At 41.7% G+C, this 57,671-nt stretch carries 45 protein-coding genes, 1 tRNA gene and 1 pseudogene (1 of these 47 running past the window's edge); 13 read left to right on the top strand and 34 right to left on the bottom strand.

The window, feature by feature from the left end; all coding sequences use genetic code 11:
- Both IEY48_RS12050 and IEY48_RS12045 read right to left on the bottom strand, forming a co-directional pair.
- Positions 1-516, bottom strand: partial view of a class I SAM-dependent methyltransferase gene (locus tag IEY48_RS12050; protein WP_188920631.1) — the 5' end (the start) only. It extends 690 nt beyond the left edge of the window; only the first 516 of its 1,206 coding nucleotides appear in the window; the start codon lies at positions 514-516; its stop codon lies off the left edge, out of view.
- A 671-nt stretch (positions 517-1,187) separates the two neighbouring features.
- Positions 1,188-1,673, bottom strand: a complete 486-nt coding sequence (locus IEY48_RS12045; RefSeq protein WP_188920629.1) for a DUF2938 domain-containing protein — start codon at positions 1,671-1,673, stop codon at positions 1,188-1,190.
- Between the two features lie 236 nt (positions 1,674-1,909).
- On the opposite strand from IEY48_RS12045, the gene IEY48_RS12040 reads away from it, so the two are divergent.
- Both IEY48_RS12040 and IEY48_RS12035 read left to right on the top strand, forming a co-directional pair.
- Positions 1,910-2,173 (top strand): LysR family transcriptional regulator, encoded by a 264-nt coding sequence (locus tag IEY48_RS12040; protein ID WP_188920627.1) that lies wholly within the window; start codon positions 1,910-1,912, stop codon positions 2,171-2,173.
- Positions 2,174-2,455: 282 nt separating this feature from the next.
- Positions 2,456-3,106 (top strand): LysR substrate-binding domain-containing protein, encoded by a 651-nt coding sequence (locus IEY48_RS12035; protein WP_188920625.1) that lies wholly within the window; start codon positions 2,456-2,458, stop codon positions 3,104-3,106.
- A gap of 117 nt (positions 3,107-3,223) precedes the next feature.
- On the opposite strand, the gene IEY48_RS12030 is transcribed toward IEY48_RS12035, so the two are convergent.
- The 7 genes from IEY48_RS12030 to IEY48_RS12000 all read right to left on the bottom strand — a co-directional run bounded on the left by IEY48_RS12030 (position 3,224) and on the right by IEY48_RS12000 (position 14,186).
- Positions 3,224-3,517, bottom strand: a complete 294-nt coding sequence (locus IEY48_RS12030) for a hypothetical protein (RefSeq protein WP_188920623.1) — start codon at positions 3,515-3,517, stop codon at positions 3,224-3,226.
- Between the two features lie 171 nt (positions 3,518-3,688).
- On the bottom strand, positions 3,689-4,135 hold the full coding sequence (locus tag IEY48_RS12025; protein ID WP_188920621.1) for a GyrI-like domain-containing protein: 447 nt from the start codon (positions 4,133-4,135) through the stop codon (positions 3,689-3,691).
- Positions 4,136-4,758: 623 nt separating this feature from the next.
- The gene (locus IEY48_RS12020; protein WP_188920619.1) at positions 4,759-5,712 is read right to left on the bottom strand and encodes an alpha-E domain-containing protein; all 954 of its coding nucleotides are present in this window, start codon (positions 5,710-5,712) and stop codon (positions 4,759-4,761) included.
- A 1-nt stretch (position 5,713) separates the two neighbouring features.
- Entirely contained in the window at positions 5,714-7,168 is a 1,455-nt protein-coding gene (locus tag IEY48_RS12015; protein ID WP_188920617.1) for a circularly permuted type 2 ATP-grasp protein, read from the bottom strand.
- A gap of 65 nt (positions 7,169-7,233) precedes the next feature.
- Positions 7,234-8,112 carry a transglutaminase family protein gene (locus tag IEY48_RS12010; protein ID WP_188920615.1) on the bottom strand — a complete coding sequence of 293 codons (879 nt, stop codon included), beginning with the start codon at positions 8,110-8,112 and terminating at the stop codon, positions 7,234-7,236.
- Positions 8,109-10,667, bottom strand: coding sequence for a circularly permuted type 2 ATP-grasp protein (locus tag IEY48_RS12005; protein WP_229786426.1), 2,559 nt, complete (start codon positions 10,665-10,667; stop codon positions 8,109-8,111). The genes IEY48_RS12010 and IEY48_RS12005 overlap by 4 nt, the downstream gene beginning before the upstream one ends.
- A gap of 207 nt (positions 10,668-10,874) precedes the next feature.
- On the bottom strand, positions 10,875-14,186 hold the full coding sequence (locus tag IEY48_RS12000; RefSeq protein WP_188920612.1) for a transglutaminase family protein: 3,312 nt from the start codon (positions 14,184-14,186) through the stop codon (positions 10,875-10,877).
- A gap of 761 nt (positions 14,187-14,947) precedes the next feature.
- Here IEY48_RS12000 and IEY48_RS11995 point away from each other — a divergent pair.
- Together IEY48_RS11995 and IEY48_RS11990 are read left to right on the top strand one after the other, a co-directional pair.
- Positions 14,948-15,406, top strand: coding sequence for a GDSL-type esterase/lipase family protein (locus IEY48_RS11995; RefSeq protein WP_188920610.1), 459 nt, complete (start codon positions 14,948-14,950; stop codon positions 15,404-15,406).
- 227 nt (positions 15,407-15,633) lie between these two features.
- A complete protein-coding gene (locus tag IEY48_RS11990) occupies positions 15,634-15,903 on the top strand; it encodes a hypothetical protein (protein WP_188920608.1) in 270 nt (89 codons plus the stop codon).
- Between the two features lie 500 nt (positions 15,904-16,403).
- Here the strand turns inward: IEY48_RS11990 and IEY48_RS11985 are convergent, their stop codons facing one another.
- The 4 genes from IEY48_RS11985 to IEY48_RS11970 form a co-directional block, all read right to left on the bottom strand.
- Positions 16,404-18,077: a methyl-accepting chemotaxis protein gene (locus IEY48_RS11985; RefSeq protein ID WP_188920606.1), complete on the bottom strand. Its 1,674-nt coding sequence runs from the start codon at positions 18,075-18,077 to the stop codon at positions 16,404-16,406.
- A 341-nt stretch (positions 18,078-18,418) separates the two neighbouring features.
- Positions 18,419-20,101: an ABC1 kinase family protein gene (locus IEY48_RS11980; RefSeq protein WP_188920604.1), complete on the bottom strand. Its 1,683-nt coding sequence runs from the start codon at positions 20,099-20,101 to the stop codon at positions 18,419-18,421.
- 11 nt (positions 20,102-20,112) lie between these two features.
- Positions 20,113-20,793, bottom strand: a complete 681-nt coding sequence (locus IEY48_RS11975; protein ID WP_188920602.1) for a DUF6781 family protein — start codon at positions 20,791-20,793, stop codon at positions 20,113-20,115.
- A gap of 121 nt (positions 20,794-20,914) precedes the next feature.
- Positions 20,915-21,259 (bottom strand): carboxymuconolactone decarboxylase family protein, encoded by a 345-nt coding sequence (locus IEY48_RS11970; protein WP_229786425.1) that lies wholly within the window; start codon positions 21,257-21,259, stop codon positions 20,915-20,917.
- Positions 21,260-21,661: 402 nt separating this feature from the next.
- Here IEY48_RS11970 and IEY48_RS11965 point away from each other — a divergent pair, with 402 nt between their 5' ends.
- Positions 21,662-23,539, top strand: a complete 1,878-nt coding sequence (locus tag IEY48_RS11965) for a DUF294 nucleotidyltransferase-like domain-containing protein (protein WP_188920600.1) — start codon at positions 21,662-21,664, stop codon at positions 23,537-23,539.
- A gap of 10 nt (positions 23,540-23,549) precedes the next feature.
- Positions 23,550-24,266, top strand: coding sequence for a 3'-5' exonuclease (locus IEY48_RS11960; protein WP_188920598.1), 717 nt, complete (start codon positions 23,550-23,552; stop codon positions 24,264-24,266).
- A 387-nt stretch (positions 24,267-24,653) separates the two neighbouring features.
- Here the strand turns inward: IEY48_RS11960 and IEY48_RS11955 are convergent, their stop codons facing one another.
- From IEY48_RS11955 to IEY48_RS11905, 11 genes and pseudogenes are all read right to left on the bottom strand, one after another.
- On the bottom strand, positions 24,654-26,234 hold the full coding sequence (locus tag IEY48_RS11955; protein ID WP_188920595.1) for a BCCT family transporter: 1,581 nt from the start codon (positions 26,232-26,234) through the stop codon (positions 24,654-24,656).
- Positions 26,235-26,553: 319 nt separating this feature from the next.
- Positions 26,554-26,835, bottom strand: a complete 282-nt coding sequence (locus tag IEY48_RS11950; protein WP_229786422.1) for a chaperone modulator CbpM — start codon at positions 26,833-26,835, stop codon at positions 26,554-26,556.
- A gap of 38 nt (positions 26,836-26,873) precedes the next feature.
- The gene (locus IEY48_RS11945; protein WP_188920592.1) at positions 26,874-27,863 is read right to left on the bottom strand and encodes a DnaJ C-terminal domain-containing protein; all 990 of its coding nucleotides are present in this window, start codon (positions 27,861-27,863) and stop codon (positions 26,874-26,876) included.
- Between the two features lie 197 nt (positions 27,864-28,060).
- Entirely contained in the window at positions 28,061-29,059 is a 999-nt protein-coding gene (locus IEY48_RS11940) for an endonuclease/exonuclease/phosphatase family protein (RefSeq protein ID WP_229786421.1), read from the bottom strand.
- Positions 29,060-29,279: 220 nt separating this feature from the next.
- Positions 29,280-30,884 (bottom strand): BCCT family transporter, encoded by a 1,605-nt coding sequence (locus IEY48_RS11935; RefSeq protein ID WP_188920588.1) that lies wholly within the window; start codon positions 30,882-30,884, stop codon positions 29,280-29,282.
- Positions 30,885-31,905: 1,021 nt separating this feature from the next.
- On the bottom strand, positions 31,906-33,240 hold the full coding sequence (locus IEY48_RS11930) for a hypothetical protein (RefSeq protein WP_188920586.1): 1,335 nt from the start codon (positions 33,238-33,240) through the stop codon (positions 31,906-31,908).
- Between the two features lie 873 nt (positions 33,241-34,113).
- Positions 34,114-34,467, bottom strand: a pseudogene (locus tag IEY48_RS11925) (transposase); the annotation flags it as partial.
- 922 nt (positions 34,468-35,389) lie between these two features.
- Positions 35,390-35,707, bottom strand: coding sequence for a hypothetical protein (locus tag IEY48_RS11920; RefSeq protein WP_188920584.1), 318 nt, complete (start codon positions 35,705-35,707; stop codon positions 35,390-35,392).
- Positions 35,708-35,711: 4 nt separating this feature from the next.
- Positions 35,712-38,159, bottom strand: coding sequence for an RHS repeat domain-containing protein (locus IEY48_RS11915; RefSeq protein ID WP_188920582.1), 2,448 nt, complete (start codon positions 38,157-38,159; stop codon positions 35,712-35,714).
- Positions 38,160-38,557: 398 nt separating this feature from the next.
- On the bottom strand, positions 38,558-39,889 hold the full coding sequence (locus IEY48_RS11910) for a tyrosine-type recombinase/integrase (RefSeq protein WP_188920580.1): 1,332 nt from the start codon (positions 39,887-39,889) through the stop codon (positions 38,558-38,560).
- A gap of 87 nt (positions 39,890-39,976) precedes the next feature.
- Positions 39,977-40,066 (bottom strand) — tRNA-Ser (locus IEY48_RS11905).
- Between the two features lie 322 nt (positions 40,067-40,388).
- Here IEY48_RS11905 and punR point away from each other — a divergent pair.
- From punR to IEY48_RS11875, 6 genes are all read left to right on the top strand, one after another.
- Positions 40,389-41,291, top strand: coding sequence for a DNA-binding transcriptional activator PunR (punR, locus tag IEY48_RS11900; RefSeq protein ID WP_188920578.1), 903 nt, complete (start codon positions 40,389-40,391; stop codon positions 41,289-41,291).
- A gap of 191 nt (positions 41,292-41,482) precedes the next feature.
- Positions 41,483-42,142 (top strand): Bax inhibitor-1/YccA family protein, encoded by a 660-nt coding sequence (locus IEY48_RS11895; protein ID WP_188920576.1) that lies wholly within the window; start codon positions 41,483-41,485, stop codon positions 42,140-42,142.
- Positions 42,143-42,207: 65 nt separating this feature from the next.
- Positions 42,208-42,597, top strand: coding sequence for a sulfurtransferase complex subunit TusD (gene tusD / locus IEY48_RS11890; RefSeq protein ID WP_188920574.1), 390 nt, complete (start codon positions 42,208-42,210; stop codon positions 42,595-42,597).
- A gap of 17 nt (positions 42,598-42,614) precedes the next feature.
- Positions 42,615-42,971, top strand: coding sequence for a sulfurtransferase complex subunit TusC (tusC, locus tag IEY48_RS11885; protein ID WP_188920572.1), 357 nt, complete (start codon positions 42,615-42,617; stop codon positions 42,969-42,971).
- Positions 42,968-43,276: a sulfurtransferase complex subunit TusB gene (tusB, locus tag IEY48_RS11880; RefSeq protein WP_188920570.1), complete on the top strand. Its 309-nt coding sequence runs from the start codon at positions 42,968-42,970 to the stop codon at positions 43,274-43,276. The genes tusC and tusB overlap by 4 nt, the downstream gene beginning before the upstream one ends.
- Positions 43,270-43,608 carry a TusE/DsrC/DsvC family sulfur relay protein gene (locus tag IEY48_RS11875; protein ID WP_188920568.1) on the top strand — a complete coding sequence of 113 codons (339 nt, stop codon included), beginning with the start codon at positions 43,270-43,272 and terminating at the stop codon, positions 43,606-43,608. Before tusB ends, IEY48_RS11875 begins: the two co-directional genes overlap by 7 nt.
- A gap of 63 nt (positions 43,609-43,671) precedes the next feature.
- On the opposite strand, the gene IEY48_RS20555 is transcribed toward IEY48_RS11875, so the two are convergent.
- The 7 genes from IEY48_RS20555 to lrp form a co-directional block, all read right to left on the bottom strand.
- A complete protein-coding gene (locus IEY48_RS20555; RefSeq protein ID WP_261732697.1) occupies positions 43,672-43,800 on the bottom strand; it encodes a hypothetical protein in 129 nt (42 codons plus the stop codon).
- A gap of 77 nt (positions 43,801-43,877) precedes the next feature.
- Positions 43,878-45,164, bottom strand: coding sequence for a serine--tRNA ligase (gene serS / locus IEY48_RS11870; protein WP_188920566.1), 1,287 nt, complete (start codon positions 45,162-45,164; stop codon positions 43,878-43,880).
- A gap of 18 nt (positions 45,165-45,182) precedes the next feature.
- Positions 45,183-45,557, bottom strand: coding sequence for a fluoride efflux transporter CrcB (gene crcB, locus IEY48_RS11865; RefSeq protein ID WP_188920564.1), 375 nt, complete (start codon positions 45,555-45,557; stop codon positions 45,183-45,185).
- Positions 45,550-46,881: a replication-associated recombination protein A gene (locus IEY48_RS11860; protein WP_188920562.1), complete on the bottom strand. Its 1,332-nt coding sequence runs from the start codon at positions 46,879-46,881 to the stop codon at positions 45,550-45,552. Before IEY48_RS11860 ends, crcB begins: the two co-directional genes overlap by 8 nt.
- 8 nt (positions 46,882-46,889) lie before the next feature.
- Entirely contained in the window at positions 46,890-47,534 is a 645-nt protein-coding gene (lolA, locus tag IEY48_RS11855) for an outer membrane lipoprotein periplasmic chaperone LolA (RefSeq protein WP_188920560.1), read from the bottom strand.
- Positions 47,535-47,542: 8 nt separating this feature from the next.
- Positions 47,543-50,200: a DNA translocase FtsK gene (locus IEY48_RS11850; RefSeq protein ID WP_188920558.1), complete on the bottom strand. Its 2,658-nt coding sequence runs from the start codon at positions 50,198-50,200 to the stop codon at positions 47,543-47,545.
- A gap of 286 nt (positions 50,201-50,486) precedes the next feature.
- A complete protein-coding gene (gene lrp / locus IEY48_RS11845) occupies positions 50,487-50,984 on the bottom strand; it encodes a leucine-responsive transcriptional regulator Lrp (protein WP_188920555.1) in 498 nt (165 codons plus the stop codon).
- A 178-nt stretch (positions 50,985-51,162) separates the two neighbouring features.
- Here lrp and ald point away from each other — a divergent pair, with 178 nt between their 5' ends.
- On the top strand, positions 51,163-52,278 hold the full coding sequence (gene ald / locus IEY48_RS11840; RefSeq protein ID WP_188920553.1) for an alanine dehydrogenase: 1,116 nt from the start codon (positions 51,163-51,165) through the stop codon (positions 52,276-52,278).
- Between the two features lie 91 nt (positions 52,279-52,369).
- Here the strand turns inward: ald and IEY48_RS11835 are convergent, their stop codons facing one another.
- The 3 genes from IEY48_RS11835 to IEY48_RS11825 form a co-directional block, all read right to left on the bottom strand.
- Positions 52,370-54,628 carry a bifunctional diguanylate cyclase/phosphodiesterase gene (locus tag IEY48_RS11835; protein ID WP_188920551.1) on the bottom strand — a complete coding sequence of 753 codons (2,259 nt, stop codon included), beginning with the start codon at positions 54,626-54,628 and terminating at the stop codon, positions 52,370-52,372.
- Positions 54,629-54,831: 203 nt separating this feature from the next.
- Positions 54,832-56,046, bottom strand: coding sequence for an RsmB/NOP family class I SAM-dependent RNA methyltransferase (locus IEY48_RS11830; RefSeq protein WP_188920549.1), 1,215 nt, complete (start codon positions 56,044-56,046; stop codon positions 54,832-54,834).
- 126 nt (positions 56,047-56,172) lie between these two features.
- On the bottom strand, positions 56,173-57,441 hold the full coding sequence (locus IEY48_RS11825; protein ID WP_188920548.1) for a sugar MFS transporter: 1,269 nt from the start codon (positions 57,439-57,441) through the stop codon (positions 56,173-56,175).
- Between the last annotated feature and the right edge of the window lie 230 nt (positions 57,442-57,671).

Raw genomic sequence — 57,671 nt, 5'->3', positions numbered from 1 at the left:
TTTCCACTTACGCGACATTGACGGAATGATCTCGCCTTTGGCATCGGTAATACCTAGCTCGCGTAAATAAGGACGGTCTTGTTCAACAAAGCGCTTTTTGGCCCGATTGTGTGACAGAGTGTCATCGACGCTAACCTGTTTGTCGTTGGTTTTTGGCGCATTTTTATTACGGTATTTATTGATTAGTACTTTGCCTTTTTTACTGATACTCAACTGCACTTCCCACTCATGAGTGATTAAATGTGCACTTTGAAAATCACCCTCTAACCACTGCTGCCACAATGCTTCGACATCTGTTTGCTCAACATTTTTGGTAATGTGATTGGTGCGATATTCATATAAACAAGATGCAAGACGTTGGCCCTTTAGCTCTACGCTACGTACAGCAATACGATTTAGCTCTTTATCGTCGCCACGGTATTTGGAAAACACTAAACGTTGTAATGTGTTGTCTGTTAACGCGTTAGCGCATTCTTGTACAAAGCCATTTAGCTCAAGGGAAGTTACGTTTGACATTAAAATCTCATTTACATTAAAAATTTAAAGCGGCATGCCACAAATGCTCCTAGAGCATTACTTGCGGCTTATTCTGATGGCCTATTCTACACCATATCGCGGAGACAACGCCCCTATTGATAACAATTGTCTGTGCAAAAACAGGATTCAACCTTATTGCTAATATCAAACAACATGGTTCTGCAAGCTTACACTGTATGTGAAATAGCCGATTTAGCTTGAAATGAGCATTCATTTAAAGGTGTTATACCCAAACAACCTGAAGATGCTCGATTTCAGCAAGAATTTACACGCGTTTATGCTTCGTTATTGATTGCGGGTAATGGTGTTCCCTTTCCAAAATCAATAACGAAGCATAAACGCGTGTAAAACTTGCCCTTTGGGAGTTTCACCGTGTTCCCACTACGTTGTTGCGCTAATTTATAAGGTACCTACATTACCGCATTAACGCGCCTAGTATTGAAAACACGGTGAAGCTCTGAAACACGTATCTTCAAGTTGATTGGGTATAAATATGAAGCTCTTGAATATGAAGAGCAATGAGAAATGTATCAGTGCCAAACTCGCGGTATGACAGAGTTTGTGACAAATATTGATCCATTGCAGCTATACAATGCCCCGTATTTATTCGTCACACTCTCAGCCAAGAAGATTGACTTATATGAACAAGGCTAACCACTGATTAATTGCGCCGTGATGAACATCCCTAGGCCAAATACAGTATGTCCTACTGTACTTTTAAATCTGACCACTACAGGTTTTGGGGTGTTGGCACCTGCAATACCCGCGCCCATACCCGGCATCATAATAAAGAACGGCGCGGCAAGCCCAATCCAGGACACTAATAATGGTGCTAACAATGTAGGCGTGTTTAACCACTGCGGCCCAAAACACACCATCAATATCACACCGTAAGCAATACCGATAACATAGTGAACCAGCCAACCCAGGGCGAGCTCGCCCGGTATACTGTCAGCTTTAGCCAATGCTGGTTGAATAAATTGCCCCTTTTTCATGTGCCCTACCCAGCGGCCTACCAACCTCCAGTTTGTTGCGGGGACATCAAAAAAAGTGGCAAGTAACCCAGCCCAAATATCTAACAATATCGTGCCCCCTATACCGACAATAATAAAGGCATAGATAGAGTCGTTAATCATAAAATGTATCTCCTAAAGACACGTAAAAAGGAATGTAACCGAATCGCTTTTGCTTGGCTCAGTCAGGCATCAATGTGCCCTATGCAACATCGCAATGGATAATAATGACAACCAAGTAGGATTGATGGGGTTGATTAATTTAGCGTTGACTAATGCGCGAAATTGAACTTATGTTAACAAAGCTCTAATATGAGCACTAATGGTAAAAATTAAATATGGAATGAATTTAAATCATAATGCTTGAGCATCATCATTTACACATCATCAAAGAGGTTCACCGCCTAAAAAGCGTGACAGCCGCAGCCCATAGCTTAAATTTAACTCAATCAGCTGTGAGCCATACCATCGCAAAGCTTGAAAAGCACTATGGCGTAAAAATCTGGCGCAGAAGCGGTAATACCCTGGTATATTCACAAGCGGGTCAGTACCTGTTGTCAATGGCTGAAAAAGTCATCTCAGAATTTGAATACGCCGAACGAATATTATACCAATTCCATTAATTATGTGACCAATCAGAGTCACTCAGATTGTTCAGTTTGAGGCGCATTGTTGAAATAATGGTTATTCCCTTCTAAGACGATGCAACAAAGAAATGAACGGTCTGAGTGTCTCCTGCAAGGCGGGTTTCTGTGCCTTCTATGCTGCTTAATAGCATTTTGACGTACGACTGCATGGATGCAGGAGGTAGAGCAACGCAGGAGCAGTTGCCGAGAGCAACTATGCCTTCAATTCTATTACTTGCCTAGAAGACACAGAATTCCCGCTGAATGACCAGATAATTAGTGGAATTGGTATTACAAGAATTTTCCGCTGGACGTCGAGGAATAATGCGTATTGGCATGGAATGCCATCCGTGTGAGAAATGGCTGATGGGAAAAATACAGCAATTTTTGAAAGCGTGGCCAGAAGTTGATGTTGAAATTAACAATGCATTTCGCTTTGACGGTATTGCAGCGTTAAAAAATAATGACATCGATTTATTGATAACCCCAGATCCCATCACAACCTCAGGTATACATTTTACCTCGGTATTTGATTACCATTTATCGGTTGTAGTGAGCAAGCTAAACCCGCTGTATACAAAATCGTATATTCAGCCGCACGATCTTGAAGATCAAACCTTGTTCACTGTGCCTGTTGACCATAATAGGTTAGATATTTACAGCCAATTTTTAATCCCTGCCAACACCCAACCAAAACGCAGAGTGCCAATAGAAACAACCGATATGATGCTGCAATTAGTGTCTGCTAACCGGGGTATCGCGGTATTGCCTGATTGGTTAATTGCATCACACGAAGACAATTTAGCCATTAAAGCTGTCCGCATTGGCCAACAAGGACTGTTAAAAAGTGTCAATATTGGGGTTCGCGACGCAGACTTAGCACTCGATTATGTCAGCGGTTTTATTGAGTCGGCTCAAACAGTAAGGTAACCGTTACGCTTAATAAATACTTGAATATTGCAGTGAAGGGGACATCCTTTAAAGGTTGCCATACCGCCTCTTTGGAACATAAATACGCACTCGCTCATTAATTGAGTATATCGGGAGTTAATCCAATAGATTGCGCAATATAATCATGATGAAGAGGCCCGCTTGAAAAGAGTATGCAAGCTGACATTGAGTAAATTTAACACCGTCAGATTTATCTATCGAACCACGAAAATAGATGTGGCCTCGCTTTAAGCTGTTAACTAACTGATATTCTAAAAAGATTAGCAGACACACTAACCCCAAATATGTCAAAAACTGACTCACAGGGCCTGTTGAAATAATCGCGACATTGCTGAAAAACAGCATCGTCACTATCATGCCTAAAAAATGGCCTATCACAATCGTAAACATCTATTTTCCTCTGCAACATCGACAAGCTAAATTGTGTCCGCTGATGGCAATTGACTGCGGCATGACTACTGTAAACATCAGCCAGTTATTGTTATAAAAAATCCACAGAGTCCAAATGACCTCCTATATCGATAAACAATAACTCAAAAGCTCGAGCTCAAATGCACTCGCTTAACCATGCTTAACAGAGATAAAGAGTTCTACTTCATTTTCATTGATATAGTGTTCAAAGTCTGTTGTATAAGCCCTTTTCAGCTGACAAGTATTATTATCAAAATATTCCCAAACTTCGCCCCATAAATCGATAATGGCTTGAGGCATTTCTCCTGTGCCTTTAAACACCAAATACTCACCAGATTGAATCTGAAATGACGCAAGATCTCCAGCTGTTAGTTTGTCTGAACATGCTACAACATCAAAGCGGCCCATGTGATCTGACTCATAATGGGTATAAAGACCGAATACATTTGAGCCTTGAGTGAGATTTGATGCTAACTGTTCATAAAACTGTTGCCAAAGCGCACCAATTTTGGCCGTAGAGGGTGACATTTCAGATGAGTTATCTGTCCGTATCGAGATGCCTTTCACGTCCATATTGTCGAGATTAACGATATTCATTTTTCGTCCTTGAACCATATTTTAGTTTTGTTGTATTGGATTGTTTTATGACGCCAATCAGGATTTTGTGTATCCCCATACCATTGCCAATAAAGACGTTGATTAAGTGATTAGATAAAATAACTCAAGCAACTCAAAAACCGCATTTAGTCGTTGCTAACCTAGAGTAATCGGCACATTAAATCAATGATGCAGTCGCTGAGAGTGAAGGCATTTAAGGTTAATACCAATTCCATTAATTATGTGACCAATCAGAGTCACTCAGATTGTTCAGTTTGAGGCGCATTGTTGAAATAATGGTTATTCCCTTCTAAGGCAATGCAACAAAGAAATGAACGGTCTGAGAGCCTCCTGCAAGGCGGGTTTCTGTGCCTTCTATGCTGCTTAATAGCATTTTGACGTACGACTGCATGGATGCAGGAGGTAGAGCAACGCAGGAGCAGTTGCCGAGAGCAACTATGCCTACAATTCTATTATTTGCCTAGAAGGCACAGAACTCCCGCTGAATGACCAGATAATTAATGGAATTGGTATAATATCAGGATATGAAGTACTAGATGACAAACATAATATACGAGCGCCAGTATCGTTTTACTGGCGCGGTATGTCGGTAAACGGATTGACTAACTTTGTGATTGAGATTGTGTTTGAGAAGGCGATTTTAAGAAATAGGACTCAGCCAATGCGTTATGAATAGCGGCTAACTTTATTTGGATTTCATCAACGTAATTATGCAAAAAGCCATTTTTAAGGTCTCTAACGTTCTTTTCCTTCAAATCATGTCTCGCGTTATCAATAATGGCAATTATTTCTGTCGAATTAAGCAGTGGTTCAACTAACGATTTCATTTCATTGAGGCAAAATAATATTGAGCGTGGAAACACTTCGCTGTGCATCACAAACTCAATCACATCAGCACGTTGCACTCTTACCCCCATTTCTTGACGGTACATTTGATACGCACTTAATGAGCGCAATAAACTGATCCATTGAATATTTTCATAGGGCTTTGCTTCTTCATTGGTAATGAGTGTTTCTGAGCGAATATCTAAAATTCGCGATGACATATCTGCTCGTTCAATGATTGAGCCAAATTGAATAAAAATATAACCGTTGTCATGATTAATCGTCGCATTCAACGTACCAAATATAAGATGCGCAGACTCAATAATCTTTTTTAAATAAGCAAAACGGCCACGCTTACTCAGGCCTTCACTTTGATTATTTTTAACATAATAATATAACGAGTTAATCTCTTCCCAAACATCTCTTGGTATGACATCTCTAATGGTTCGAGCGCTTTCTCGCGCTGATATAATGGAGTTTAAGATTGAAGAGGGGTTATCTTTACCGATTAATAAGTATTTGAGTGCTTTTGCCTCTGAGAAGTCGGCATTGTTTTCTAAATAAGCTTGTCGTGCACCAATAATATCAATTAAGGGTCCCCAGCCAGTACAAACACCTTTTGGTAAGTCCAGCAACAGCATATTGTTTACATTAATCACCCGCGCGACATTTTCCGCACGTTCAATATAACGAGACACCCAATATAAGGTTTCACCTACTCTTGATAGCATATTATTCCGCCTCTTCGTCAACAATCCATGTGTCTTTACTGCCGCCACCTTGAGATGAATTCACCACTAATGATCCTTTATTCATCGCGACACGAGTTAACCCGCCAGTAGTGACTTGAACGTCTTTACCCGATGATAAAATAAAGGGTCGTAAATCAACATGGCGTCCGTCGGGTTCTGGGCCGTCGAACGTCGGCACGGTAGATAAACTTAACGTAGGTTGGGCAACCCAATTACGTGGGTCTGCTTTAATTTGTTCAATACAAGTTTGTTGTTCTTTTTTGGTGGATTTAGGCCCAATTAATAAGCCATATCCCCCAGATTCATTTGCAGGTTTAACGACTAACTTATCAATGTTCTTGATGACATAATCGCATTCTTTTTTATCCAGGCATTTATAGGTTGGTACATTAGCAATTTTAGGTTCTTCATTAAGGTAATACTTAATAATTTCTGGCACATAGGCATATACCACCTTATCGTCTGCCACCCCTGCGCCTGGCGCATTCACTAAGGCGACATTCCCTTTAGACCACGCACGCATTAACCCAGGTACCCCTAATTGAGAATCAGGTAAAAACACTTCAGGGTCTAAAAATAGATCATCGATACGACGATAAATCACATCTACACGTTGCAAACCGGTAATGGTTCGCATGTAGACACAATCATCTTTTTCAACCACCAAATCTCGGCCTTCGACTAATTCGCAGCCCATTTCTTGAGCAAGATAGCAATGTTCAAAATAGGCAGAGTTAAACACCCCAGGGGTTAATACAACCACTTCAGGTTTGTCCTGCGGACGAGGCGACATAGCGGCTAACATATCAAACAATTGCGAGGGATAATCATCGATAGGCAAAATAGACATTTGCTCAAATAACTCAGGAAAAACCCGCTTCATGACTGAGCGGTTCTCAAGCATATATGAGACACCAGAAGGAACGCGTAAGTTATCTTCTAGTACATACACAGTGCCCTTACCGTCACGAACTAAATCTGAACCGCAAATATGCGCCCAAATTTTATTTGGCGGATTAATCCCGACACACTGTTGACGAAAATTTACCGACTTTTCGAGTAAGTCTCTTGGAAATACACCGTCTTTAATGATTTTTTGATCATGGTACAAATCATCAATAAATAGGTTTAACGCTTCTACACGTTGCTTTAAACCCAGTTCGACTTTTTGCCATTCATTTTTGCCAATCGTACGAGGGATAATATCAAAAGGCCAAGCTCTATCTATCATGCTACCTTCATTATAAACCGTGAAGGTAATACCCATTTCTTTAATGGCTAAGTCGGCCACTGATCTCGCTTTACTTAATTCATCTTTTGAAAGATTGGCAAAAAACTGAGCTAATTTTTGTCCGTGTAATCTGACGTTTCCTTGTCCGTCAATTAATTCATCAAAAAAACCTTTGGTGTTGTACGCTTTCCAATCAATTATCATACACTTCCGCCTATAAACCATTAAGTCATACCGAATATGAATTGATAGGATTGATGCTAATTAATCTAATCTAATCTAATCATATCCACTGCTACACCAAGTAGCTGATTACCACCACCAAATACCACTCCTTTAAGAGGGGTGACATCAGAAAAATCACGACCGAACGCTAAAGTAATATGTTGTTCTTTAGGTAATACATTGTTTGTTGGATCAAAATCGACCCAACCAAAATTAGGGACAAACACCGCAAACCAGGCATGGGTGGCATCAGCGCCTTCTAATTTTTCTTCACCTTCTGGAGGTAATGTTTCGATATAGCCACTCACATACCGTCCCGCTAACCCCATGCTACGTAAACACGCTAACGCAAAGTGGGCAAAATCCTGACAAACGCCCTTTTTTTGTGCAAATACAACACTTAAAGGTGTGCTTATGGTTGTAAAACCTGGATCATATAAAAACTCATGAAAAATTCGTGCCATTAAATCTTTGCAGGCAGAAATTAAACTCACGCCGGGTTTAAATGACACCAACGCATAAGCTTTAACCATCTCATCGATTGGCGTATGTTGAGATGGCATGACAAATTCGGATGCTTTTAACAATTCATGTGTTGTCGGTTTATTTAATAAATCGCGAGCCTTAGTCCAAGGCATATCCACTTTAGTTAAATTGTCATTGCTACTGACTAATAATTCGACTTCACTGACCATGGTTACTGTGAGCATATTATGTTGCTGAGTGATCTCAAACACTGTGACGGTATTATCAAAGTAATCGGTAAATTGCTGTATGTAACTCGATGGAGGGGTAATTTCAATTCGACTGCTATGGCAAATTTGGCCACGAATAGTTTTTGGCGTTAATCGAGCATGATTCTGACACAAACTAACAAAGTCAGCATATTGATATGTAGTTGAGTGTTTAATTTTATATTTCACGACTGAATTTGCTCAATATTAGACCAGTTTAATTTACTGGCCGTTTGGGTATGAGAGAAATATTGCACTAGCAATACATCACAAAACGTATTTAAATTGGTTCGAATATTATGGCTAAACTCCATTAACTGCTTACGCTGCCCCTCGACACTGTGTTGTAAATAATCTTTCTCTGTTAAATAACACGTAGTTTTAGAGAGCAAAATGGCTTTTTCATGTGCCGATATCACCCCAGGGCGCCGTTTAATCGGCAGGTTTTGGCAAAGTAAATCAATTTGTTCTAATTGATATAATAATGAACGCGGATATTCAGCATCTAACATCAATAATTCGATACCGGTTCCAATGCTTTGGTACATGCGATAACGACGTTTGTGAGTGACCAAACTCACCTGGCAACTCAATACCGCTTCTAATATGGCAAGTTCTTCTGTTTCAAGGGTTTCTTCAGACAACAAGGTTGCAGTGAGTGAGTTAATTTGAATACTGCGTTCAACTCTGCGGCCGATTTCTAACATAAACCAACCATTACTATTAGGCATACAATCAGTAATAGAGCCGTTAAATGCCATAATAGACCCAATGATCTGATCTAAGCTGCTTTGCATCCCGCGAGCAGAAATATTAACCGCTACGCGTTTAAGCTTTTGAATTTGATCATTAATGTCTTCAATAATTCGGCGGCTGTCATTGGATAACAGCTCTTGTATTTGCAACGTTGCATTAAACAAATATGTTAGGGTATTAATAATACTCCCTGGACATTGTTCATCTGCAAGTAATTGAAAAGCCATTTGTTTAGCCTGCTTAGGCTCGTATTCATCAGCAATGTCGGTGGGCTCAATATAAGGGTACACAATATGCTGAGACTTAATGGCACTTAATAATCGCGTGACAATATTTCGGCGCATAGTACTGGGATAAATAGCCAGCTCAGTATATCTGTCGATAAAAATACGTAAGATGCGAATCGTGTTTTCACTGCGTTCAAGATAACGTCCCAGCCAAAATAAATGCTCTGCGGTGCGGCTCGACACCACCCCTTCTAGTAGAGTCACATCCATTCTTTTTTTCACGGGAGCAGGTATATTATGAGCACCCGCCACAAGGTTATCTACAGCATTTATCCAGGTGTCTTTAAGCCAACCCGACACACTTGGGTCTTTATCGTTTTCATTAGAAAAACATAAGGCTGAAGGCAGTACTTCTACGCCATTTTCTGTGGTTAATGCATAGCATCTAAACACCACAGGCTTGGCCACCAGCTTACCTTCACTCCAAAAAGGTGCGCAGCTAAATACTGGCTTCTCTTGAAAAAAGTACGCATCAGGATGTTCATTAATTGCAGCTCGAATTTTATCTACTTCACTCGCGCCATCGAGTTTAAAATGTTTATCGTTATAACTGACTAATTCAAGCAAACTCCAATCGAGTGTTTTGGCTTGTTCAAGGTCATAATGACTCGGCTCGCCAATCAACAAAGGCTCGTTTAAAAGATGCTGAGACAACTCATCGAGACGACATTGAATCGCGGGTGATGACAATACGCCGCTGCCAAATGGGTTTAACACTTTAACCGTGCCTTCTCGTACTGCTTGAAGTAGCCCAGGGATCCCGTGGAGTGAGTATTCAGTTTGCTCTAATGAATCAATACTGCGATCCGGTATCCACCGAAGGATCACGTTTATTTTACCTAAGCCAGGTAACGACTTTAAACACACTTCACCATGACGCACGGTTAAATCGGCACTTTGTACCAGGGTATAACCAAAGTAAGTTGATAAAAATGCGTGTTCGTTATAATTAGGGTCATCAACACCTTGGGTAAGGATCACAATCCTTGGGTCATCCATGTAGCGGGTATATTCGTTGATTGCATCGGTAAATCGTTTCAAAAAGCCTTTAATTTGTTGAACATTGCATTCGGCAAATTCTTCGGCCATCACACGCCGTGCAATAATACGGCTTTCGAGCAACAACCCTAACCCCAATGGACATTGGCAATGATCGACTAATACTTTAAATTCGCCAGACGGAGCGCGATAAATATCCAATGCGGTAAAAAACAGTTTGAGTTCATTTTGAGGCAGATTAAACCCTTCTCGCAGGTAGTTATTATCTTTAAATAATTGCTGCGCAGGAATATGTCCATCGAGCAATAATTTTTGCTCGCCATAAATATCTTGCTGAATTTTATTGAGTAATAATGTCCTTTGCTTTATGCCTGCTTCCAATAGAGCCCAGTCATTTTTGGAAAACATAAAAGGTAGCGGATCAAAATGCCATTTTTGGTTTCTGTCGAGTTTAATATTGCCATTTTGGAATAGTTGGCTGATTTCGATAGCGCGCTCGCTGACATCTTCTGCTGTTAAGCTAGATAATCCATTGAACAAGGTGTCCCAATGATCTGGACTCTTACCACTGTGATTGGCGAGTTCGTCATGAGCATGTGATGTATTTAGGTATTTAAAAAGCCAGTCAGGCAATTCAGCCATAGTGCTATTGTTAATATACAATTGAACGCGCTCCGTTTTAACATCAATAATCACACTCATCTAAGATAAACCGTGATAAATGCATGGGGTCACGAGGGTCTGTTGCGTCGGTGAATTGCTGCCCAAAAGTATGGCAATAACCATCTTGTCACAAATGCAGGGTCAAAAACCAATGATATTTGGCCCTGCAACTATGACAAATCGACCGCCCCTGTATCATTCCACTTTAAGATTATTTACGGTGGAATGATACAAATATCGCTATGATTACTTAAACTTAGGTTGTCGGCGTAAATCCAGGGTATTAGGGTAATCAGGATTAATACTTTCAACCTCTGGTACAACAAATTCACTGACCTTTTCAGCGGCCTCAAATCGGTGGGTTACAGCCGATGGCAGCCAACTAGGCAGATCCGAGGGTAATATCGATGGCGTGTGCCCATGCTCCCAAAATCTTGCCACTCTGCGCCCTTCTGCTTCAAAGGCATTAACAGGCAATGTTTCAGGATTTCGCCCTCCCGCATGGCTAACATGATAGACAAAACCGCCTAACGACCGACCTTCCCAGGTATCAATCAAATCAAAAACCAGCGGAGCATGTACGCCAATGGTTGGGTGTAACGCTGATGGTGGCTGCCAGGCTCGATATCGAATGCCGGCAAACTGTTCATCTTTAGCGTTACCTTTAACCGGTTTGAGTGGCACATGACGGCCATTACAGGTCACCACATAACGATCGCCAATACTGCCTTGTACTTTTATTTGCACTCTTTCTAATGACGAATCAACATACCTTGCAGTGCCAGAAGCACTCGCCTCTTCACCGAGTACGTGCCAGGGTTCAATTGCGGTTCTTAACTCTAGTGTCACGTTATCAAGCTCACGTGTACCACATACCGGAAATCTAAATTCAAAAAATGGATTTAACCAGTTAAATTGAAACTGAAAACCATCTTGTTGTAAGTCTCTACAGACTTGTGCTAAATCGTTTTCGACATATTGTGGTAATAAGTATTTGTCGTGTAACTCAGTTCCCCAGCGGATCAGCGGCTTGTGATAAGGCTTTTTCCAAAACCAGGCCAACAAGGTGCGCAGCAATAGCATTTGCACTAGGCTCATTTGTTCATGAGGCGGCATTTCAAAGCCCCTAAACTCTACGATGCCTAAACGACCTGTAGATGAGTCTGGTGAATATAATTTATCGATACAAAATTCAGCTCGGTGCGTATTACCGGTTAAATCAACTAATAAATGCCGTAATAAGCGGTCAACTAACCAAGGTTGGGGCACCTCGCCTTCTGGCATATGTGAAAATGCAATCTCTAGCTCATAGAGCACTTCATCACGTGCCTCATCAACACGAGGGGCTTGGCTGGTTGGCCCAATGAACAAACCTGAGAATAAATACGACAAGCCAGGGTGATGCTGCCAGTAAGTGATAAAGCTGCGTAAAATATCAGGTCGACGCAAAAAAGGACTTTGGTCGGGTGTTTCGCCGCCTAACGTCACATGGTTACCGCCACCGGTACCTGTATGGCGACCATCGGCCATAAACTTATCAGTGCCTAAGCGGGATGCTTTTGCTAATCCATATAAGGTGGTGGTCCTTTCAACTAACTGCTCCCAAGAATTCGATGGGTGAATGTTCACCTCAATCACACCTGGGTCGGGTGTTACAGCGTATTTTTCGATTCGACTGTCTTTAGGTGGACTATAACCTTCAATCACCACCGGCATGCTAAGCGCTTTTGCTGCCGCTTCAATGGCATTTAATAAGTCCATATAGTGTTCAAAATGGCTGGTTGGTGGCATAAAGATATATAAACGCCCTTCTCTTACCTCAAAGGCCAGCGCGGTTTTAATCATCTCTTTGCCAATAAAGCCTTTTTTGACTTTTTTCGCCTTTGTAAAAGAATCAGGAATATCATAAGGATCGCGGTCAATAATATTACCCGACCACTCAAGGCTGTCTAATGGTAAGCGATAACCTAATGGCGACTCTCCGGGGAGTAAAAAGCAATGGCCACGCTTAAATTCCCAAGTGCAAGATTGCCAACAATGACGTTTATCATGCCATTGCAGTGGCACCACATATCCAACAGGTTTTTCAATGCCACGTTCCATTTTTTCGAGTAAGCCTTTACGGCTCATGGCATGCAGCAACTCTGGTTGCTTGGGGCCTATTTCAACCGGTAATGAGGCTTCTTGCCATAAATGGTAGAGAATGTCTTCGTACACTGTGGTTAAGGCTTTATTATCAATGCCGATCAGTTCGCAAAATGTCTCTGCGAATCGTTTGGTGTCGGTATGATCTAATTTATAATCTTTGTTTGGATCAGCGAGTAGACTCGCATCTTGCCATAATGCTACGCCGTCTTTACGCCAATAACACGCGTATTGCCAGCGCGGTAAAGGCTCGCCTGGATACCATTTCCCTTGGCCATAATGGGTAAAACCACCCTGGGTAAACACTTTATTCATTTCGACAAATAGATTTTGAGCTAATGCCCTTTTTTCTTTACCGTCGGCTTCAGTATTCCATTGCGGGTGTTCCATATCATCAATAGAAATAAACGTCGGCTCACCGCCCATGGTCAAATGTATGCCGTATTCATCATAGGCTTTATCAACTTGTAAGCCGAGACGATTAATTGATGTCCACTGCGTTTCTGAATAAGGTTTAGTTACCCGCGGGTCTTCATGTACACGAGTCACTTTATTATAAAAACTGAACTCTGATTCACAGTCATCGATCCCGCCCGTCACTGGTGCGGCGGCGCTAGGTTCGGGAGTACATGCAAGCGGAATATGGCCTTCTCCGGCAAACAAACCAGAGGTAGGGTCAAGCCCAATCCAGCCAGCTCCTGGGATATACACTTCAGTCCAAGCATGTAAATCAGTGAAGTCTTGCTCTGGACCGCTTGGGCCATCTAACGATTTTTGATCTGAGGTTAATTGCACTAAATAACCAGAAACAAAGCGCGAAGCTAATCCTAAATGACGAAACAGCTGCACTAATAACCAGGCTGAGTCACGGCATGAACCCGATTGCTTAGTCAGGGTATCATTTGGGGTTTGTACACCGGGTTCAAGACGAATGCCATAATCCACTAAATCATAAATGGCCTGGTTAACGGCAACCAAAAAATCGACACTTCGCAGCGGCTTTTTAGGTTGTAATGACTCGATAAGTTCTTGAAATTTTTTGCTGGGTTTGCGTTTTTTTAAATAGAGGCTAAGTTCGGCTTTTGTGACCGCATCATAAACAAATGGAAACTCTTCTGCGTAGTCTTCTAAGAAAAAATCGAAAGGGTTAATCACCGTCATTTCAGCCACTAAATCAACGGTAAAACTAAACTCTTTAGTGGGTTGATTGAACACTACCCGCGCCTGATAGTTACCAAAAGGATCTTGCTGCCAATTAATGTAATGATCTTCAGGAATGATTTTTAAAGAGTAACTTTTAATCTTAGTACGGCAGTGCGGTGCTGGGCGTAAGCGGAATATGTGCGGCCCCATATTCACTAACCGATCGTACTTATACTGAGTATGGTGCGCTATACCAACTGTAATTGTCATCAATAAATCCCTCTTTAATAATGTGCAACCATATAAAAACCCTAAAACACGTCGTATCCTATTGTTGCTCTAGCAATATTTATTCCAATTAAATAAAGGCAATTACGCTGTTGAATCGTGTAAATAAGTCTTCTGGGCAAGTATTCGCTTTACAAAAATGTTAAAAATAAATGCGCAGTTCTAACATAGTGCAGCAAGCGCACCAAATAAGTACTATTTCCTGTAAATCAAACAGTAACCGAACATTGCATTTAAAGAAAGCCTATATGAAAACCGCTCACATTAAGATGTGAATTTTACAAAGTTAAGCATATTATCACCTTTGTGTTAGTGGGCGACTAATTGTACGGAAATAAAAACAATCAATGTTTACTGGTGGTTTACAGGTTACATTAGGTATCGTTTTTGCCTGTGACTTGCTTTCACTTAAATTTAAGGCTTTCGTATAACTCTTTATTTTTCCAATGACTGGCTTAGCCTCTTGCAAACCAACAACTGCTGATGATAACGCAAGAAATCGTTCTGCTGCTCACCTTTGTCACTGAGATTAGCGCTGCTGAAAACTGATGTAATCTGGGGTTTTAGGCTCGTCGCTATTTTAGCGATAACTGGGTTTATTTTTTACCCTATAAATGCCTTAACTTTTCTGATGAACCGCTTTGAATACGATTGCAGCACATTTTTAATTAATTTTTTAAGGCTAGAATAAAATTAACTTCATTATGTGATCACTCGATCACTTTCATTATTAAAGAGCTAACATGGCATATCAATTAAAAAAAACTCGTCATTGTGTATGGCAAAAAATGATTAATGTCTCACTACTGTTAATGTTGACTATCATGTGTAGTCCGTCTTTTAGTGAGCCCTTGCAACAAATACCTTTTCAATCTGAATGGTTAAAGAACCATTACAATGACCGCATGACAATGTTTAATTTACAGCCTTTAGAAGCGGGAGATATTGTATTTATTGGTGATAGCATTACCGAACAAGGCATGAGTTGGGGACGACGTTTTGGTGATTTAGCGGTACGAAACCGCGGTATAAAAGGTGATATGACCTATGGCGTACTGGCACGCTTAGAAGAAATGAAAGCTAATCCGCCAAAATCCGTGTTCATCATGATAGGAATTAATGACATTTTTAATTTGTATTATCAGCAAAAAATCAAAAGCTTATCTTCAGTCAGCCTCAACATTGAAAAGATTACAGAGTAGATACATCAAGCCTTGCCAACTACTCGCATTTACGTGCAAAGCCTGTTGCCAGACTATAGAGATTTCATTACAGCGTTAGCGCATTCAGTCAAACTACAGGTCAAACAAATTAACGATAAAAAGTTTACCTATATAGATCTTCACGGAGTATTTTTAACTCCTCAGGGCACATTAAATCCAAAATTTACCACTGACGGGGCACATTTGAACCGTGAAGGCTATGAGCTTTGGAAACAACAATTACTTCCATACATGGAAACACTTTAATGAAACTTTTGCTTATTATCATTTTTTTGATTTTTGTAACACCAGTTAATTCAGCTGAATTAACTTATCCTAACGGAGCTAAAAAGGCGGTTATTTTTAATTATGATGATGGCTTAGTCCAAGATAAAGAACTCATTCAATTATTCAATCAATACAAGCTCGTTGGCACGTTTAACTTAAACTCTGGTCTTTTTGGAAAGCAAGCGCCTTGGCTAGAGGGGGTTCATTGATTTTACTTTGACGGCAAACGAGTCAAATACCCTGCATAAGCAAGAATGCTCGCCCATCTATATCACTGGCGGGAGGTTCAAATGTGTTATGTACTTTTATTCGCTATAAACCCAAAAACAGCTTGATTTAAGCATTGTTTGTTTTATTCAACATGGTTACTGACATGAACCCTAGAACAGGGAGTATCACCAATGTTAAAAATTGTGGGGCATCTAAAATAGCTGCCGATAAAATAGCCGCCGCCCACATAAGACTAATAGCTGTACTTTTTTTATTGCATATTTTCATAATAACCACCATCAAGAGTTGATTGAAGCAACTAACAACTTAACAGCTATTTTGTTTGTTGCAAACTTTAAGGTATCACTGTTAAAGCACATAACAGCTTATCAAAACCAAGCCATATATGGCCATGTTCTCATTCCAGTACCCCCATATCATGACTCATCATATGGGGGGTTACATTTTTACTTGCACGAGCTTAATAAACTGATGAATATTATGTTTTAAAATGTCCAACCAACTCATTTAATTGACTACCTGAATTGGCCAATGAAGAGCTAATTGTTGCAGCTTTCTCTAAGTCATCATTCAATTCAAACACAATCTCTTGGATATGGGTCAAGTTAGTCGTGATATCTTCAGCCACAACACTCTGTTCTTCTGCTGCAGCTGTAGTTTGCATCCCCATATCATGAATGTCAGCAACCACTTTTTGGATGTCGGATAGTCGTGTTTGTATGACAGATGAGTCTTGGATTGTTTGTTCGCCGCGTTGTTGGCTAGTAGACATTGTGGTCACGGCGTCTTTAACACCCACTTGCAAATTAATCAGCATCTCATTAATTTCTTGGGTACTGGTTTGGGTTCTGCTTGCAAGCGTACGAACTTCATCTGCAACAACCGCAAAGCCTCGCCCTTGTTCGCCCGCTCTAGCCGCTTCAATTGCAGCGTTCAGTGCCAAAAGATTAGTTTGTTCTGCAATACTACCAATAACATCAGTCACACTGGTAATGCGATCTGTTTGGTCACTTAATGATTTTATCGCATCAGAGGTGGTATTCACCTCTGAAACAAGCTGATTAATACTTTCAATCGCTTTAAACACTTCTTGTTGAGCACTACTTATCTCATTATTAGCGGCGCTAATGGCAACTGACGTCGTATTGGTATTATTGGCAACTTCCTTCGCGGTTGCAGACATCTCAGTAATCGCCGACACCACCTTTTCTGTTTCCTGGCTATGCATATGCATGGTTTTCACAGAGTTACTGGTTTGTGAATCTAGGCTTTTTGCCGCTTGTTGTACTGCAACCGAGCTGTTTTTTACTTTGTCTATTATGGGTTGTAACGTATCCATAAACTGATTGAATGCATCACCTAGTTCAGCAAGTTCATCTTTACCTTGAGTTTGCAGGCGACCGGTTAAGTCACCATTACCATGGGCAATTTCATTGAGTTTATCTAGCATTGTATTTAACGGGGTAAGAGAGCGATTAACCACAATAATCACAATCACAGCGGTAATAACTAACCCCAAAATGGCAACCATAATAGCAAAACTCAAATCTTTCTCTAACAAGGTTTGCCGCTGTTCGATGTATTGAGCAACTTGCTTATCAACGTCATCAACATAAATGCCCGTGCCCAATACCCAATCCCATTTATCTAAGTACTCGGCATATCCCAGTTTTGGTGCCAGGGCATTAATGGAGGGTTTATTCCATGAAAAATTGAGGAATCCATCGCCCTTGGTTGCCGCGTCAATTAATCCGGCAATGACTGGCACCCCATTTTCATCTTTTAGACCGTATAAGTTTTTACCTTCTAACTCAGGTTTTATGGCGTGCAGAGTATTGAGCCCTGTGGAATCATAAGCAAAGAAATAGCCATCATCGGCAAAGCGCATATTTTTAAGGATGATCTTAGCCTGTTGTTTATTATTACCATTCACATCGGCGTCATAAAGAGCTTTAATGGCGGTACGGCCCAAACGCAAATTGGCTTTCAGGAAGGCTTGATTTCTTGCAACCAATTCCTTTTTATAATCAATTGCTTGACCTTCAAGATCCGAAGTGAGATTCAAATAAAAAGTGATAGTAACAAGTAAGGTAATAAGGAATAGTGGTAACATTGTTAATAGCAGTAGCTTCCCGCGACTTTTAAGGTTCATCTTTACTCTCCATTTAAAGAACTGCTAACTATATAGACTATATTTGACACTATTTCTGTAAATTTCTAATTTTTAATCATATTTTAGTTATTTATTGATTTTTAGTCTTTTTACTCCCAGTGATTTACTGTTGTTTATGTGCAATGGTTTATCAATGTCTACGGCTGTATTGTCGGTTCGCGGAATGACGGGATTGTTGGGATTGTTGGGATTGTTGGGATTGTTGGGATTGTTGGGATTGTCAGATTGCTGGATTGTCGGCTTACACGATTGGAAGTAATTTGGCAGGACATCTTTATCTATTGTTATCGTTTGCGAGGGTGCTGACGATTAAAATCAATTTATTTCCACCGTCCACTGGACCAGATAGAGAACAATAACCATATTCCCCCCACTAGCGCACTTATAAACCCCAATATGCCAAATAATGGTAAACCAAATAATGTTGGACCGCCGTCAACTGTCATGACGATAGAGGATCCAATTATCATCGCCGCAACCACATTACCAATAGCCACCCTGCTAGCGGCTCGGTCAAGTTGATTTCCAAAGGTTTTTAACCGTGTGATATCAACATGGAACTGGAATCTTCCTCTACGTGCTGAACGTAACAATTGTTGTAAATCTTGCGGTAATCCAGTTAACAATTCTGTGGCGTCGACAATGGCTTGCCAACCTCTTTTGGCGATGGCATCGGGGGCGGTCCGGTCTAACATAAGCTGATGTAATAAAGGCTTTGCTTCAGACACCATATTAAACTCAGGGTCTAACTGCTGCGCAACACTTTCAAGTATTATCAAGGCTTTAATCAAAATAATGATATCAGGAGGTAAGCTCAGTCCATGCTCTCTGAGCAGTGACATCAGCTCAGTGAGCATCATGCCTAAATGGACGCTTTTTAATGACACACCGTGATATTTATCAATAAACTCTTCAACTTCAAAACTCAAATGTTGACAATTTAACGGAGGGTCGCCAGCCCAATCGAGTAACACATCCACAACTCGAGGAGCATCTAGCTCAACCATACTATGTAACAGTGTGACTACTTGATGACGGCGCTCAAAAGATAAGCGTCCCACCAAACCAAAATCAATAAAAGCAATGTGATTTTCTGGCAAATAAAAAATATTACCTTGGTGAGGATCAGCATGATAAAAACCATCAATTAAAATCATTTTTAATGCCGCTTGTCCTCCATAATGGGCTAGTTGTTTTCTGTCTAAACCCGCCTTCTCCACTGCTGTAATATCTTGGCCAGGAATACCATCAATAAATTGTTGAACATTGACACGTTCACTGCACCACTGCCAATAAATTTTAGGGATAACAATATTAGGATCACCTTCAAAATTTTTGGCGATTCTTTCAGCGTTGCGACACTCGGCTAATAAATCCAATTCCCGCCGCAAAGAATGGGTAAATTGACGAACGACTTCACGCGGTTTAAAACGGCGTAACGCGGTTGACTCAGACTCCATTAACTCAGCAATACGCGCAAGTAATCGCAAATCAGCTTCCATTGACGCTTGAATGCCCGGTCTACGCACCTTAACAATCACCTCAGTACCATCTTGTAATCGAGCTCGATGAACTTGGGCAATAGATGCTGCGGCAAAAGGGGTTGGATCAAACTCGGCAAAAGCGTCGTGTGGGCTACAACCTAAATCGTGTTGTAATTGTTCAATGATTAAATCAAATGGCACCGAAGGTACTTGATTTTGTAACTTTTTAAACTCAGTTGTCCATTCAGAAGAAAACAAATCTGAACGTGTCGCAAGGATCTGGCCGAGCTTAATAAAAGTGGGCCCCATTTCGGTCAATGCATGACAAAACCTAACGGGGGATTCTAGATTGGTGATATCTGGAGCATGCTTCCAATTCAATGCTTTACCGGCATCGTTAACGATATTCGCCAAACCCAGTCTGCGCAGCACATCACCGAAGCCATAACGGATCAAGACCGAAGCGAGTTCATTCAGTCGGCCAATATCTCGTGCAGTACTTAACGTCTCCCACAGCATGGCTCACCTATCTATTTATGTTCGTTTTCTGAAGAGGTAGAGGTTATTTTTTTATCCAAGGTTTGTGCAATCGCCTCAAGAAAGCCTGCCGCCGCATATGCAAGGTTACTGGTGACTTTCGATGCAGAATCAACGCCGGCTGAAACCGTTTCGCTTAATCGTTCACTGAGTTGATCATTTAACAGTTTAGCCGTTTCTGTTGCTTTTTGGCCAATGCCTGTGCCGGTTAAACGACCATGACGAACTAAATCATTGAGGGTTTCCGACACTGTCTCACTTGTCTCTTTAGCCACGTCTTTTAACGTCTCTAAATACATACTTTCAAGGTCATTAAGGTCTTTTATAGCGTGCTGCAAATCTTGTTTACTGAATGTTTTGACGTGGGAACTTGCTTCTTCAATGGCTAATTTGGATGCTTCTGCGGCAGAGCATAATGCATCATCAAGACCCGCAACAGCATTTGCCAACTTGTTTCGCCCATCTGGCCCATGAATAACAGCCCCTAAACCGGCACCTTTGACCACGCGGTGAGTCACTTGAGTAATCTCATCAATATTTAACTTACCGTCACTCAATACGTTAAGGGTAATACGACGAACCTCTTCTCTAATATTATTATCAGCCTCAACCGCATCTTTGATGGCATCTTCGAGAGGTTGATGATGACTTGTTTCACTTTTGACTGTACCCATCACTATTCTCCTACACAATTTAACACTGCTCGGAAAATCCACACAAGAATCGACTCGTTAATCAACTATGGTTAATTCAGTTTTTACTGTGTTGTTGGATTCTGAGTATTAGGTTAGGTTATCACCCCTGCTGTTGATATTGACTTACGGCTTGCATGGCTTCAATACCATAAACCATAGCGGGGCCCCCCCCCATCAGTATGGCTACTGACACGGTTTCAGCAATTTCTTCTTTACTAGCACCTGCCTGCAAAGCGTCATGTACATGAAAGGCAATACACCCTTCGCATCTAACCGTGATCGCTATACCAAGGGCTAAAAGCTCTTTGGTTTTACTGTCCAATGCTCCAGGAGCAATAGATGCCTTATGCAGTTCAGAAAACCCTTTCATGGTCTGAGGAATAGCCACCCCGAGTTTATCCATCCAGGTACTGAGTTCTTTATAACGTTCAGGAAAGTTTGTCATAAGATTGTCTCATGTTGTGTTAGCACTGAACTCATCAGCTAACTAACCGTTAAATAAAATAACGCTCACCTAATAAATCTAAGTCAAATATTTCCATAAAACCTTGACGCACCTCAACAATGCAGTGAATAGCGAACAATAAATGAACAATGATTTTATCAAAAGCGGCAACCTAGCACAGTAATAGTAAGGCGTATCCTTCAAGCTAACGATAGTTTGTTTTAGTCTGGCCATCATAGGTAATCTGTTAGCAATAAAGGTCACTAAAGCATCGATATTGAAAGCTGTTTTACTGCAAAATATTCAATAGCACGATAAATCCCCATGTTGCGTTATTTACTCGTATAATATCGACATCGCTATAAACAAAGTTTCAGTCATCACACATTAACAGGTCTATTCATGACAGCCGAAGTACTCGAAATTCAGAGCTTTATTGCTCAGTACGCTCCCTTTGACCAGCTTCCAGAACAAGTCTTAATTGACGTTGCCAAAAGTGTTGAGATTTCTTACTACCGTACCGATAGTATGATTGTTAACTTTAATGACAGGATCACCGAACTGTATATGATCCGCAGTGGCGTCGTAGAGTTATACCGTCGTAAAGGTGAGCTCTATAATCGTCTTGATCAGGGGCAGTTATTTGGCCAAATGGGCTTATTGACCAACAATAAAGTGCGTTTCCCGGCCAAAGCGGTAAAAGATACCCTCGTATACTGTATTCCAGAATCGGTGTTCAATGACTTATGCGAAAACTATGATGATTTTGCAGATTTTGTTGAGGCTGAGGATACCACTCGCTTAAAGCAAGCAGTAAAGGGCAAAACCGTTGATGCCAATGCCCTTACCACCTCTAAAGTGAAAACGTTGTTGACTAGAGAGCCTGTTGTTCTACCTTGTAATAGTACGATACAAGCCGTTGCCCAGATAATGACTGAAGAGAATATTTCGGCGGTATTAATTAATGACCCAGATATAGAAGATCAACAAGACAGTAGTTTTGTGGGGATTATTACCGAACATGATCTATGCGCTAAGGTTATTGCTGCGGGGGTTAATGTAGATAGTCCTATTTCACAAGTTATGTCGACCGAGTTAATTTCACTGGATCATAACGCATACATCTTTGAAGCTATGCTACTGATGCTCCGTAATAAAATTGATCATCTGCCTATTCTTAAAAATAAAATCCCCATAGGCCTGATTGAAGTAGCCGATATTATCCGCTACGAGTCGCAAAATAGTTTGTTATTTGTCAGTAGTATCTTTCAGCAGAAAAGCAGCGAAGATTTAGTGTTGCTCTCTTCGCAGTTAAAAAGTTGCTTTGTGCGCATGGTGAATGAAGATGCCAACTCACATATGGTCGGGCGGGCAATGTCTGAAATCGGCCGTAACTTTAAGCAGCGTTTATTAGAACTTGCAGAAGAAAAATTTGGCCCGCCACCGGTTCCTTATTGCTTTTTAGCGCTGGGCTCAATGGCGCGTGATGAACAATTGATGGTAACCGATCAAGACAATGCCATTATTCTGGACAATAGCTATAAAGCCGCAGTGCACGGTGAGTATTTTGCAAAGTTAGCCGACTTTGTGTGTGATGGTTTAGCCGCTTGCGGTTACAGTTATTGTACTGGCGATATTATGGCCAGTAATCCCGAGTACCGTAAAACTCGCTCAGAATGGGAAGCATGTTTTGGTGATTGGATAGAAAAACCAAACCCGCAAGCCTTGTTAAATTGCTCTATATTTTTCGATCTAACCGGGGTTTATGGTCGGGTTAAATGGGCTGAACAATTAAATGCATTTATCTTGAACAAAGCCAAGAAAAACAACCGCTTTTTAGCTTGTCTGGCGCACAACGCACTTAACCGCACCCCACCGCTAGGATTTTTTAAAGATTTTGTAATGGAAAAAGATGGTCGTCATAACAACTCCATCAATTTAAAACGTCGTGGCACGGCGCCATTAGCCGACTTGATCCGAGTACATGCCCTAGCTATCGGCTCACAATCGCAAAACTCATTTGAACGCTTAGAAGATATTATCGACGCGGGCATTTTGCCCACCTCAAAAGGTGAAGATTTACAACACGCAATGGAGCTTATCTCGTTGGTACGCCTGCGTCACCAATCATCCGATATTGAATCTGGGATTGAACCTGATAACAATATTGAACCAGAAAATATGTCTGATTTTGAACGCCGTAATCTTAAAGATGCATTTTTAGTGTTAAGTAATGCGCAGAACTTTTTGAAATATCGCTACAGTTCTAACAAACGTTAAAGGCTAACTCATGACTCATTTCAGCAAATCGGAGATTTTAAACTGGCAAGCGTTTCTCGAATTAAAAATGCAAAACAGTAAAGATCGACGCTTGTTTGATTTTTACCATGCTGGCACCTATCACAATGAAACACCATTAAGTGAAATTGACTTTGTGGCGCTAGACTTTGAAACTACCGGCTTAGACTCAGAGCAAAATAGCATCATTAGCATTGGTTTAGTGCCCTTTACGTTACAGCGTATTTTTTGCCGTAAAGCAAAAAAGTGGTACCTCAACCCACAAGACAAGCTGCAAGAAAACTCAATTATTATTCACGGTATCACTCACTCAGATTTACAAGATGCACCGGATATATTATTAATTTTAGAGCAGCTTTTAGATCAACTGGCAGGCAAAGTGGTCGTGGTACATTATCGGCATATTGAACGTGATTTTCTTAATCACACGTTACGCTTATTAATCAATGAAGGAATTGTTTTTCCGGTAATCGATACCATGCAAATTGAAGCTAATTTGCATCGGGCGAAATCTCAGAGTTTATTGAATTTCTTTAAACCAAAGCGTCCACATTCAATCCGGTTAGCGAACAGTCGTGAACGTTATAACTTGCCAGCTTACGCGCCACACGATGCATTAACTGATGCGATTGCCACTGCAGAATTACTGCAGGCACAAATTAAGTATCACTTTAGTCCCGACACTGCGATTAAAAACTTATGGGTATAACACCACTAATCTAATACCAATTCCACTAATTATCTGGTCATTCAGCGGGAGTTCTGTGCCTTCTAGGCAAGTAATAGAATTGTAGGCATAGTTGCTCTCGGCAACTGCTCCTGCGTTGCTCTACCTTCTGCATCCATGCAGTCATACGTCAAAATGCTATTAAGCAGCATAGAAGGCACAGAAACCCGCCTTGTAGGAGGCACTCAGACTGTCCATTTCTTTGTTGCATTGTCTTAGAAGGGAATAACCATTATTTCAACAATGCGCCTCAAACTGAACAATCTGAGTGACTCTGATTGGTCACATAATTAATGGAAATGGTATAAATCAAAAAGATATAAAAAAGCCGATGAATTTATCATCGGCTTTTTTGATGCAAGTCAAAAACTAGTTTTTGTTATGTTTTTCGGTACGCATACCCATCAACAAACTCACACACATCAGCAATAAAATAATGGTGAACGGTAATCCTGTCGAAATGGCACCCGCTTGTAGTGCCTCAATCGCTTGAGTACCACCAACCCACAATAAAACTGCAGCAATTGCACCTTCGATAATGGCCCAAAAGATACGTTGAGGAACTGGAGCATCAATTTTGCCACCCGCGGTAATGCTGTCGATAACGAGTGAGCCTGAATCCGAAGAAGTAATAAAGAAAACCAGTACCAATATCACAGCCAATATTGACAGCAAATTACCTAATGGCAACGAATCAAACAACTGGAACATAGCAAGCGGCACTTCAGTTAAGCCCTTACTCCCCAACGTACCTATATTATTGATAACCTGGTCAATGGCAACACCACCAAACACTGACATCCATAAAATAGTCACTACCGTTGGCACGATTAATACAGTCGCAAGGAACTCACGCACTGTACGACCACGAGAAATACGCGCAATAAACATACCGACAAATGGTGACCATGAAATCCACCAAGCCCAATAGAACACAGTCCAACCATGCATCCAGGTTTCATCTTCACGACCCACTGGGTTACTCAATGGAATAATATTCTTAATATAACCCATTACCGTTGTCGGAATTGTTCCCATAGAAACGGCTAATGTCACCAGTGCCACAAAGATGAGCAAAGCAACAGCAAGTAACATATTGACATTACTGATGACTTTGACGCCGCCTTCAAGGCCTCGAACTACCGAGATAACCGCTAATAGTGTCACAACTACAATAATAGTGATTTGTAAGGTTAAGCCAGCCTCAATACCAAACACATGATGGAATCCAGATGCAGCTTGTTGAGCACCTAAACCTAATGACGTTGCAAGACCAAATAATGTGGCTAATACGGCGAAAATATCAATGATATGTCCAGGCCAGCCCCATGTACGGTCACCCAAAATTGGATAAAATGCTGAACGAATTGAAAGTGGCAAACCTTTGTTAAAAGCAAAGAAAGCCATAGACAAAGCAACCACACCATAAATTGACCAAGGGTGTAATCCCCAGTGGAACATTGTTGCACCCAGTGCTAGTTCTGCAGCCTCTGGCGTATTAGCAGCCACATTCAATGGAGTTTCATACCAACCAGTGTAATAGGCTAAAGGTTCTGCAACCCCCCAAAACATCAAGCCAATTCCCATGCCTGCAGCAAACAACATCGCAATCCAAGAAAGTCTTGAATAATCAGCTTTGGCACCATCTCCGCCTAAACGGATTTTACCGAAAGGAGAAACGATTAATGCCAAGCAAAAAACCACAAATATATTTGCCGACCACATAAAGAGACTGTCAAAGGCACCGATAATTTGCCATTTTAAACCGTCTAAAAACTCTTTTGATATAGCCGGATCAATGACTAATATAGCAATTAAAAAAGCAAGGATTAAACCTGCACTAATCCCAAAGACGGCGTTGTGTATATCAAAACCCCATTTTTGGATGTTATCTTGCCCGACAGTATAATCGGTATTATCTATACTGTACTTGTCCTTATTCATCTTCATAAAACCTCTTTTTAGAGCGACCTGACACTCATAAAGTGAAGGCCGATATAATTTCCTAGTGGGATTTTAGCAAAAATAACTGATAATTTCAGGCTTATTTAAGGTTCATACTTATTTAAACAGCTGATTTATTAAAATAATAAGTCACAATTCATTGGTGACCTATTAATCTTTGCTGTTGAATTTTGTATGAGTTAAAAACGTGTTAATCGAGGTAATGGATTGCTGCCTCGTCATCATAGAACCAAGGCTTATACCAAGAGCCATCGACAATCTTCAGGATCAAGATTGTAATGGCTTACTGTAACGATTGAGGCATCTATGCTTTAAATCGACTTAATTGCTGTTTTAACCTATGCACTTCATGCTCGAGTTGGTCTCTTTCATCGAGTAATTGTAAAATTAAACTAATACCATTCCAGTCGAGCGCCAAATCACGTTGAATGCGCGTGGCTTTTTTAACTTGATGTAAATTTTCAACACTAAATTGCCATTGTTCTATTACCTCGCCCTGCAGCGGAATCGCAATGCTGTGCTCGACAAGCTCAAGTAATAATGCCGAGCTAATGTCGCTGCACTCACACAGTTCGTCGCTACTCAACCAACAATCCTGTTCACTTATATTAATCTGCAGCATCGCTATTTACTCCAACTGGCACGAGGGTCGAATGTATTTTTTTCAGCTAATTCAGTCCACAAATGGTTACTTGTCACGTCTGATACTGTCGGCACCACGATTTTAAGCACCGCAAATAAGTCGCCCTGTTCTTTTTTACCCAATAGCCCTTTACCTTTTATGCGTAATCGCTGCCCAGATTGACTATTCGCAGGGATACTCAATTGAATAGGCCCGGTTAAGGTAGGCAGTTTAACCTTGGTACCTAATACCGCTTCCCAGGGCGCCACTGGCACCACAATAGTCAAGTTTCGGCCATCAACATCAAATAAAGGATGCGGCGCATAACGAATTTTTAAATACAAATCGCCATTATCGGCTTTGGTTTGCCCAGGTCCACCTTGGCCTTTTAGGCGAATACGTTCACCATTACTCACACCGGCAGGAATGTTCACTTTTAAGGATTTAGGATGTTCAACAACATGACCATGAGCATCGCGTTGTTGCAGGGTAAACGAGACAGGCTTAAGGGTATCGGTCAATGTTTCTTCAAGAAACATCGGAAAATCCATTTCGATATCCTGGCCTTTAGCGTGGTGAGATTGACGACCATGATGTTGTTGGTTAGGGTCAAACCCTGAATGACGAGAGTCAAACCCTGAATGACGAGCCCCAAAAATTGAATTAAAGAAATCTGCAAATTCTTGATCGCTCTGAGGGTCGCTTTCCTGTTGTCCCCAATGTTGACCAGCACTGGCGCCAGCTTGACCTGTGTAGTTGTGTTGTGACCTATTGAGATGATGATGACGTACTTCATCATATTCAGCACGCTTTTTAGCATTACTCAATATTGCATAAGCTTCACCAATTTCTTTAAATTTTGCCTCGGCATCATCATGCTTACTGACATCAGGGTGATATTTTACCGCCAGCTTTTTATAAGCAGCTTTTACCGCTTTAACATCCGCTTGCGGATCGATGCCCAACACCGTGTAATAGTCTTTAAAATTCATTTTATCCCCTAACAAAAACAGGTTTGCAATGGAGGGTTAATACTAATGAGTTTAGGCTCACAGAGACGCGATATGCTTGATCTTGATCAACTCTACTACAGTATGCTTTGTTTAATTAATAAGCATTAATTAATTAAAAATAACCGCTTACAAAAACAATTTCAGGAATATTGGTTCATCAATGTCACTATCGATGCTTATTGTGTCTCACCAGGTTTTGGCACATCATGTTTGTTCACTTTTTGCTCCGCTGCAATCTCTTTGGCCCACTCATGCTCAGACACACCCGCGTCAATACCTTGTTGTTGAGTACTTTGCGACGGAGTAAACGACAGTCTAGTCAATAAAGGAAAATGATCCGAACCAATCGCAGGTAAACGCTGAATGTGTTGCAAGGTAAAATGCTGGCTGTGAAATAAGTGATCTAATGGCCAGCGCATAAATGAGTAACCAGCATGAAAAGTGTTAAATGCTCCACGGCCGACACGCGGATCAAGCAGTCCACTCATCTTTCGAAAAAGTCGAGTCGTAGCAGACCAGGCGACATCATTAAGATCGCCGGTAACAATCATCGGCTGGTCACTGTCTGCAACACTTCGAGCCACTATGATTAATTCAGCATCTCGCTCTGCTGACTCAACATTTTCGGTTGGGCTTGGCGGTGCGGGGTGAAGAAAATGCATCCGAACCTTGTCTGTGGTGCGTAAGGTTAATGTGGCATGTATTGATGGCACATCCTTCTCAACCAAATAACATATTTGTTGTTCGCATAAAGGCAATCGAGAATAAACGTGCATACCATAGAGATTATCAAGAGGACATTTAATGCTGTAAGGCATGTCGGTTTCTAATACCTTAAGCTTGTCTTGCCACCATTGGTCTGACTCAAGTGTGACCAGCACGTCGGGCTTATGCTCGTTGACTAATTGGATCAATGCGTCGGCATTACGATTGGGAGTAAGCACATTAGCGGTGATAATACTGAGTTGTTTATCGGCATCAAATTCAGTGGACGTTTTAACCTCTTTGGGAAATAAAAAAGTATAAGGGAATATCCAGCTAAACTGCCAAATTAAACACAAGGTGGTGGTCACCGCTAATAGCTGCGTACTTAGTAGGTGAATATCGAGAAAAACAACATCGGCAATCAATAGCATAGTGGCTAATATCGACAATTGTAATCGGGGAAAATCCATACTCCTGACAATCCAGTGCGGATGCCGCGAAAGAGGCACTAAAGTTGCCAATAACATTAACACTGTAAAAAATGTCAGTATCGTAAACATAGAAAACCTAGTTTTGTATGGTGAATACCAATCCTTATTACCACATTATTGAAATAGAGAGCTACATACAAGCATAAAAAAGGGGCTTATCAATGATGTACTTGATAAGCCCCCTTTCACAGTTGAGTCGTTAAGTTGATTGCTTACGACTTAACTGCGGCTTTTTTACCTCAGTAAACATGCCGAGCACTAAACTAATACAAGCAAGTATTAAAATAATAGCAAACGGAAGTGCTGCGATAATAGTCACCGACTGAAGTGCTTTAATAGAGTCAGTGCCGCCAATCCACAACATCACCATCGCGATTACCGCAGAGATAACCGCCCACACTATCTTTTGCTTCATCGGTAACTCCAGCTTACCGCCAGCGGTCATGCTATCGACCACGATGGAGCCTGAATCTAAGGTTGTCACAAAGAACACGATAATCAATATAACCGCAATAATGGACAAAATATCACCCATTGGATATGCATCAAGCATATAGAACAAACTCAAAGAAACGTCAGTAATGCCTTGCTCTACACCTAGCTGGCCAACCTTATCAATGATTTGTTGAATCGCAATGCCGCCAAAAAATGACATCCAAGCAGTCGTCACTAAAGTAGGGATAATCAACACACATGCCAAAAACTCGCGTACGGTACGGCCACGCGAAATTCGCGCAACAAACATACCAAAGAATGGCGCATACGCTATCCACCAGGCCCAGTAGAATACTGTCCAACCGTGTAACCAGGTAGTGTCTTCACGGCCTGAGTTCTGGCTCAGTGGTATGATGTTTTTGACGTAACCGACAACACCGGTTACCAATGAATCAAGCACAGTCGTGAAATTAAGAATGCTGATAAAACCAAGGAATATAAAGGCAATAATCATGTTGATGTTACTCAACAATTTAACCCCGCCATCCATGCCACGTACCACTGAGAGAATAGCAAGCCCCATAATGACCAGAATAATCGTCAGCTGCAGATAAATACTATTTTCAAAACCAAACACATGGCTTATTCCACTGGCCGCTTGAGAACCACCTAAACCCAGTGATGTTGCAAGCCCAAACAAAATAACCAGTACAGCCATAATGTCGATGACATCACCGGTTTTGCCCCAGACTTTATCACCTAATATAGGATAGAAAACCGAACGCATTGAAAGCGGTAAGCCCTTGTTATACACAAAATATGCCAATGACAGCGCGGTCATGCCGTAGATAGCCCAAGCATGAAAACCCCAGTGGAACACAGAAGCGCCAAGCGCTAATTCACGGCCTTCAGGTGTAAATGGTGCTACGTCGAGCGGGGTGCCAAACCAATCTGTGTAGAACGCTGTTGGCTCTGCCACGCCCCAGAAAATAAGGCCAATGCCCATACCTGCGGCAAATAGCATGGATACCCAAGATATTGTCGAGTAATCCGTTGTGGCGTTATCACCGCCCAAGCGGATTTTGCCTAATGGAGAAAAAGCAATCCCAATGGCAAAAATGAGCATAATGTTCGCAGTCCACATGAACACGAAGTCAAAGTGAGATAAAGCAGCGCCCTTCACTGAATCAATGGCAGCTTTGGCATCAGCGGGGGAAAATACCAGCAGAGCCATAATAAATAAAATAGATAAACCGACGGAAACACTAAAAACGGTGTTGTGGACATCCATGCCCCACTTGAAAATATTGTCTTGACCAACCTGATAATCAGTTGATTCTATACTGTATTTTTTTGACTTAAATTTCATAATTAACAGGTTTACCTATTCGAATAACGAATAATAAGACCCACTCCATTTTTTTGATTGTTACTGATTATGGATAATAAAATACAACGGGGTATATATCATGATGTATGCAGCGGTTTTATTTACTTTAAAGGGCAAACCCTTGTCGTGTAGATAGTTGGCTCAACAGATACGCGAGGAGTATACGTTATTAGAAGTCCTACTCATATAGAAAACAGATACATTGATCTTGTAACAGGGTCTGAGTCAATCTTTATGAAAAAGATCGCCTAATTTGCCACAACACTTGGTATTAGGTTTTATACAATACCAATCCGCGTTAATAAGTGATGACTCAACGAAAGTGTAAAAGGGCTTAAACAAGGCGCATGACTTAATGGTTTAGCGCAAAATGTGACTCATTCAGAAAATAATGACAATCGCCAGCGATGTGACTATCACTCCATTGAAGTGAACACTGTCTGAGCGGGGTTGATTTTCGGTTTGAGTAAACCAACAGACAAAAAAGATGCCACCCATTCCTTTAACAAATAACATAACTCGTTTTCATGGCCTTGGCGAGGGTTACGGTCGATGTGATCAACTCATCATTTTTTATCGATATGGCTAAATCATTAGCGTTAAATAAGTGCTAAGACAAAAAAGATGCCACCCATTCCTTTAACTAAAATATTATCGTTAAATTAGTGGTTTATTCATCATTTTCAGAATTCAATACAGCAGGAAATCTTGATATCAATCAAGTATAAGAAGAATTGTAATTTGATTGGGAATGATGACTTAAGCGCACTAACCAATTGGGGTGGGTGGCCATGTTTTTGATGTGGCTTCGCAGAAAAATACTCACGGTCAGTCACAGCAATAGCCTTTTTGCTGCGACTGACCATCAAGTAGAGGGAATATCAAAATCTGGTTTGGCTGAGAGCGACAGATCACCCACGATGACATCACTCCCCTCGCGCAGGGCACAATGATAATGCCCACACCACGATAAATGGGTTAATGCTTAGGCACTGTGACGTTAATAAGTATATTCAACATTATAGAAGCCTAAATTCATTACATCACTTCCTTTTGATAACGGACTGAGATCAGGATCAGCCATTCGACTTTGTTCAACCGCTAACCTTCGCCATTCATCCAACGTTTTTTTATCACCATAACTTGTCGCCAAAAATTGGATATACGGATCAACTAATACGTTAATTCTCGCGTCCAGCGAGGGGGGGAAACTGAAGTTAGGTATGGTTCCCCTGATCCCACCATGCAACCGCCACACTACACCACCATCACCGTTTCTCCCACCGAGGACTATTTCACTAAAAGCAGTGTCATCACTGGCATTAGAAAAATCATATTGATAAGGGGCTTGTTGGCTGCGTATTGTTTCATATAATGAATATGCCTCTTTAGAAAACGCGTTATTAACATTCAATACCATTTCGCTTGAAGCATTACCTTGTTGATCCAGCTTACGAATGGCCGAATTGGCAGAATAACACACCGTGTCGTAAACATTAATTTGTTTAGTTATATTAGATGACACGTAATAATGTCCTCCAATAGTCGGATAAATAAAGATGGGCTCATTGCCGTAGTTATAGCTATCCCAGCCTCCTGAAGAATAAGCATGTATATCATCTTCACTGCTATTTATCGGATCGTTAACCATGACTCCTTCATGAGTAAAATCATCGAGACTTAAGGTGTATTCATCCAGATTGGTTAAGTCAATCTGTCCAGCTTGACTCGATTGATGATCAGCTGCCACTAACTGAATATCTATGGGCCCTTGCACATCACACCATTCAAGAGAGTAATCTGCCGTATAGGGTGTTAAATATCCCTGTCCACCGTTGATATTAAGTAAGCTATCAGGAGAGGACTCAATCAAATTTTGAACAAAAAATGTGACATCCTTGCAACCACAATCAGGTGCATAGCTAAAATTAGTGAAATGAATGACACCTAAATCTCCCCCTTTCGTATCCATAATGGTATCAATACTCAACGTTTTAAAACCATAATTGCGGGTAAAATAATTCAGCGCAACCGTAGTGATATGTTTAGCATCACTCGGCCATGCAGTAGTTAACAGACCATTTGAGTCTGTTACATGCTCTGCAATCACGTCGCCTTGTGCATTATGAAAAAGCACTTCTACACCCGCTTTGGGCGATTGAACATTACATTTATTCGTCACAACGGTATTGAGCGTAAGTTGTGTATTGATTGGATTGTTTGATGGATCACCCGAATTGGCGGTTCCTGCATCATCGCCGCTGCCTCCACCACCACATCCTAATAATAGTATTGTGGTTAATGTAGAACTCAGCATCCATTTTGTCATTGTCATATCTCTTCCTTAATATGATGAAGCGGTACAGTGAAAGGGATCGCCCAATCACAAAGTCCATGTAGAATGGCGTTATTGAAAATAAAAATAGGGATAGTGCTAACAGCGAGTCAATACGAGCAGTCAAACTCTCGAGGAATACAAAAAGAAAAAAGATGTCAGCCTGTTGGCAGATCACATACTCATCTTCCTTGACGTCGTCCGAATACGATTAAAGACTCCCTATTTGGCACATACAATAACCTTAATTAATGCTTTTACTCAAATGCTTTGTTATTTTTTTGAGAGTTATTTGTTAGCTTATGTTTGCATTTTGTTTCAATTAATACTTTGCGGTAAATCGTCATCTACTAATGACCAAAGTGATAGCCTGAACATTCTCAACTATTGATGCACTCCATGAACTTATCACAATGTTTAAATTCGCAAGTGGTAATATGAGAAAAAATAAGTAACCGTCTAGCGAACCACACCTCGCATCGTTAATCTGACTATCTAAAAATACCTGCTCAATGATAAATTCGGAGCAGGTGATGAAAACTTACAGAACAACTACTCAGTGGCAGATGCTACTTCAACAACGCGGCTCGTTTTGTGGCACTAATATCGAATTTTGCCAACTCCATAATGTCGCTATTACCACTTACTATATAAAAACGATGCCACCCATTTCTTGAACAAATAACATAACTCGTTTTCATAGCTTTGGCGAGGGTTACGATAGAAGTGCTCAACTCACCTATCCCGATCGATATAACTAAAATATTATCGTTAAATTAGTGGTTTATTCATCATTTGCAGAATTCAATACAGCAGGAAATCTTGATATCAATCAAGTATAAGAAGAATTGTAATTTGATTGGGAATGATGACTTAAGCGCACAGCCAGCGCTGACAATTTGCAGCGCCTTGTCGTCGTTTTCGGTCCAAATGCTCACAGTATTCGGTTAAGGCAGGTAGTGCTCCTACTGCACCTTTAAATAAAGCACCAAATTCAGTGGTGATTTTAAGCCAATTCTCTGCAGGGATGTTGAGTCTATTCAATATGTCCTGACTACTTGAGCTAATGGAGCCACGCTTATCATCTCGAATAATCCGACCGGTATCTTCAACCAATACTATGTAGTCTTTCACGCTGAACATGAGCCCGTTAGGCATATTAAGTCGCTCATTACCCACAAACGTTAATAACTCAGGTGGTTGCTCGCCTTTCATTGCTGTGAAAATCAACCATGACACCCATAATTAATCAGCAATGCCTAATGATATTTTTGGGTACTTAGTCTTGAACCTTGAAGAGGGATAGCTTGCTTGTAATAAAGAGGAACCCAGAGTTTAAATCTCTATCTTTCGCCCAAATCAAAATACCTTAGGTTTGTCGATTTGGCATTTGCTTTTAAATCTTGCGGAGGGATAGCTTGCTTGTAATAAAGAGGAACCCGGGGTTTAAATCTCTATCTTTCGCCCAATAAAAAGGCCCGCTATAAATAGCGGGCCTTTTTATTTGAATGTGGCGGAGGGATAGGGATTTGAACCCAGACTCTCGAATTAAATGGTTAAAATAGTCGTTTAAATTCATTTAGTTGCAGGGTTTTACACCATCAAATTCTGCAATTGCTAACTAAGATTGACTTTATTCCTGAAGTTGAAAAAAGTCAATAATTATGAACCTTTAAAAGCGCTAATTTGTGCATCTAAAACTTTAATCAAAATGGCGTATAATTAAACATCTCTGATTAAACTCAACGAGCCCGAACAGACAAAGAGGAAGGAAAACCTAATCAGCATGGGTGTTTCAATTCACAGGGGCAGTGGTACGGATTTCATTAGGGGCGCAGCTTGGTTGTTAAGCCCGCTTCATTATAAACATCAGGGCAGTACAACCGCTTCTAGCAGTAAATGAGTCGTATTAAAAGCAACGATAAGAGTGAGAATGTTGTACAGAAAACTAAGGCCAAAAAGCATTCGGTGAGCAGAGTATTATCTTGACTCACCGGGAGCGTCCATATATGTCCATGTTATTTTTTTGGTTAAAAATTGACATCATTAATCTGCAAGTTGATTGAGTTACCAGATCTGATCATCGATTTGTAACAAAGTTCATTTGCTTCAGATTTGTGTAGAAGAGTCAGCCCTATGTACTAATCCCCTACTGATAACCAAGCACTTTGATAATCTCCATACTATATTTATCCACATGAATTTGAATAGATTTTCCTGCCCCTGGAGTAGCTGTATGATCGTCATCCTTATGCTTAGCTCTCAATATAATAGTATTTGTATTTATTTCTCCTAAAATAAAATCCTCAAGTTCAATAATGAATTCACCACAATTCCATTTCAGTTCATTAAGCACATACTGTTTAGCAACATCAAAGGCCTTTTCTTCCGAGCTATCAAGTGCGAACGACATAAATGAAACACTCCATAAAATAGCTAGAACAATGAACTTATTTATTTTTTCCATTGTGTCACCTCCCCATCATTGGATAAAGGAAACCGTAATAACCAGTATCAGTAATGATGACACCAGGAACTTTCGCCTCCTGTTTATGAAAACCAATATCGCCACCACTCAAACTTCTAGGAGGATAACCTTCAGTTTCAGAGTTTGGATGTGTATGAAACCAGGCTAAAACCTCAAGTCCATTAGAGGTAGGCCTACTACCAACTAGCCCTTTTATTTGGTCTCTGGTGCCGCTCGGGACTCGAATCACATCTAGCGCTCCAGACTCTTTATTCTTCACTATCCACCCTCCTTGCTCTTTCTTTTTGGAACCAAGGGCGCCACGGTTTACCTCAGGAGCGCCGGGATTTGACTCTTCCCATGCTTTATTTAGCTTAGACTGCACCCTTTTATCATTCATGAACTCAAACAAACCAAATTGTTCACTACCGAGCTTTTCGGGATTACATCGCTGACCAATACAGTTGCTCAAAGGGACTGTTGAATCTTCAGATTGCACCACTCCCTGACTTGGTGTTACATCCAAGAGTCCATCAACCTTAGCCGCATTCTCTTTGGGGCTAGAGCTATCATTCCCCTCATCTTCATGTTTCTTTGAGCCACTACCCGTAGATTTTTCTTCGTTTTTCTCGCCATTTGAAGTTGATTTTTTAAGCGCTTTCATCGCTTTATTATATTGCATCACCTCAACTGTTTTATGGAAGGAATACATGTCTCCCATGAACTCGTTTGTGGCCCAAGCAGATGCATTACCACTTCGAACAGCACTATACCCGGTCGGATCAACCCCACTCATCGGGTTATTCAAAATATACGAATACGGATTAGCGCTCTGGCTATTCTCTGGGAACTGCAAAAACGGGTCAACACTTAAAAAACGGCCGATGTTGAAATCGTAAATCCGCCCGTTCATGTGAATAAGCTCTTGCTCATTCAAATGCTCATGGTCGGTGTAGCCCTTAGTGACACCTTGCCAGCTCGTTAACAGGTTATTACCTGCGGCAATGTCTCTTGGACGACCAAACACATCATAACCACGGTGCTGTAATACGGCACCGGTTTTGGCATCCATCAAGGTATCGACACTGCCTAAGTGGTCTCGCAGTACGTGTTGGAACGGTGATTGATTACCTAAGCTGCCCACATGGGCTTTCATCTTAATGGTGTGGTCACCAATGTAGGTTTTATCTACCGTACTGCTTAAGGCCACTTCACGCTCAAAACTGCCCACATAATACGTGGTCGATACCACACTACCGTTTTGCTGTTTAACCTGTTTATAGCGGTTACCATTGGCATCGTAACTAAATATACTTTTTACATTATTGCGATCTACCGTTAACGGCTTGTTTTGGTCGTTATAGCTTAACGTTACGCCATCACCCGTGAGCCTGTTACCGTTATTGTCATAGGTGAAGGTTTTTGTACCACCACGAATAAACTGCCTAATGGCGTTAGGGCCTGCATTACCGCCAGCACCTTTGCCTACACTACCGTAGAGATACTGACTGCCGTAATCGCCTTTAACAAGGATATTACCTGCGGCATCATAGTCGTAATTAACCGCAGCATAGGTGATACCTTTGTACGTTTTAGTTGAGTCATCAACCCGCATGAGCTCGTCATAGTTGTAGCTTTCTTTGAACTGGGTAATCACATTGTGTTGAAAGGCTAAGTTACCCATTCCATCATAATCATAATTTAAGTATTGCACCCCGATAGTACTGCAGCCAGCAGAAGAACTGGTACAGATACTCGTCGGTGAACCGGCTAAATTACGGCTAAATTGTTGAACATAATTGTTACTGAACGTTTGTTGATTAATACTGCCAAAGGCGCTGTAATCATCGATTATGCGCAGCGATTGCTCGGAACCATCAGTAAAACGTTGGTAATCTTCGACTAAATAACCATTGTCGTCAAAACGATAGGCTACATGCTCGCCGCTAGGATACTGCATGGCTTTGATACGGCCAAATTGCGAGTCATAGGCATATTTTTCAGTGAAGTTTAAGCTACCAATAGCCGTAACGGTTTGCTTAATGCGCCCAGCGGTATCATAGCTATGAGTTTGAATATGCCCATCGACTTTAGCCTGGTATAACTTACCGTAACCCACATTGGTATCATACACCCAGGTTCGCGTTTGTTGACCTGTTTGACTCGTTTGACGACCGGCTTTGTCATAGTTAAATGTGGTTGTAATATTGCGCGCATCTGTTTGGGTTATAAGCTCGCCATATTGATTATAAGTAAAGTTCCATACCCCCATATTCGGGTCGTTAAACCATGCCTTGCGGCCTAAATCATCATAGCGAGCGGTAATTTTACTGCCCAGCACATCTTGGATTAATACAGGTAAACCTGCTGCATTATAGGCAAAATAGCTTTTATTATCTTTTGCATCTGTAGTGCTTAATAACTGGCCAAGGCTGTTATAACTGCGACTCATCGACGCATTTAACCCGCCCGTGACCTTGATATTCGTCGTAATGCCATCGACATAATCATATTCTGATTGCCCTAGGTTTTGGCTATTAGATACTTTTTCTATTTGATTTTGGGGTTGAAAGGGGTTCCCCTTTGCCCAAGCAACTATCCGACCTTTTTGGCACAAAAAGTGGGATAGTTGCGTACCGGGTTACGTACTGGTCCCACATAATTGCGGGCTACTTTTTGCTTCGCACTCACCGACTGCGAGCCATTTTCAATACCATTAATTTTCGCTCTCTGCTGTAGCGAAATAATGACAGCTTTGGCAGTGTTTGTGCCTTATTAGGTACTGTTGCTGCCAATTGCGTCTGGATATTTTTCGAGGTTTAATGCTTATCGATTAACCACACCCGATCATCAAATACCATATTCAATTCTCTCAATATCCTTAAGCAATGCTGCAACGTTTACATCCTTGCCGTAACGACTGAAAGTGATGTTGGGATTAGCGTGACCTACGATTTGCGCCACGATGTGCTCACTGATATCTAATTGCTTCATTTCATCGATAAACGTGTGTCTGAGGCCGTAGGCGGTTGGACGCTGATTCGCTTGCATGCCGATTTCGGTTTGAAGCTTGGCGAGCTGTTTGCAGTAAGTTTTTGACCAATCTTCAATGATGCCGATAGGTTTATAATCAAACAGCTGGGTATGTGTTGATTTTCTTTGCTCAACAAACGCAATAAAGCCTAGCTCAAGCAAGTATTTGTGAATGGGCACATAACGTTTAGCGTTGAGGTTCTTTAATCGCTGTGCTGCACCGCTGTCATCAATGCTAATACAGTGTACGCCATCGATTAACTTGATATCTCCAGGTTTGAGCTGGCAGGCTTCTGAAGGCCTTAAACCACCATAAAGCATTAATCGGGTGACCCATTTGAAATCGGTTGTTGAAGCCTTGAATGATGAGCTGCGAAGTAGTCGTTTAAGTTCAATGTGCGTCCAGCGGTCTCTAGCTTGATTCGGTTTGGCTTTTGGTTTTTGTCCGACAGTAACGCTTTCAAAGGGGTTGCTGGTGCAGTAATTCATTAATTGGCACCACTTAAAGAACTGAAATATGGCCGCTAAGTACTCTTTATTGCTTTTGTAGCTTCGGCCTTGAGTTAGTAAAGCATCGCGATAGGTCATCGCATCAGCACTGGTGATGTCATGCACACATTTATCATCAGTTTTAAGCTTGGTTTTAAGAATGGATTTTGATGATACGGTATCAATAAAATGCCGAGTACGCTGCTCAAGCTGCTTTATAGACAGAGGCCTAATGGCTGATTTTTGTTTTGAGATAATAAATGCGCTTAATGCTTCGTTTAACCCAATAACAGGCTTTGCTTGCGCCACAGTTGTGGTTTCACGATGCTGAGACAATTTAGTCTCTCTAATGGGGATAGAATGAGGTTTTTGCGTGATGTTGAATGTAATATCAGGATCAGCTGCATCAAACTGAGCTCTAAGATTGTTAATGACCTCATCAACGTAGCGAATAAAGTCATTAATACGGGTTTGATGGTCAATAGACTTGATGATTTTTTTGAGTGCTCCGGCAACATCAATGTTACGGATGACTGCTTCTGCTCTGTCACGAGTGAGTAAGGAGACTTTTACGTCAAAGGGAAAGCCCTTGTCGCGTAAATATTTGGCTAAACAGATACGTGTAAAATATACGTTGTTGGGTGCTCGATAAAGATACATTGTCTGAGTCAATCCTTATGGAGAGCCCCTCAAACGCCAAAAACAAAAAAAGCCGTTGATAATCAACGGCTTTTCTCGTATTTAATGTGGCGGAGGGATAGGGATTTGAACCCTAGAACGGGATAAACCGTTGCCGGTTTTCAAGACCGGTGCATTCGACCACTCTGCCATCCCTCCGAGCGGCCGAATAATATGACAATGGCGGTTTGGTGTAAAGGGTAAATTGAAAATAATCAGTTAAGTGGCGATAAAACACTCAGCAGATGAATAAATAGCGTATGAATGCTGATTTATCGGCACTGTAAGGTCGATATAGTGACTCACATGGCTGTCATTTATAAGGTGTTGAGAATGGCCTGCATTCTTTAAACAGGTTATCTGGTCTTTTGCTAAGCCAATTATGTGATTAAACAGCTGATAACCGCGACTTCGCTTGATTTGATTAGGGTTAATGTTTACCTTTACAGCAAGTAATGTTGCCAATGCCAAGGATAGCGAGATGCTTTCAGAACAAGCATTCGAAATGATAGATATAGTTGCCCGAGTGGGTAGTTTTACCGCCGCTGCGAATAAATTAAATAAAGTCCCCTCGGCGGTGAGTTATGCGATTAAACAAATTGAAGATGACCTAGGGGTTATCTTGTTTGAACGTCATCATCGTAGTGTGAGTTTGACGCCTGCGGGTGAGCATTTTGTGGCTCAGTCACGTGAGATCATGACTAAATTGAATAACATTAAGCGTGATACTCAAAAAGTGGCTAACGGTTGGCGCCCTTCTCTGTCGATTGCGATTGATAATATGGTGCGCGCCGACAAGATAAGCGGGTTGATTGCCGATTTTTATCGCCACTTTACCGACATTGAATTAATCATCCGCCTTGAAGTGTATAACGGTGTGTGGGAAGCGTTATCGACAGGTAAGAGTGATGTTGCCATTGGCGCAACCTCGAGTATTCCTGTTGGTGGGGTATTTAAGTCTCGCGATATGGGGATGATTCAGTGGTCGTTTTTGGTCGGTAAAAATCACCCATTGGCTAAAGCTGAACATGCATTAACTGACGAGGAGTTATTACAATATCCGTCCATTTGTTTACAAGATACCGCGCATAATATCGCACACAGACCTAATTGGTTATTGAATAACCAGCGGCGTATTGTGGTGCCAGATTGGATCCGTGCATTAAACTGTTTTCGTGAAGGCTTAGGCGTAGGTTATATGCCTTACCATTTGGCGGATATATTCATCAAAGCCGGTGCGTTAATAGAAAAACAATTAGACAAACCCAAACAAGATACCGCCTGCTGTTTAGCCTGGAACAATGCCAATATGACCCCTGCAATGCAGTGGGTTCTCGATTATTTAGGCGATACGCCAAAGCTTAAAAAAGAATGGCTGAGCTAAACGGAAGCTATTGAAGATTATAAGGTTATATTAACGTTAACTTTATGGTAACGTAGCGGCATTAATCGATGTGATAAATTAATTTATATTTAATGTACATTGCTTACGCTAATAACAAAGATTTACTGTCAACGTGAAAACAATAGGTTTTCGCGTTGAACAAATCATTGAGTTAATCTCTGGAGACGATAATGAGTCAACAATCAGTTTTATCCCCAAGTCTATCGACTACTGAAGTCAATAAACTGTTAAAAAACACCTATATGCTGTTATCAATGACATTGGCTTTTGCTGCGGTTACCGCAGGTTTGAGTATGTTATTTGAAATTGGTCGCTGGCCTTCACTAGGCCTATCAATCGGTGGCTTAGTGTTATTGTTTGTCACATTGAAAAAAGCAGACACCGCCGCGGGTATTTTTTGGGTATTTGCCTTTACTGGTATGGAAGGTGCGTCGCTGGGTTATATTCTTAACCATTATGCCGGCATGGCAAATGGCCCAGGCCTTATTATGCAAGCACTTGGCTTAACATCCGTTATCTTTGTAGCCTTATCAGCTTATGCACTGACTACCAAAAAAGACTTCTCGTTTATGGGCGGGTTCTTATTTGCGGGTATGCTCGTGATGATTGGCGCACTAGTAATTAACTTATTTGTGCAAAGCTCGATTATGTTTATGGCAATGAACGCGGGTATTGCATTACTGATGACCGGTTTTATTTTATATGACACTAGCCGTATCGTGAATGGCGGCGAAACCAACTACATCCGTGCAACCGTTTCATTATTTTTAGATTTCTTAAACTTATTTATGAGTCTTTTACATTTAATGGGTATGGGCAACGACGATTAATCGCCGATAGAGTTCAGCGTTAAATTACGATAAAATGGCCCTACTTTAGGGTCATTTTTTTTATCATGAGCAAATTCATCATCCAAGTAAACGGCAGTGTTTATGGCTCCAGCGCCAGTTTTCGTGCATTGACCTTTTGTCAAAGTGTGTTGGCCAATGGCCATGACATCATCACGGTCTTTTTCTACCAAGATGGCGTGACTAACAGCAATGCCCTTACCTGCCCAGCCTCTGACGAAATAGACATGCATGCTAAGTGGCAAACCTTTGCACAGCAACATAAAGTGCCGCTCACTAATTGTGTGTCTGCTGCGCTTCGTCGCGGGGTGCTATCAGAGCAAGAAGCGGTTGAAAATGGTAAAAGCCATTGGAATAGTAGTGAGCATTTTTCCATGGGCGGCTTAGGCGAATTAGTGGTTGGTATAGAAAAAGCCGACCGTTTAATCAGCTTTTAAAATCGATAGGATCAATAATGAAATCTATGGCCATTGTATTTCGCCATGCACCTTTTGGGTCCACCAGTGGCCGCGAAGGTTTAGATGTGGCGATGCTCAGCGCCAGCTTTGAGCAGCAAGTAAGTCTTATTTTTACTGACGAAGCGGTATTACATCTCCTGAGTGGGCAAACCCCAGAGCAAGCAGGCGCAAAGGATTACTTATCAGCCCTTAAAGCACTGCCGTTATACGACATAGATACCGTTTTAGTGTGTAGTGAATCAATGCAACAATTAGGGCTTAACGCCAGCGAATTGAGTATTGATGCCGAGGTTGCTAGTGCCGATATGATAACCCAAACACTGCAAGCGGTTGATGAGGTATTAGTATTTTGATTTTACATCATATTCAAACTTCAGCATCAACCGACAATGCACTCAGTACGTGTTTACGTTATTTGCACCCAAACGACAGCATATTATTGGCGGGTGATGCGGTTAACTGCTTATTACAACCCCAGTGGCAACAGCGTTTAGCCTCGGTTAACCTATTTGTGTTGCAAGATGATATTCATGCACGGGGATTACAACAGCGGATTGATGTGATTGCAAAACCTATGTCTGCCGAACTTTTTCATATTATTGATTACTCAAATTTTGTTGAGCAATCACTTAAACATAGCAAGGTCATCACTTGGTAAACTCTTTTGAATTTAATGGTCAGCACATTGAGATTGATCATCAAGGTTATTTAAAAAATGTCGCCGATTGGCAAGAGTCAATGGCGCCAGTTATTGCAGCGACTGAAAACATTGAACTAACAGAGCAACACTGGGAAGTGATTCGGTTTGTGCGCAATTTTTACCTCGAATACAAAACCAGCCCAGCGATCAGAGTGTTAGTTAAAGCCATTGGCCAAAGCTTAGGTGCAGATAAAGGTAACTCCAAATACCTTTATACCCTATTCCCAATTGGCCCTGCCAAACAAGCCACTAAAATTGCCGGATTACCGAAACCAGCTAAATGCTTGTAGATAAACACCAAACAAAAAGCCCAGTTAAGCATACTTAACTGGGCTTTTTTACTGTCGCTGTCATTACTGCGGTAAAATGTTATCTAATACGATAATCGCCACTTGGCCAAGTAACACGAATACCAACAAAATAAAAAACATTCCAATTGAAGACGACACAAATTTACTGTTATTACGCTGACCTGTAGCCACCGCTTATTATCCTCTGAAAATATCAACAACAAGGTGGCTTTGTCTTACTCATTGAGCAAGACAAACCACTAATTTTATTAACCAATAACGCTTAAACCACCCATATATGGACGTAAGACTTCTGGTACCGTAATGGTGCCATCTTGGTTTTGATAGTTTTCAAGAACAGCAACAAGTGTACGACCTACAGCCAAACCAGAACCATTTAGAGTGTGTAAAAGCGCAGGCTTATTGTCTGCTTTGCTACGATATCTGGCTTGCATTCTACGCGCCTGGAAATCTTTCATGTTTGAACATGATGAAATTTCGCGGTAAGTATTTTGCGCCGGTAACCACACTTCAATGTCGAAGGTTTTACTTGAACCGAAGCCCATATCACCGGTACACAATACGACAGTGCGGTATGGTAAACCCAATAGCTGTAATACTTTTTCAGCATTGGCTGTAATTTCGTCTAATGCTGCCATTGAGTGATCTGGGTGTGCAATTTGCACTAACTCAACTTTATCAAACTGATGCTGACGAATTAATCCGCGGGTATCACGGCCGTATGAGCCCGCTTCACTGCGGAAACATGACGTTAATGCGGTCATCTTGATTGGCAGTTCACTTTCATCAACAATCATGTCGCGAACATAGTTAGTTAATGGCACTTCAGCGGTAGGAATAAGTGATAATCCCTGGCCTTCTTCAGTGGCCGGTTTGGTGTGGAATAAGTCTTCACCAAATTTAGGTAATTGGCCTGTACCCATTAAGCTGTCTTCGTTAACGAGTAACGGCACGTATGCTTCTGTGTAGCCATGTTCAGTGGTGTGAAGGTCAAGCATAAACTGACCTAACGCACGGTTTAAACGGGCAATTTGGCCACGCATAATAATAAAGCGTGAACCAGTGATCTTAACGGCACTTTTAAAGTCTAATCCGCCCAAGGCTTCACCAAGATCTAAATGATCTTTAACTTCAAAATCGAAGGTTTTTGGGGTGCCCCATTGGCGTACTTCAACGTTTTCGCTTTCATCTTTACCCACTGGAGCAGACTCGTCTGGCAAGTTAGGTACGCTCATGGCGATTAAATTGATTTGTTGTAATAGCTCAGCAAGCTCAGCTTTTTTCGCATCTAACTGCGACCCTAAATCCCCTACTTGCGCCATAATGGAACTAATGTCTTCACCGCGAGCTTTAGCTTGGCCAATCGACTTAGACATCGCATTACGCGATGCTTGTAAGTCTTCAGTTGCAACTTGAAGCGATTTACGCTTTTCTTCAAGTTTGGTCAATTGTTCGACATCAAGAGTAAAGCCTCGAGTGGCTAAACGCTCGGCGGTGACTTCGAGTTCATTACGCAAAAATTTTGGATCTAGCATGTTGTCAGTTCTTTTTAGTTAAACGCGAGAAAATACAAGTTGTTGACCGATGTACACCATAAAAAGACACAAGGTGACATTCAACAACACATTTAAAACAGCCTTATGCCAAAGGCCGTCTTGGATCAGCAATAAAGTTTCATTTGAGAAAGTCGAAAACGTGGTTAACGCACCTAACAAGCCAACGCCAATTAGGGCTTTAATTTCAGGGCTAACATGGCTCAGCTGACCAAGCGCATAAACTACGCCCATTAAAAACGATCCCAATAAATTGACTAACAGTGTACCAAAAGGAAAACTGCTTCCAAATAGCTGGATCATAAATATTGACAGAAGATAGCGCAAAACTGCACCAATTGACCCGCCAAGCGCCACAAGCAACACATTAGTCATAGCGTTTGACCTCACTTTGTCGGTCAAGCTCGTTGAGCTGGGCGAGTTTATCTTGAATGCGCTTCTCAAAACCACGGTTAGTCGGCTGATAAAATTGGCTGTGCTTGAGTGATTCGGGAAAGTAGTTTTCGCCGGGGGCAAATGCACCCGGTTCGTTATGGGCATAGCGGTATTCTTTACCAAAGCCAATTTCTTTCATCAGTTTGGTTGGCGCATTGCGTAGATGATTAGGTACGGGTTCATGACCTGTTTGTTTAGCTAACTCTCGTGCGGCGCCAAATGCACTGTAAACGGCATTACTTTTAGGCGCACTGGCTAAATACAGTATGGCTTGAGCAATGGCGCGTTCACCTTCTGCAGGGCCAATGCGGTGATAACATTCCCAGGCATTGAGCGCTACGGTCATGGCAACAGGGTCTGCGTTGCCGATGTCTTCTGAGGCAATGGCCAATAAACGTCTGGCAACATAGAGTGCATCACCGCCGCCTTCTAAAATCCGGCAAAACCAGTAAAGTGCAGCATCAGGCGCGGAGCCTCGTACTGATTTATGCACAGCAGAGATTAAATCATAAAACTGATCGCCATTTTTGTCGTAACCTGCCGCTTGATGGCCTGCGACTTGAGTGAGCATCTCTGTTGTAAACTCACCGCCATCGCTAACTAAATCACTCATAAGCTCAAGTAAGTTTAGGGCTTTACGAGCATCACCTTCACTAATATCGGCAAGTTGCTGGGCAACGTCGTCTGGCAAGATTAACTGACGTTTACCTAAACCTCGCTCAACATCATTAAGCGCCTGCGTAACGATTAAATGGATCTCATCGGACGTTAAGCGGTTTATCAGGTAAACCCGCGCCCGTGACAATAGCGCATTGTTGATTTCAAATGAGGGATTTTCGGTTGTCGCACCAATAAAGATAACAGTGCCGTCTTCAATAAACGGTAAAAAGGCATCTTGCTGGCTTTTATTAAAGCGATGGACTTCGTCGACAAATAATAAGGTGCGTTGGCCACGACTTTGGGCAATGGCTTTGGCTTGCTCAATGGCGGCGCGAATGTCTTTTACACCCGAAGTGACCGCAGAGATGCGTTCAACATGGGCGTTAGCATAATGCGCAATCAGTTCTGCTAAGGTGGTTTTGCCGGTACCCGGTGGGCCCCACAATAACATGGAGTGGGCGCGATTAGCCTCTAGCGCTTTACGCAGCGGCTGGCCTTCGCCAAGCAAATGAGCTTGGCCAATGTATTCACTGATCTCCCTTGGCCGCATACGTGCTGCCAAAGGACGAAAATCTGGAGCAAAATCAAAACCTAAATTAGCCATGCCACCACTTAATTTGCTTGTTTTAAACGTTGGTCATCGATATCAACGTTGTCAGGGATGGCAAATTTGAACAAGTCACCTTCTGCAGGTAATACTGCGCGCTGAGCAGACAGTTGAAATTGGCTTAGGTTACCTTGTTCGTCCGTTAAGTTAAATTGGGTAAGTTTGCTGTCGTTAAAGCACACGCTCACGGCAACAACACTGCTGTTTAACTGTTTAGGCTGAATATCAAAACAATTTGATTGTGCTTTGTTTTGACGCTTCATTACGGAATATTTATTCCAAGTTTCATCGTCGCGGTGTACCAATAACGCCATTGGCGATGCGTCAACTGCTTGTGATACATCCATTACGGTGACTTCTTCAGCAAACGGATTAAATACCCATAAATTAGTGCCATCAGCCACAATAAGCGATTCATCAGGCTCAGTTAAGTGCCAATAAAATTGATTTGGATAAGCCAGAGCAAACACACCATTACCACTTTGAATAGGCTTTTTATTGATGTCGGTCACTTGCTGAGTAAAGGTGGCATGTAAGTTGTCTATTTTAGCTAACTTAGTGCGTAATTCAGTGGCATCGTCTGCATATGAAACGGCTGACAACATACTGGTTGATAATAATAAGCCTAATACTGTAATACGTTTTTTCATCATTATTCCTATTGGCTTCTTGGTGGTGGCGGAGCCAGCACCTCACGGTTACCGTTGTGGCCTTGTGCACTCACAATACCTTGACCTTCCATCATTTCAATAATGCGGGCGGCTCGGTTATAACCAATCTTAAATTTACGTTGAACGCTTGAAATAGAGCCTCTGCGAGTTTCAGTGACAAACGCCACGGCATCATCATAAAGCGCATCATATTCTTCTTCGGTATCTGAGGTTTCACCCGGCAGCAATACTTGCTCACCTTCTGACACCCCATTTAAAATTTCATCAATATATTGTGGCTGACCACGTTCACACCAATCGGCCACGACTTTATGCACTTCATGATCGTCAATAAATGCGCCGTGGACCCGGTTAGGCACACTAGTACCAGGCGGCAAGTACAACATGTCACCCATGCCTAATAAGGTCTCTGCACCTTGTTGGTCTAAAATAGTACGCGAGTCGATACGTGATGACACCTGAAACGCAATGCGGGTTGGGATGTTGGCTTTAATCAAGCCGGTGATCACATCTACCGATGGGCGCTGCGTGGCTAAAATTAAGTGAATGCCAGCAGCACGCGCTTTTTGAGCAATACGGGCAATAAGCTCTTCTACTTTTTTACCGACAATCATGATCATGTCGGCAAACTCATCAACCACCACCACAATTGATGGCAGCTTTTCTAATGGCGGCGCTTCATCTAGCATGCTCTCAGATGACTTCCATAATGGGTCGGGTATGTATTCCCCTTTGGCCGCCGCTTCTTTAATTTTGTAGTTGTACCCTTTTAAATTACGTACGCCTAATGCCGACATTAATTTGTAACGACGTTCCATTTCGCCAACACACCAGCGTAGTGCATTAGCCGCTTCTTTCATGTCGGTGACCACTTCACACAATAAGTGCGGAATCCCCTCATACACCGACAACTCAAGCATTTTAGGGTCAATCATAATAAAGCGTACATCATCAGGACCAGACTTATAGAGCAAGCTGGTGATCATCGCGTTAACCCCAACAGACTTACCTGAGCCTGTCGTACCTGCTACTAATAAGTGCGGCATTTTACCTAAATCAACCACAACGGGTTCACCGGCGATGTCTTGACCAAGTACCATAGATAGCGTCGATTTACTGTCGTTAAATGCGGCGCTGTCTAACACATCGCGCATAAACACGGTTTCACGGAATTTATTGGGTAATTCAATACCAACATAGGCTTTACCCGGGATAACTTCGACCACTCGCACGTTTTCTGCCAGCAATGAACGCGCCAAATCTTTAGCAAGGTTACTGATTTTTGATGCTTTAACACCGGGTGCCAGTTCAAGCTCAAAACGGGTAATGACAGGGCCCGGGAACACCCCGACGACATTGGCAATGATATTAAAATCGGCCAATTTGGTTTCAACCAGTCTTGCAACTTGATCAAGCTCTTCTTCGCTTATTGGGTTTTTCTTACGATCGGGTACATCAAGCAAGGTGATACTGGGTAATGGATCCATTTTGCGTTTTTCTTGTGGCGCTTGACCATCAATCACCACTAAACCATCTACAATTTTGGCTTCTTTCTTCGGTTGCTGCTGCGCAACCAGTGCACCACTCGAATGCGGTTTTTCAAATGCGCCAGCAAATGGGTCTGCTGTCTCACCATCGATTTCTCGGTCAATGTCGCGATCATCATTGGTATTAAAGCTCACATCATCGTCATCTTTGCTCGCCACCCAAGGCGCGAATGACGGCTCGTCGTCTTCAAGTTTGATGGACGGTTCTTGACGATCGTCAGTGTCTAATTCGTCATCATCGATTTCACGGGGTTCAAACACATCAACCACTTTCGGTTTACGGCTAAAGAAACGGCGCTTTTTCTCTACCACAGGGGCAATATCGTCATCTTCAGGGTCGGCTTGAAATGCAACAGTCTCTTTTAATGGCTGCGGCACGATTTTGTCATTGCTTTCTAATGGAGCTTGATCGTCTAGTTCTTCACGGCGCTGTTTAAATTTGTCGACCAACGACATAAAGCCTTTGGTGTCTTCGGTTTCGCGCTCACGTTTAAATAAGCTGGGTAAATTCCACACACGTTTAACACACCAAATGGCGCCAAAGCCTGTAAGCTCAATAATAGTGAGCCAACTAATGCCCGTGGCTAAGGTAAACCCTGCGCAAATAAAGCACATCAACAATAATGTGGTGCCTAAGGTATTAAAATAAGGCAACATGGCTTGGCCGATGACATCTCCGGCAACACCACCGGCTGAAAACACAAACATGTTGTCGGCATTCATACTGACTAATGCCGCAAGGGCCAAAAGCATCAACATAAAGCCAATAATGCGTAAACCTACTGAAAAATAATCGATTTCAAAAATACGATGGGCACGATTGAAAATAAACCAACCGGTAGTGGCAATAATCACAGGGATTAAGAATGCGATAAAACCAAAAAAATAAAACAGCACATCTGCCGTCCAAGCACCTACAGCACCTGTCCAGTTATGAATTTCACCTTGAAAATGCGACTGACTCCACCCCGGATCATTGGGATTAAAACTCGATAGCGCCAATAGAATGTAGGTTGCAACCATGCAACAAAGAATTAAACCACCTTCAAGCAAGCGTTGTAAGCCGCTGAGTGTTTTTAGACTATTTTCCTGAGTCAAACGAAAACATCCATAAAAGAGTGAAAAATAAGGGTTAAGATAACAGAATATCACTGTATTTGCAGTGATTATGCACCTTGATTTACTGAAGCTCAATGGATTGTGATGGCGAATTAATCCAGTCAATCAAAAGCGATATTGATAATGATAAAACGGCTGTGTTAATCGACAAAATTAATCTCTAATGAAACAACAAAACCACATTAATTAGTGGCTCTGTTTTTCATCGTGATACGGCAAAGCACATTCAGCAAACAGGTAAAACCACTTACTCCTTAAGATAGGGTTATCCTAAGTTATATAGCGCCACTTTATTGGTTTGCTTTACTTCTTCCATCACCACATATGTACGAGTATCTGACACTGAAGGTAGCTTCAGCAAGGTTTCACCTAATAATCGTCGATAAGCAGACATATCTGACACTCTAGTCTTCAATAAGTAGTCGAAATCACCAGAAACTAAGTGACATTCCTGAATATCATCTAATAGCTGTACAGCACGATTAAAGCGATCAAAAATGTCTGGAGTGTCCCTATTTAGAGTGATTTCAACGAAAACCAGCAAGGATGCACCTAAAAAGTGTGGATTAACTAGCGCGGTATAACCATTTATAAACCCTTGTTTTTCAAGCCTTTTAACTCTTTCCAGACACGGAGTTGGGCTTAAGCCAACTCGTTTTGACAATTCGACGTTAGAAATTCTGCCGTCTATTTGGAGTTCATGAAGAATATTACGATCAATGCGGTCTAAATCTTTAATTGAGAAGCTTTTGTTGTTTGCCATACATTTAACCTTGTTTTGTCCCTAAAACAATATTTAAACCTCTTAAAGGGGAATCTTTAGCAGCATAATCTGCTTAACCAGCACTATACTAGAGTTCCCTGAAATAAGCACGTTCAGGTCACAATTAATAACAACTATACCCACTTAAAGTGGGTTTTTTATAAATCGAGGCTTTAAGATGATTATTGGTGTACCTACAGAAATCAAAAACCACGAATACCGTGTAGGCATGGTACCGTCAAGCGTACGCGAATTGACCATTAAAGGTCATGACGTTTATGTTCAAGCTGACGCAGGTGTGGGGATCGGTTTTACCGATCAAGATTATATTGATGCTGGCGCTTCGATTTTAGCTACTGCGGCTGACGTATTTGCCAAAGCTGAAATGATTGTGAAAGTAAAAGAGCCATTAGCTGTTGAGCGTGCAATGCTACGCGAAGACCAAATCCTATTCACTTATTTACACCTTGCACCTGATTTAGCGCAAACCAATGACTTAATTGCCAGTGGTTCAGTGTGTATCGCTTACGAAACCGTAACCGATGACCGTGGTGGTTTACCGCTACTTGCGCCTATGTCAGAAGTCGCTGGCCGTATGTCTATTCAAGCGGGTGCACGTGCACTTGAAAAATCACTTGGTGGACGCGGTATGTTATTAGGCGGCGTACCAGGGGTTGAACCGGCTAAAGTGGTGATTATTGGCGGTGGCATGGTAGGCACTAACGCAGCACAAATGGCTGTGGGTATGGGTGCTGATGTGGTTGTGTTAGACCGTAGCATCGATGCATTGCGTCGTCTTAATGTTCAATTTGGTTCTGCTGTTAAAGCCATTTATTCAACTGCGGATGCTATTGAACGCCACGTACTTGAAGCTGATCTTGTGATTGGCGGTGTATTAGTACCCGGTGCTGCAGCGCCAAAATTAATCACCAAAGAATTAGTTAAGCGCATGAAACCAGGTAGTGCCATTGTTGACGTTGCTATCGACCAAGGCGGTTGTGTTGAAACCTCTTACGCAACCACTCACCAAGAGCCAACTTATATTGTTGATGACGTTGTACATTATTGTGTTGCTAACATGCCTGGTGCTGTTGCGCGTACATCGACATTTGCATTAAACAATGCCACGCTTCCTTATATCATCAAGCTAGCTAACCAAGGTTACAAACAAGCATTATTAAATGACAAGCATTTATTAAATGGCTTAAATGTTATCCATGGTAAATTAGTATGTAAAGAAGTCGCTGAAGCATTAAGCCTTGAGTTTACTGAACCAAAGAGCATGCTTAACTAATCTCACTCGAGATCATTGAGCAACTGTTTGTTTCAATAAAATGCCGCATTAAATGCGGCATTTTTTATGAATAAACAACCATTTTTTCCAGTTAATTTAATTGTGCTTGTTTGGCTAGTAGCTCAAAAAAGGCTTCTTCCGGCATAGGTTTATAAAAGTAATATCCCTGCACGGCCTCAATATCTTGTTGTTTAATAAAGTCCAATTCGTTCTGGGTTTCAACCCCTTCAGCCACAATCGATAAATCTAAAGCGCGGCTCATACTAACAATCGCTTCAATGAGTGCTTCGTGTCGGGTGCCTGAAGAAATCTTTTGAATAAATGCTTTATCAATCTTAACCTGGTCCACTGGGAAGTTGGCTAAATAAGATAATGACGAATAACCGGTACCAAAATCATCCACTGAAATCTGCATGCCACGTCGACGAAGTTCAATCAGCAACTGACTAATACTGTCTTGTTGTTTCATCATTAACGATTCGGTGATTTCAAGCGTCAACAAGTGATAAGGTAATTTTTCCTGCCCTAATTCAGCTTGTTTATTGTCAAAGTAAGTTAAAAATCGTTGTTGTAAATCATCGGTCCAAAACTCAATGGTCGACACATTAATAGCCAACGGCACCGCGAGTTTTTTACTTTGTAATTGCTTTAATGCAGTCAAGGCTTCGGTCCTGACCCATTCACCAATATGCACAATAAACCCAGATTCTTCAGCAATTGGAATAAACTCATCTGGCGAGATAAATTGACCGTTATATTGCCAACGTAATAACACTTCCGCTTTAACAATTTTACCTGTATTCGGATTAACAATAGGTTGGTAGTACAAGGCAAATTCTTTACGACTAATGGCCGACTTTAAATGCAGGTGTAACTCAGCATTTCGCTCTGCATCTTTTTGAATTTGCTGATTAAAAAACTGGAAACCATCACGACCACGTGATTTAGCATTATACATTGCCTGGGTGGCGCAATTGAGTATCTGCTCCACTTTATTAGCATCTTCGGGGTAGCGCGCAATACCAGCACTGATGGTTAATTTAAGATGTTGACCACCAACCGAGAAAGGATTGTCGAGTACCGCAGTAACCTCATTAACCATATCGACTAACGATTCTGTGGTCATTTGACCGGGCAACACTAACGCAAACTCATCGGCGGCAATGCGAGACAGCAATACATTTTCAGGGATTGCGCTCACTAAGCGTTTAGTGACCAGTTTTAACACTAAGTCACCTTTGTCATGGCCTAGCGTATCGTTAATTTGTTTAAAGTGGTCAATGTCTATCAAAATCAAGCTAAAAGCTTGTTCGCCTTCAGGATGAATGTCGTTTGACTCAACCATGGTTTGCAGGCTGTGAAACAAATGTTTACGGTTGGTTAAACCGGTTAGCTGATCATAATTGGTTTGAAAATGAATGGTGTTCTCAGCATTTTTTCTGGCGGAAATATCATTGATAAGCCAGGCAAAACAATTTTGCTGGGTAAATGAGTCGCGAATAACTGCAACAGTTAACGAAATATCAATAATGTCATTATCGGTCCGTAAACCTCTAAGCTCACCGTGCCAAGCATGGCCACGAGATAAATGCTCAAATAAGTCATCTACAAGCTCTTTGGGCGAATGACTTAAAAAACGCTGCACATCAAATAACTTAAGGTTGGCATAGTAAGTTGAGGTTAACGATTTAAACACGGGGTTTGCAGAAAGCACCGAGTTGTCTTCACTGGTAATAACGAGCGCCAAAGGCAAACTGTTAAAAATTTTACTGCTTAAACGTTGAACGTGCATACCGCGACTACGTTCAATGGCCAGGCTTGCTAAACGGGCCGCCTCTTGAATAAGGATTAAATCTTGCTCTGTGGGCGCTTTTTGGGTGTCATAATACATTCCAAAAGTGCCAAGCACTTTATTTTCACTGTCTTTAATCGGCTCAGACCAGCACGCTTTTAAACCACAGCCAATAAGGATCTCTTTATATTGCAGCCAATTAGAATGGGTATCCATGTCTTCGACTATCACACGTTCGCCTAAAAAAGCCGCCGCACCACATGAACCCACTTCGGGGCCAATTTCGACACCGTTAATGGCTTGGTTATAGGCGTCAGGTAAATTGGGCGCAGCACCAGACAATAAGCGTTTGCCATCTTCACTGAGCAACAGTATTGATGCTTTAGTGCCAATCTTTTGCGCTTCAATCAGTAATACCAAGGCATGAAGCATTTCACCTAATGGGCGTCCCTCTAAAACCATATTCAAGATAGTGCTATAACGCTCTACACTTGACTCATGGTAGCTTTCTGGCAATGTTTTTGGGTCAACGTTATTGATATTGTGTCCTATGTCCATATTGCCTCGTAATTGTAGAACAGACTTACAATTCGACTCACGAATATGTTAACAAGATTATGCATTTATAGTACTTTTATCAATGCATAATTGATTTTATATAATATTAAAATCTAAAAAATAGTGTTCATTTAAATGCAGATACAAAAACAGCGCTAATAAATAGCGCTGTTAATCAATTGTTAAGTATAGATTGCATTAAGCTATTCGGCAATGCGTTCCATCTTAGCAAGATAAAAACCGTCGAAGCCGCGCTCTGACACTAAAATATTTTCATCTTCTAATAAAGTAAACTGCGGGTTTTCAGCTAAAAAAGCGTCCACTTGCTGACGGTTTTCTTCTGGCATAATTGAACACGTTGCGTAAATGAGCATACCGCCCACTTTGACCATGCGGCTATAGCTTTGCAATATATGTTTTTGCAATTCAATTAACACAGGCAAGCGCTCTGGTGTATCACGCCATTTTGAATCGGGGTTACGTTTTAGTACACCTAAACCTGAACAAGGCACATCGAGTAATACTCGGTCGGCACTGAGCTTTAAGCGTTTGATGGTTTTAGAGCTGGCAATAATGCGGGTTTCAACATTATGTGCACCAGCACGTTTTGCGCGGGCTTTTAGATTGTCGAGTTTCCACTGCTCAACATCCATCGCTAATAAGCGGCCTTTACCTTGCATTTGAGCTGCAATATGCAGCGTTTTACCACCCGCACCAGCGCAGGCATCAACCACACGCATGCCAGGTTTAGCGCCTACTGCGTCGGCCACTAATTGCGAGCCGGCATCTTGTTGCTCAAACCAGCCATCTTTAAAAGCATCGGTACGAAACAGTGCAGAATCTGAGGTCACCTCAACTGCTGAGGCAACATCTGGCAATGCAACGGCTGTTACGCCCTCTTTTTGCAAACGTGCAATCAGCTTTTCACGATCGCACTTAAGCTCATTTACACGCAAATAACGCTTAGGTTGCTCAGCTAATGCGGCGCGTTCTGCCGGCCACTTATCGCCTAATTGGGTTTGCCCTAGCTCGTTTAGCCATTCTGGACATCCATCCCACAACACAGGATCGGCTTTGGCTTTTTCAAGGTTGGCATCAAAAGAAGCTTGTTCGATTTGCAACGAATACTGCATTTTAGGCAAATCAAGACCATGAAATACATGCCAACCATTAAGCAGTTTTGACCCCTGACGATCAAACTCATCTGGAGTTATATCCACTAAAAAACAATACAGATTAAGTCGACGTAAGATATCGCCAGTAACTTGGGTGATCCGCGCTTGCTCTGATGGATTAAGTGATAAACCAGAAAAGTGCTCTGAATAAGCTCGGTCTAATGGTTTTCCTCGGGTTAACACCATCGTCAGTACGTTTAATACTAATTCAGATGAACTGCCAGACAGCGGGTAAGTTAACATGGGCTCTCTCATAAAATGACAATCAGTGTAAAAACGTGCCGATCATAGGGATTAAGCCCGCTGATAGCAAGAAAAAGCGACCCGAAGGTCGCTTAGTGTGTATGGCAATGAAACTGATATCACCAATTACATTTTTGACCCTTTCGCGCCGTAGAACAAAATAAAGCCATAACACACGACCGGTAAAATAAACGCTAGTTGCAAACCCATGGTGTCTGCCATTACGCCTTGTAATAACGGCACAATGGCGCCCCCCACAATGGCTAAACATAAAATGCCACTGCCTTGTGAAGTGTGAGGCCCTAAACCGCGTAGTGCTAAGCTGAAAATAGTCGGGAACATAATAGAATTGAATAATCCCACGGCTAGAATTGACCACATCGCTACTGCGCCGCTGCTGCTCATTGCTATCAAAACAAGTATCGCTGCCACTAACGCATTAAAGGCTAACATGGTACCCGCTGGAATTTTTTGCATTACCGCTGAGCCAATAAAGCGGCCTACCATTGCCCCGCCCCAGTAATAGGTTATGTATTTAGCCGCGTCAGCTTCTTTTAAGCCGGCAATATGTTCTTCGCCTAAAAAGTTAACTAAAAAACTACCGATTGACACTTCTGCGCCCACATAAACAAAGATACCCACTGCGCCCAAGACCAAGTGAGTGCTCTGCCATGCGCTGGTTTTTCCGTTATGGGTAACAATGCCATTGTTGTCTGACACTTCATTGTGCTCAGCAATGGTCGGTAAGTTTAGTTTGGCAAAGATTAATGCCAATAACCCCAGCATGCCAGCCAAAATAAGGTATGGCAGTTTAACCACTTCCGCTTCAGCTTGTGCATGGCTTAGGCCTTCAACTGCGCCACTTGCCACAGATAAAATCAAAACAGCACCAAAATAAGGAGCGACCGTAGTACCTAACGCATTAAACGCCTGGGTAAGGTTTAAGCGGCTTGATGCTGTTTCAACGCTACCTAATGCATTGACATAAGGGTTAGCGGCAACTTGTAAAATAGTAATACCTGATGCCAATACAAACAGCGCGCCTAAAAATAGGCCGTATGTGGCCAGCGCAGCGGCAGGATAAAACAATAAACAGCCTAAACAGGCGATTAATAATCCACATACTATGCCTTTTTGATAACCCATCTTTTTAACTAACTTACCGGCCGGCAATGACACTAAAAAGTAAGCACCAAAAAAGCAGAATTGGATCAGCATGGCTTCGGTATAGTTAAGCGAGAACACCGCTTTTAAATGCGGAATTAAAATGTCGTTTAAGCAGGTGATAAACCCCCACATAAAAAACAACGATGTTAATGACACCAGAGCAAAACGGTAATTACCGCTACCTCTCTCTGTTGTGGTGTGTTGTGTACTTTGCATTGTTGAAGCCATAATTGGTCTCTTCTCGTTAGTTATTGTTATTTCGTTTTTTTGCTTTTAAATTTCAATCTGATGACATAAAGGCCCATACAACTCAAGAGGATAGCCTTGAGATCAATCGAGTAGGGTGAGGCGTCACCGCCCCATCCCTCTCACAGAACCGTACGTACGGACCTCGTATACGGCTCATGCATACTTCCATTCAGCATAGTTGCTGAACACATACCCTGTCCTATCATGCG

It is taken from the genome of Shewanella saliphila, from assembly GCF_014648295.1.
GTDB lineage: Bacteria > Pseudomonadota > Gammaproteobacteria > Enterobacterales > Shewanellaceae > Shewanella > Shewanella saliphila.
The sequence above is the reverse complement of the archived record's forward strand: the minus strand, read 5'-3'. Positions and strand labels throughout refer to the sequence as shown.

Excerpts from the sequence above, each read along its gene's own strand:
- IEY48_RS12045 (WP_188920629.1), bottom strand. The coding sequence starts at position 1,673 with ATGATTAACGACTCTATCTATGCCTTTATTATTGTCGGTATAGGGGGC.
- IEY48_RS12040 (WP_188920627.1), top strand. The coding sequence starts at position 1,910 with ATGCTTGAGCATCATCATTTACACATCATCAAAGAGGTTCACCGCCTA.
- IEY48_RS12030 (WP_188920623.1), bottom strand. The coding sequence starts at position 3,517 with ATGTTTACGATTGTGATAGGCCATTTTTTAGGCATGATAGTGACGATG.
- IEY48_RS12025 (WP_188920621.1), bottom strand. The coding sequence starts at position 4,135 with ATGAATATCGTTAATCTCGACAATATGGACGTGAAAGGCATCTCGATA.
- IEY48_RS12020 (WP_188920619.1), bottom strand. The coding sequence starts at position 5,712 with ATGCTATCAAGAGTAGGTGAAACCTTATATTGGGTGTCTCGTTATATT.
- IEY48_RS12015 (WP_188920617.1), bottom strand. The coding sequence starts at position 7,168 with ATGATAATTGATTGGAAAGCGTACAACACCAAAGGTTTTTTTGATGAA.
- IEY48_RS12005 (WP_229786426.1), bottom strand. The coding sequence starts at position 10,667 with ATGAGTGTGATTATTGATGTTAAAACGGAGCGCGTTCAATTGTATATT.
- IEY48_RS12000 (WP_188920612.1), bottom strand. The coding sequence starts at position 14,186 with ATGACAATTACAGTTGGTATAGCGCACCATACTCAGTATAAGTACGAT.
- IEY48_RS11995 (WP_188920610.1), top strand. The coding sequence starts at position 14,948 with ATGGCATATCAATTAAAAAAAACTCGTCATTGTGTATGGCAAAAAATG.
- IEY48_RS11985 (WP_188920606.1), bottom strand. The coding sequence starts at position 18,077 with ATGAACCTTAAAAGTCGCGGGAAGCTACTGCTATTAACAATGTTACCA.
- IEY48_RS11980 (WP_188920604.1), bottom strand. The coding sequence starts at position 20,101 with ATGCTGTGGGAGACGTTAAGTACTGCACGAGATATTGGCCGACTGAAT.
- IEY48_RS11975 (WP_188920602.1), bottom strand. The coding sequence starts at position 20,793 with ATGGGTACAGTCAAAAGTGAAACAAGTCATCATCAACCTCTCGAAGAT.
- IEY48_RS11970 (WP_229786425.1), bottom strand. The coding sequence starts at position 21,259 with ATGACAAACTTTCCTGAACGTTATAAAGAACTCAGTACCTGGATGGAT.
- IEY48_RS11965 (WP_188920600.1), top strand. The coding sequence starts at position 21,662 with ATGACAGCCGAAGTACTCGAAATTCAGAGCTTTATTGCTCAGTACGCT.
- IEY48_RS11960 (WP_188920598.1), top strand. The coding sequence starts at position 23,550 with ATGACTCATTTCAGCAAATCGGAGATTTTAAACTGGCAAGCGTTTCTC.
- IEY48_RS11955 (WP_188920595.1), bottom strand. The coding sequence starts at position 26,234 with ATGAAGATGAATAAGGACAAGTACAGTATAGATAATACCGATTATACT.
- IEY48_RS11945 (WP_188920592.1), bottom strand. The coding sequence starts at position 27,863 with ATGAATTTTAAAGACTATTACACGGTGTTGGGCATCGATCCGCAAGCG.
- IEY48_RS11940 (WP_229786421.1), bottom strand. The coding sequence starts at position 29,059 with ATGGATTTTCCCCGATTACAATTGTCGATATTAGCCACTATGCTATTG.
- IEY48_RS11935 (WP_188920588.1), bottom strand. The coding sequence starts at position 30,884 with ATGAAATTTAAGTCAAAAAAATACAGTATAGAATCAACTGATTATCAG.
- IEY48_RS11930 (WP_188920586.1), bottom strand. The coding sequence starts at position 33,240 with ATGACAATGACAAAATGGATGCTGAGTTCTACATTAACCACAATACTA.
- IEY48_RS11920 (WP_188920584.1), bottom strand. The coding sequence starts at position 35,707 with ATGGAAAAAATAAATAAGTTCATTGTTCTAGCTATTTTATGGAGTGTT.
- IEY48_RS11915 (WP_188920582.1), bottom strand. The coding sequence starts at position 38,159 with ATGAGTCGCAGTTATAACAGCCTTGGCCAGTTATTAAGCACTACAGAT.
- IEY48_RS11910 (WP_188920580.1), bottom strand. The coding sequence starts at position 39,889 with ATGTATCTTTATCGAGCACCCAACAACGTATATTTTACACGTATCTGT.
- punR (WP_188920578.1), top strand. The coding sequence starts at position 40,389 with ATGCTTTCAGAACAAGCATTCGAAATGATAGATATAGTTGCCCGAGTG.
- IEY48_RS11895 (WP_188920576.1), top strand. The coding sequence starts at position 41,483 with ATGAGTCAACAATCAGTTTTATCCCCAAGTCTATCGACTACTGAAGTC.
- tusD (WP_188920574.1), top strand. The coding sequence starts at position 42,208 with ATGAGCAAATTCATCATCCAAGTAAACGGCAGTGTTTATGGCTCCAGC.
- tusC (WP_188920572.1), top strand. The coding sequence starts at position 42,615 with ATGAAATCTATGGCCATTGTATTTCGCCATGCACCTTTTGGGTCCACC.
- serS (WP_188920566.1), bottom strand. The coding sequence starts at position 45,164 with ATGCTAGATCCAAAATTTTTGCGTAATGAACTCGAAGTCACCGCCGAG.
- crcB (WP_188920564.1), bottom strand. The coding sequence starts at position 45,557 with ATGACTAATGTGTTGCTTGTGGCGCTTGGCGGGTCAATTGGTGCAGTT.
- IEY48_RS11860 (WP_188920562.1), bottom strand. The coding sequence starts at position 46,881 with ATGGCTAATTTAGGTTTTGATTTTGCTCCAGATTTTCGTCCTTTGGCA.
- lolA (WP_188920560.1), bottom strand. The coding sequence starts at position 47,534 with ATGAAAAAACGTATTACAGTATTAGGCTTATTATTATCAACCAGTATG.
- lrp (WP_188920555.1), bottom strand. The coding sequence starts at position 50,984 with ATGGCAAACAACAAAAGCTTCTCAATTAAAGATTTAGACCGCATTGAT.
- ald (WP_188920553.1), top strand. The coding sequence starts at position 51,163 with ATGATTATTGGTGTACCTACAGAAATCAAAAACCACGAATACCGTGTA.
- IEY48_RS11835 (WP_188920551.1), bottom strand. The coding sequence starts at position 54,628 with ATGGACATAGGACACAATATCAATAACGTTGACCCAAAAACATTGCCA.
- IEY48_RS11830 (WP_188920549.1), bottom strand. The coding sequence starts at position 56,046 with ATGTTAACTTACCCGCTGTCTGGCAGTTCATCTGAATTAGTATTAAAC.
- IEY48_RS11825 (WP_188920548.1), bottom strand. The coding sequence starts at position 57,441 with ATGGCTTCAACAATGCAAAGTACACAACACACCACAACAGAGAGAGGT.